Annotated in this window: 46 protein-coding genes (2 of these 46 cut by a window edge); 21 read left to right on the forward strand and 25 right to left on the reverse strand. The window is 34.7% G+C overall.

The annotated features are described in order from the left end of the window. The 7 genes from QLS65_RS09315 to QLS65_RS09345 form a co-directional block, all read right to left on the reverse strand. Window positions 1–914, reverse strand: partial view of an NAD-dependent succinate-semialdehyde dehydrogenase gene (locus tag QLS65_RS09315; protein ID WP_282717020.1) — the 5' portion only. The gene continues 439 nt to the left of window position 1, outside the view; only the first 914 of its 1,353 coding nucleotides appear in the window; it begins with the start codon at window positions 912–914; its stop codon lies beyond the left edge, outside the window. A gap of 244 nt (window positions 915–1,158) precedes the next feature. Then, window positions 1,159–3,276 (reverse strand): response regulator, encoded by a 2,118-nt coding sequence (locus tag QLS65_RS09320; protein ID WP_282717022.1) that lies wholly within the window; start codon window positions 3,274–3,276, stop codon window positions 1,159–1,161. A gap of 244 nt (window positions 3,277–3,520) precedes the next feature. Continuing rightward, window positions 3,521–4,477, reverse strand: a complete 957-nt coding sequence (locus tag QLS65_RS09325; protein WP_282717024.1) for an aldo/keto reductase — start codon at window positions 4,475–4,477, stop codon at window positions 3,521–3,523. A gap of 171 nt (window positions 4,478–4,648) precedes the next feature. Further along, the gene (locus QLS65_RS09330) at window positions 4,649–6,190 is read right to left on the reverse strand and encodes an acyl-CoA carboxylase subunit beta (protein WP_282717026.1); all 1,542 of its coding nucleotides are present in this window, start codon (window positions 6,188–6,190) and stop codon (window positions 4,649–4,651) included. A 51-nt stretch (window positions 6,191–6,241) separates the two neighbouring features. Beyond that, window positions 6,242–7,681, reverse strand: a complete 1,440-nt coding sequence (gene accC, locus QLS65_RS09335; RefSeq protein ID WP_282717028.1) for an acetyl-CoA carboxylase biotin carboxylase subunit — start codon at window positions 7,679–7,681, stop codon at window positions 6,242–6,244. A gap of 90 nt (window positions 7,682–7,771) precedes the next feature. After that, window positions 7,772–8,257: an acyl-CoA carboxylase biotin carboxyl carrier protein subunit gene (locus QLS65_RS09340; RefSeq protein ID WP_099715929.1), complete on the reverse strand. Its 486-nt coding sequence runs from the start codon at window positions 8,255–8,257 to the stop codon at window positions 7,772–7,774. A gap of 100 nt (window positions 8,258–8,357) precedes the next feature. Continuing rightward, window positions 8,358–10,565 carry a B12-binding domain-containing radical SAM protein gene (locus QLS65_RS09345; protein WP_282717032.1) on the reverse strand — a complete coding sequence of 736 codons (2,208 nt, stop codon included), beginning with the start codon at window positions 10,563–10,565 and terminating at the stop codon, window positions 8,358–8,360. 232 nt (window positions 10,566–10,797) lie between these two features. Between QLS65_RS09345 and QLS65_RS09350 the strand changes: the two genes are divergently transcribed. From QLS65_RS09350 to QLS65_RS09360, 3 genes are all read left to right on the forward strand, one after another. Next, the gene (locus QLS65_RS09350; protein WP_282717036.1) at window positions 10,798–18,006 is read left to right on the forward strand and encodes a T9SS type B sorting domain-containing protein; all 7,209 of its coding nucleotides are present in this window, start codon (window positions 10,798–10,800) and stop codon (window positions 18,004–18,006) included. Between the two features lie 85 nt (window positions 18,007–18,091). After that, window positions 18,092–19,681, forward strand: a complete 1,590-nt coding sequence (gene bshC / locus QLS65_RS09355; RefSeq protein WP_282717042.1) for a bacillithiol biosynthesis cysteine-adding enzyme BshC — start codon at window positions 18,092–18,094, stop codon at window positions 19,679–19,681. An 87-nt stretch (window positions 19,682–19,768) separates the two neighbouring features. Further along, window positions 19,769–20,188, forward strand: coding sequence for a nucleoside-diphosphate kinase (locus tag QLS65_RS09360; RefSeq protein WP_113634352.1), 420 nt, complete (start codon window positions 19,769–19,771; stop codon window positions 20,186–20,188). A 132-nt stretch (window positions 20,189–20,320) separates the two neighbouring features. On the opposite strand, the gene QLS65_RS09365 is transcribed toward QLS65_RS09360, so the two are convergent. Together QLS65_RS09365 and QLS65_RS09370 are read right to left on the reverse strand one after the other, a co-directional pair. Beyond that, a complete protein-coding gene (locus QLS65_RS09365; RefSeq protein WP_099715934.1) occupies window positions 20,321–20,617 on the reverse strand; it encodes a DciA family protein in 297 nt (98 codons plus the stop codon). Continuing rightward, window positions 20,598–21,038 carry a hypothetical protein gene (locus QLS65_RS09370; RefSeq protein WP_282717047.1) on the reverse strand — a complete coding sequence of 147 codons (441 nt, stop codon included), beginning with the start codon at window positions 21,036–21,038 and terminating at the stop codon, window positions 20,598–20,600. The genes QLS65_RS09365 and QLS65_RS09370 overlap by 20 nt, the downstream gene beginning before the upstream one ends. A 249-nt stretch (window positions 21,039–21,287) precedes the next feature. Here QLS65_RS09370 and QLS65_RS09375 point away from each other — a divergent pair, with 249 nt between their 5' ends. Beyond that, on the forward strand, window positions 21,288–22,364 hold the full coding sequence (locus QLS65_RS09375) for a serine hydrolase domain-containing protein (RefSeq protein ID WP_282717049.1): 1,077 nt from the start codon (window positions 21,288–21,290) through the stop codon (window positions 22,362–22,364). Between the two features lie 187 nt (window positions 22,365–22,551). Here QLS65_RS09375 and ftsY read toward each other — a convergent pair whose 3' ends face one another. From ftsY to QLS65_RS09425, 10 genes are all read right to left on the reverse strand, one after another. Beyond that, window positions 22,552–23,505, reverse strand: a complete 954-nt coding sequence (gene ftsY, locus QLS65_RS09380) for a signal recognition particle-docking protein FtsY (RefSeq protein WP_282717051.1) — start codon at window positions 23,503–23,505, stop codon at window positions 22,552–22,554. A gap of 128 nt (window positions 23,506–23,633) precedes the next feature. Then, window positions 23,634–23,786 (reverse strand): DUF4295 domain-containing protein, encoded by a 153-nt coding sequence (locus QLS65_RS09385; protein ID WP_073370281.1) that lies wholly within the window; start codon window positions 23,784–23,786, stop codon window positions 23,634–23,636. A gap of 75 nt (window positions 23,787–23,861) precedes the next feature. Then, window positions 23,862–24,044 carry a 50S ribosomal protein L33 gene (rpmG, locus tag QLS65_RS09390; RefSeq protein ID WP_017495179.1) on the reverse strand — a complete coding sequence of 61 codons (183 nt, stop codon included), beginning with the start codon at window positions 24,042–24,044 and terminating at the stop codon, window positions 23,862–23,864. 27 nt (window positions 24,045–24,071) lie between these two features. Beyond that, the gene (rpmB, locus tag QLS65_RS09395) at window positions 24,072–24,308 is read right to left on the reverse strand and encodes a 50S ribosomal protein L28 (RefSeq protein WP_024980263.1); all 237 of its coding nucleotides are present in this window, start codon (window positions 24,306–24,308) and stop codon (window positions 24,072–24,074) included. Window positions 24,309–24,380: 72 nt separating this feature from the next. Continuing rightward, on the reverse strand, window positions 24,381–25,634 hold the full coding sequence (locus QLS65_RS09400) for a competence/damage-inducible protein A (RefSeq protein ID WP_282717054.1): 1,254 nt from the start codon (window positions 25,632–25,634) through the stop codon (window positions 24,381–24,383). A gap of 218 nt (window positions 25,635–25,852) precedes the next feature. Continuing rightward, a complete protein-coding gene (locus QLS65_RS09405; RefSeq protein WP_099715939.1) occupies window positions 25,853–26,197 on the reverse strand; it encodes an Hpt domain-containing protein in 345 nt (114 codons plus the stop codon). After that, the gene (locus tag QLS65_RS09410; protein ID WP_121341503.1) at window positions 26,197–26,808 is read right to left on the reverse strand and encodes a fumarylacetoacetate hydrolase family protein; all 612 of its coding nucleotides are present in this window, start codon (window positions 26,806–26,808) and stop codon (window positions 26,197–26,199) included. The genes QLS65_RS09405 and QLS65_RS09410 overlap by 1 nt, the downstream gene beginning before the upstream one ends. A gap of 18 nt (window positions 26,809–26,826) precedes the next feature. After that, window positions 26,827–27,603 carry a 3'-5' exonuclease gene (locus QLS65_RS09415; protein WP_099715941.1) on the reverse strand — a complete coding sequence of 259 codons (777 nt, stop codon included), beginning with the start codon at window positions 27,601–27,603 and terminating at the stop codon, window positions 26,827–26,829. Between the two features lie 173 nt (window positions 27,604–27,776). Beyond that, a complete protein-coding gene (locus QLS65_RS09420) occupies window positions 27,777–29,078 on the reverse strand; it encodes a dihydrolipoamide acetyltransferase family protein (protein WP_282717057.1) in 1,302 nt (433 codons plus the stop codon). An 84-nt stretch (window positions 29,079–29,162) separates the two neighbouring features. After that, window positions 29,163–30,338, reverse strand: a complete 1,176-nt coding sequence (locus QLS65_RS09425; RefSeq protein WP_282717058.1) for a glycosyltransferase family 2 protein — start codon at window positions 30,336–30,338, stop codon at window positions 29,163–29,165. 318 nt (window positions 30,339–30,656) lie between these two features. Here QLS65_RS09425 and QLS65_RS09430 point away from each other — a divergent pair, with 318 nt between their 5' ends. Then, window positions 30,657–32,519 (forward strand): ABC-F family ATP-binding cassette domain-containing protein, encoded by a 1,863-nt coding sequence (locus QLS65_RS09430; protein WP_099715944.1) that lies wholly within the window; start codon window positions 30,657–30,659, stop codon window positions 32,517–32,519. A gap of 904 nt (window positions 32,520–33,423) precedes the next feature. Here the strand turns inward: QLS65_RS09430 and QLS65_RS09435 are convergent. Beyond that, window positions 33,424–34,971 carry an SDR family NAD(P)-dependent oxidoreductase gene (locus QLS65_RS09435; protein WP_282712223.1) on the reverse strand — a complete coding sequence of 516 codons (1,548 nt, stop codon included), beginning with the start codon at window positions 34,969–34,971 and terminating at the stop codon, window positions 33,424–33,426. 187 nt (window positions 34,972–35,158) lie between these two features. Here QLS65_RS09435 and QLS65_RS09440 point away from each other — a divergent pair, with 187 nt between their 5' ends. Continuing rightward, on the forward strand, window positions 35,159–35,950 hold the full coding sequence (locus tag QLS65_RS09440; protein WP_282717064.1) for an O-methyltransferase: 792 nt from the start codon (window positions 35,159–35,161) through the stop codon (window positions 35,948–35,950). 55 nt (window positions 35,951–36,005) lie between these two features. On the opposite strand, the gene QLS65_RS09445 is transcribed toward QLS65_RS09440, so the two are convergent. Further along, on the reverse strand, window positions 36,006–36,680 hold the full coding sequence (locus QLS65_RS09445) for a hypothetical protein (protein ID WP_099715951.1): 675 nt from the start codon (window positions 36,678–36,680) through the stop codon (window positions 36,006–36,008). Between the two features lie 380 nt (window positions 36,681–37,060). Here QLS65_RS09445 and QLS65_RS09450 point away from each other — a divergent pair, with 380 nt between their 5' ends. The 10 genes from QLS65_RS09450 (at window position 37,061) to QLS65_RS09495 (ending at window position 47,214) form a co-directional block, all read left to right on the forward strand. Next, window positions 37,061–37,747 (forward strand): ABC transporter ATP-binding protein, encoded by a 687-nt coding sequence (locus QLS65_RS09450; RefSeq protein ID WP_099715952.1) that lies wholly within the window; start codon window positions 37,061–37,063, stop codon window positions 37,745–37,747. A gap of 165 nt (window positions 37,748–37,912) precedes the next feature. Then, window positions 37,913–38,770 carry an ATP-grasp domain-containing protein gene (locus tag QLS65_RS09455; protein WP_282717070.1) on the forward strand — a complete coding sequence of 286 codons (858 nt, stop codon included), beginning with the start codon at window positions 37,913–37,915 and terminating at the stop codon, window positions 38,768–38,770. A 31-nt stretch (window positions 38,771–38,801) separates the two neighbouring features. Next, window positions 38,802–39,371: a cob(I)yrinic acid a,c-diamide adenosyltransferase gene (locus QLS65_RS09460; RefSeq protein ID WP_121341485.1), complete on the forward strand. Its 570-nt coding sequence runs from the start codon at window positions 38,802–38,804 to the stop codon at window positions 39,369–39,371. Window positions 39,372–39,566: 195 nt separating this feature from the next. Further along, window positions 39,567–39,788, forward strand: a complete 222-nt coding sequence (locus QLS65_RS09465; protein WP_007138072.1) for a DUF2795 domain-containing protein — start codon at window positions 39,567–39,569, stop codon at window positions 39,786–39,788. An 84-nt stretch (window positions 39,789–39,872) separates the two neighbouring features. Then, window positions 39,873–43,214 (forward strand): preprotein translocase subunit SecA, encoded by a 3,342-nt coding sequence (gene secA / locus QLS65_RS09470; RefSeq protein ID WP_282717072.1) that lies wholly within the window; start codon window positions 39,873–39,875, stop codon window positions 43,212–43,214. Window positions 43,215–43,598: 384 nt separating this feature from the next. Next, the gene (locus QLS65_RS09475) at window positions 43,599–44,438 is read left to right on the forward strand and encodes a protein NO VEIN domain-containing protein (RefSeq protein ID WP_282712237.1); all 840 of its coding nucleotides are present in this window, start codon (window positions 43,599–43,601) and stop codon (window positions 44,436–44,438) included. A gap of 88 nt (window positions 44,439–44,526) precedes the next feature. After that, entirely contained in the window at window positions 44,527–45,198 is a 672-nt protein-coding gene (locus QLS65_RS09480; protein WP_282712238.1) for a hypothetical protein, read from the forward strand. A 251-nt stretch (window positions 45,199–45,449) separates the two neighbouring features. Then, on the forward strand, window positions 45,450–45,884 hold the full coding sequence (locus tag QLS65_RS09485) for a hypothetical protein (RefSeq protein WP_282712239.1): 435 nt from the start codon (window positions 45,450–45,452) through the stop codon (window positions 45,882–45,884). A 106-nt stretch (window positions 45,885–45,990) separates the two neighbouring features. Continuing rightward, entirely contained in the window at window positions 45,991–46,482 is a 492-nt protein-coding gene (locus tag QLS65_RS09490) for a hypothetical protein (protein WP_282712240.1), read from the forward strand. A gap of 3 nt (window positions 46,483–46,485) precedes the next feature. Continuing rightward, entirely contained in the window at window positions 46,486–47,214 is a 729-nt protein-coding gene (locus QLS65_RS09495; RefSeq protein ID WP_282712241.1) for an LVIVD repeat-containing protein, read from the forward strand. Here QLS65_RS09495 and QLS65_RS09500 read toward each other — a convergent pair. From QLS65_RS09500 to QLS65_RS09510, 3 genes are all read right to left on the reverse strand, one after another. Further along, the gene (locus QLS65_RS09500; protein WP_282712242.1) at window positions 47,211–47,336 is read right to left on the reverse strand and encodes a hypothetical protein; all 126 of its coding nucleotides are present in this window, start codon (window positions 47,334–47,336) and stop codon (window positions 47,211–47,213) included. The genes QLS65_RS09495 and QLS65_RS09500 overlap by 4 nt on opposite strands. Before the next feature lie 22 nt (window positions 47,337–47,358). Next, window positions 47,359–48,180, reverse strand: a complete 822-nt coding sequence (locus QLS65_RS09505; protein WP_131996165.1) for a haloacid dehalogenase type II — start codon at window positions 48,178–48,180, stop codon at window positions 47,359–47,361. A gap of 125 nt (window positions 48,181–48,305) precedes the next feature. Further along, window positions 48,306–48,968, reverse strand: coding sequence for a TrmH family RNA methyltransferase (locus QLS65_RS09510; protein ID WP_282712244.1), 663 nt, complete (start codon window positions 48,966–48,968; stop codon window positions 48,306–48,308). A 128-nt stretch (window positions 48,969–49,096) separates the two neighbouring features. On the opposite strand from QLS65_RS09510, the gene QLS65_RS09515 reads away from it, so the two are divergent. The 5 genes from QLS65_RS09515 (at window position 49,097) to QLS65_RS09535 (ending at window position 56,379) form a co-directional block, all read left to right on the forward strand. Further along, complete coding sequence (locus QLS65_RS09515; protein ID WP_282712245.1) at window positions 49,097–49,789, forward strand: SIR2 family NAD-dependent protein deacylase; 693 nt, start codon at window positions 49,097–49,099, stop codon at window positions 49,787–49,789. Window positions 49,790–49,856: 67 nt separating this feature from the next. Next, on the forward strand, window positions 49,857–51,203 hold the full coding sequence (gene purB / locus QLS65_RS09520; RefSeq protein ID WP_282717077.1) for an adenylosuccinate lyase: 1,347 nt from the start codon (window positions 49,857–49,859) through the stop codon (window positions 51,201–51,203). Window positions 51,204–51,384: 181 nt separating this feature from the next. Beyond that, complete coding sequence (locus QLS65_RS09525; RefSeq protein ID WP_282717079.1) at window positions 51,385–53,625, forward strand: cation:proton antiporter domain-containing protein; 2,241 nt, start codon at window positions 51,385–51,387, stop codon at window positions 53,623–53,625. Between the two features lie 251 nt (window positions 53,626–53,876). Further along, a complete protein-coding gene (locus QLS65_RS09530; protein WP_282712250.1) occupies window positions 53,877–54,482 on the forward strand; it encodes an NAD(P)H-dependent oxidoreductase in 606 nt (201 codons plus the stop codon). Between the two features lies 1 nt (window position 54,483). Then, a complete protein-coding gene (locus tag QLS65_RS09535; RefSeq protein ID WP_282712251.1) occupies window positions 54,484–56,379 on the forward strand; it encodes a monovalent cation:proton antiporter-2 (CPA2) family protein in 1,896 nt (631 codons plus the stop codon). An 85-nt stretch (window positions 56,380–56,464) separates the two neighbouring features. Here the strand turns inward: QLS65_RS09535 and guaB are convergent, their stop codons facing one another. Continuing rightward, window positions 56,465–57,671, reverse strand: partial view of an IMP dehydrogenase gene (gene guaB / locus QLS65_RS09540; RefSeq protein WP_099715965.1) — the 3' portion only. It continues 266 nt past the right edge of the window; only the last 1,207 of its 1,473 coding nucleotides appear in the window; its start codon lies beyond the right edge, outside the window — the gene reads right to left on this strand; its stop codon occupies window positions 56,465–56,467.

Consider the following 57,671-nt stretch of genomic DNA (forward strand, 5'->3'; position numbering starts at 1 on the left):
CGAGCCAGTGGCCCCATATTAATTCCTTGCTGTAATGGATTTCCTTGTTGCAATGATTTTATTTTTTGGGTGAAAAGCGCTATAAATTCATCCGCTATTTTCTCTGTAACAATAAATCGTTTGGCACAAATGCAAGCCTGACCTGCATTTAGCATTCTGGATTGTGTGGCAACCGTAGCTGCCTTTTCAAGATTTGCATCATTCAAAACTATAAATGCATCTGAACCTCCCAATTCCATGACTGATTTTTTAATATGTTTTCCTGCCAATGAAGCAACAGATGATCCCGCCATTTCACTTCCGGTCAAAGTAACTCCATGTACAATACCCGTCGCAATTACACTTTCGACTTGAGAAATATCAATCGGAATTTGTTGAAAAACACCTTCAGGAAAACCAGCTTCCAAAAAAGCATTTTCAATAGCTTTGGCACAACCTATAACATTGGGTGCATGTTTCAAAAGTGTCACATTGCCCGCCATAATTGCCGGAGCAGCATAACGCAACACTTGCCAAAAAGGATAATTCCAAGGCATTATGGCAAAAACAGCTCCCATTGGATCATAAACCGACATGCTTTTGAAAGAAGTATCATAATATTCATCTTTTAGCATTTTTTCAGCATTTTCGGCATAGAAGTCACAGTTTCCAGCTGATTTTTCTACTTCAGAAATACTTTCTGATAGCACCTTACCCATCTCATTGGTAATCAATAAACCTAGCTCCTCTTTCTTTTCTCTAAGAATGTTGGCTAGCTTTTTCATCCTGTCTGCTCTTTGCTCAAATGTAGTTTGCTTCCAATTTTTAAATGCGCGCTCTGACAATTGTATTTTTTGATTCAATTGCGCATTTGTCAATACCTTGTGTTCCGCTAAGACTAGCTGTGAAAACGGATTTATAGATTTAAAATCCATGTGTTTGTAATTTAAATTCTTTTAAATATGAGTTTTTAAAAATTAAGCAGCGGTTTAAATCATTTCAAATATTGATTAACTATTCCCCTACACTTAGTCATGTTTTAACTCTAGTAAAATTACAGCTATAAACGGGAAGAAAAGTTAAAAAAATTCAATAGTTAAACAAGTTTAATTTAATAAATTTTGAAAAATTATAAATCAGTAAAGACAACACTATCAAAAGTATTAAAGTTTAAATACCTTAAAATTTATTTATTGATTCCATAAAAACTGTATCCAGAAGCTCAAATACTTTTTCTTTATCTAATGGTTTTGTAATACAGTCCATAAAACCAAATTGGATCATTTTCTCTTTATCTTCAAATGAGGAATAAGCAGTTTGAGCAATAACAGGAAGTTCTGGTTTTATCACTTTTATTTTTTCGTAAGCTTGATAACCATCTAAAACAGGCATTTTTATATCCATAAACACCAAGCTAATATTTGGATTTTCGGTACAAATACTTACTGCTTCTTGTCCGTTTTTAGCTCTTAAAACGGTATGATTTTTTGATTCAATAATTTTTTTTAATAGCAAGAAATTAATGGTATCGTCTTCTGCAATTAAAATAATTTCATTGTCATAATTCCTGTAAAAAGATTTTACTTTTTTTGGTTTTATTACTTTAACCGTTTGGTCGAATTTTAATGGTATTGTAAATGAAAAAATAGAACCCAACCCCGTTGTAGAGCTTACCTTTATTTCTCCGCCCAACATTTTTACATAAGCTTTTGTAATAGACAGTCCGAGACCTAATCCAGATAATTCAATAGATCCATCGCCTTCAATTCTTCTAAATCTATCAAAAATAACTTTTAAATAATTTTCGCTGATTCCAACACCTGAGTCTTCTATCTTAAATTCTAAAACTTCTTTTTCTTTGTTTATTGAATATCCAAAAGCTACAAAACCTCTATCTGTAAATTTTAATGCATTCGTAATTAAATTAACTATAATCTGTTTCAATTTTGTTTCATCTGTTAGAATATTATTTTGAAGTTTATCCGGATTTTCAAGAATATAAAATTGAATTTCTTTGTCTTTAGGAATGGTAACCTTGATGGAATCATACAACTCTGTAATACACTTTTCTATATCTAATCCTTTATAATTAGGCATAATTTGCTTAGCATCAATTTTAGACATTTCAATAAGGTCTTCGATAATTGATACTAGACTTCCGCCACTATTTTTTATAATTTTTAAATATTCTAATCTCTCTTCTTCTTCAATATTTGTATCATGAAGCAAATCACTGAATCCCATTATGGCATTCATGGGGGTTCTGATTTCATGTGATAAATTAGCCAAAAAAGAAGATTTTAAGGTGTCACTTTCTTCCGCTTTTTGTTTAGCAATTTCTAATTGTTTCCGTTGATTGCTGTTTTCTTCAAATAGGTTTCCAATATATCCAAACTCACCATCAGATCTTTTTAAACTATTTATTGAGCTTGCATTTCCTGTTTCAAGAATACTTTTAATTAACTTTAATGGATTATAAACCCATCTTTTTGTGCAATAAACGTAGACAAAAATATTAATCAAGGAAACAAGGACTACAATAAAAAGAATCTCTTTTGTGTTAGTATAATTTAAATTGAAAGGCCTTTTAAAAAGTAATTTGACAACAACTTCATTTTTCCAATCTTTTAAATCTAGACCTACAATAACAAAATCATCTTCATTTGTAATTTCATAATCATCTGAAGCTAAATATACTTTTGAGCTACTTATATTACCTAAAGTATTCAAAAAAGATTCGTCTAAAAGTCTAGCCATAAAAAAATAACCAGAAGGTTTTGTTTTATTCTTTTTAGGATCACTAGAAGGGTGAATAGTCGCTCCAAAAACCTCAACAATACCTTCTGGGATTTTTATAAAAAATTTTTTAAGTTTAGACTTATAAAGTACTGACATCATCCCTTTTGAGATAAAATCAAGACTTTTAATCTTTGAGGAAGCTGTTTTATTTATTAGTTTTTGATCTAAACCATAAACACCAATGTAATCAGCTTCATATGATTGAAACTCCCTTAAAATATATTTATCATACCACTTTTCGTCTTTTGTTTGTGTAAAAAGGACTAATTCATCCCAGTAGGTAACATCCACAATAGTGGCTGTAGGCGTTTTAGAATTAAGTGTAAACAAGGACTTCACTTCCTTATCATATTGATTATAAGTAGTTTTATAAAAATGATGTTCTTCTTGAACAGTATAAAGGTAGAGCGAGATGTAAATTAGAAAAAAGAAAATACTTGTTGAAATTATCAACAATAGTAGTTTAGAATACGTATTTAAATTAATCAATCTCTTCATGGAATACACTCAAATATAAAAGAAAAACCAAAACACAGTTTCCGTTTTTGTAAGATATATCACTTTTTTTCTTTGGCGCAAGTTAATCTTTTTTATCATAAAAAAAAACTCCATCGATTTAAGCCAATGGAGTCCATTGCAATAAAGGTTTATTTATCAACGATATACTTTTACAAAAACCATCAAACCTTGATTTCTGGCTCTACAAAATATTTATTTTCACTTTTCGTTCAAACTTTTCCAACTATCTCAAAATATTCTCAATCTCCAATAATTCGGCTGTAGAGAAATCCAGATTTTGTAAACTGTCAATATTATTTTTTAATTGACGAACGGAACTGGCACCTATCAAAACAGAAGTAATTCGGTTATCTTTTAACAGCCAAGCCAAAGCCATTTGTGCCAATGATTGATTTCTTTGTTGTGCAATAGCATTCAGTTGAATGATTTTTTGGATTCTTTCCTCTGAAACTTCATCTGTTTTTAAATGACCATTTGGATTAAAAGCTCTTGAATTTTCTGGAATCCCTTTCAAGTATTTATCCGTTAAAAGTCCTTGAGCCAAAGGTGAGAAAGCAATACAACCCACTCCCTTTTCTTCGAGAACATCTAGTAATCCCGCTTCAGGCTCTCGCACAAACATCGAATATTTTACTTGATGAATCAAGCAAGGTGTTCCCAATCGTTTCAAGATTTCAGTAGCTTCCTTAGTTTGTTCTGCATTATAATTCGAAATCCCTGCATACAATGCTTTTCCGCTTCGAACTGCATAATCCAAAGCCATCATGGTTTCCTCCAAAGGTGTTTCAGGATCAAAACGATGCGAGTAAAAAATATCTACATATTCCAGATTCATGCGCTTCAAACTTTGGTCTAAACTAGACAACAAATATTTACGGGAACCCCAGTCGCCGTAAGGACCATCCCACATAGTGTAACCGGCTTTGGTAGTAATCACCATTTCATCACGCAGGTTTCCCTGGAAATTCTTCTTTAGGATTTTTCCAAAATTAGTTTCTGCTGAACCCGGAACCGGACCGTAATTATTAGCCAAATCAAAATGGGTAATTCCTTCATCAAAAGCTGCTTTGACAATGTCTTCTCCATTTTCAAAACTATCCACTGAACCGAAGTTATGCCATAATCCCAAAGAAATTTGTGGTAGTAATAAACCACTTTTTCCACATCTGTTGTATTTCATTTAGTTGTTTTTTAATCTAGTTCTAGTTTAATTTTTTTAGTCAGATGCGAAAGATACAAAATGTCAAATTATACTAAAAAAAACACCTACCGGTTTTTTAAACTTTAAATACAAACTACAATAAATCAAAAAACCACCTTCTTCAGGTGGTTTTTTGATTCTTATAAAATACTATAAAGGAATATTTCCGTGTTTTCTATTCGGAGTCACACTAACTTTATTTTCGAGCATACTAAATGCTTTTATCAGTTTGCGTCTGGTGTCTTGCGGTAAGATTACCTCATCTACAAAACCGCGTTGTGCTGCTGTGTAAGGATTCGCAAACAAATCAGCATATTCAGCTTCTTTTTCCAAGAGTTTTGCTTCATGGTCTTCGGCTTCGTTGATTTCTTTCTTGAAGATAATTTCAGAGGCTCCTTTGGCTCCCATCACCGCAATTTCGGCAGTTGGCCAGGCAAAATTCATGTCGGCACCAATGTGTTTCGAGTTCATTACATCATACGCACCTCCATAAGCTTTACGTGTAATTACGGTCACTCTCGGTACGGTTGCTTCGCTTAAAGCGTACAATAATTTCGCACCATGAACAATGATTCCGTTCCACTCTTGATCGGTTCCCGGTAAAAATCCCGGTACATCTACCAAAACTAATAAAGGAATATTAAAACAATCGCAAAAACGAGTAAATCGAGCTGCTTTCTTCGAACTATTTACATCCAGACAACCCGCTAAAATCATCGGTTGGTTTGCGATAATCCCAATACTTTTTCCTCCCAATCTGGCAAAGCCAACAAGGATATTTTCGGCATAATTTTTATGAATTTCAAAAAACGAATCTTCGTCAATAATTCCACCAATCACCTCGTGCATGTCGTACGGTTTATTGGGATTATCCGGAATAATAGTTGCTAATTTGGTGCGAACTTCATCATTCAGTTCATAAGGTAAATTGTGTGCTTTTTCTTTGTTGCTTTGTGGCAAATAACTCAACAAGCGTTTCAAATCTTCCAGACATTCCACATCATTGGTCGAGGTACAATGCGCCACACCAGATTTAGTAGAATGCGTGCTAGCCCCACCCAATTCCTCTGAAGTTACCGTTTCATTGGTTACTGTTTTTACTACATTCGGACCAGTAACAAACATATAACTGGTATCTTCAACCATCATCGTAAAATCAGTCATGGCTGGAGAATACACAGCTCCACCAGCGCAAGGCCCCATGATAGCCGAGATTTGTGGAATTACTCCCGAAGCTTGTACGTTTCTATAAAAAATATCGGCATAACCGCCCAAAGAACGAACACCTTCCTGAATACGTGCTCCACCAGAATCATTCAATCCAATCATTGGCGCCCCCATTTTGACTGCCATATCCATAATTTTACAGATTTTCTCAGCATGGGTTTCGGATAATGAACCACCAAAAACCGTGAAATCCTGTGCAAAAATATAAACCAATCGCCCGTTTATGGTTCCGTATCCTGTAATAACTCCATCGCCATAATACATTTCAGTTTCCATTCCAAAATCAGTTGTACGGTGGGTTACCAGCATCCCAATTTCTTCAAATGAACCTTCATCTATCAAATAATTAACACGCTCTCTTGCCGTCAGCTTTTTATTCGAATGTTGTTTTGCAATTCTATTTTTACCTCCACCTAAATGAGCTTCGGCAATTTTATCGTTTAATGTACTTATTTTGTCTTTCATACTATTCTTTTTTTAACCGCTAATTCGCTGATTTTATTTAAAACCATTATTTTAATGTAGTAAGCGTACGATTTTTTGATCTTCAAAATACTGTTTCAACGCTACCAAAGCAGCGATTTCAGCTTCTTGCGCCATTTGTTTTTTCAACACATCGGCATTGTAATAGTTTTTTACAAAATGCGTGTCAAATTTTCCGGAACGAAACGCCTCGTGTTCAAAAACAAATTTTCCGAAAGGCAACGTTGTCTGCACACCTTCCACACGATAGTCTTCAATAGCCTTTATCATAATTTGAATCGCTTCTTCACGAGTTTCGCCATAAGTGATTAATTTGGCTAACATTGGATCGTAATAAATGGGAATATCCATCCCTTGCTCAAAACCATTATCCACACGAATTCCTTCACCAACAGGTAATTGATATACGTCCAAATGCCCTACACTCGGCAAGAAATCATTCATCGGATCTTCGGCATACACACGTAATTCCATCGCGTGTCCTTTTATTTTCAAATCTTCTTGTTTGATTGTCAATGCTTCTCCTATTGCCACTCTTATTTGCAGTTCGACCAAATCGGTTCCGGTAATTAATTCTGTAACGGGATGTTCTACCTGCAAACGAGTATTCATTTCCAAGAAGTAGAAATTATTATTTTCGTCCAATAAAAACTCAACGGTTCCAGCCCCTAAATAATCACAGGATTTGGCAACCAAAACAGCAGCCTCACCCATTTTTTTACGCAATTCCGGTGTTAAAACCGAAGAAGGCGCTTCTTCTATTACTTTTTGGTGACGACGCTGGATGCTGCATTCTCTTTCGAATAAATACAACACATTCCCATGACTATCAGCCATAACTTGAATTTCGATATGTCTTGGTGAACCCACATACTTTTCTATAAAAACGGAACCATCTCCAAAAGCAGCAATCGCTTCACTAATAGCGCGATCCATTTGAGATTCGAAATCAGCTTCGCTTTCTACGACACGCATTCCTTTTCCTCCACCACCTGCTGAAGCTTTAATCAGTATTGGAAAACCAACTTGCTTCGCAATGACTTTTGCTTTTTCGACATCAGTAATGGCTTCGTCAAAACCGGGAACCATTGGAATATTGTATTGCTTAACGGCATCTTTGGCCGCTAGTTTACTTCCCATGATTTTTATCGCTTTCGACTTTGGTCCAATAAAAATAATGTTGTTTTTCTCTGCTTCTTCAGCAAAATCAGCATTTTCACTCAGGAAACCATAACCAGGATGAATGGCGTCTACGTTTAAAGATTTCGCAACCTCTATGATTTTACTTCCCAATAAATAGGATTGACTTGAAGGGGCGCCTCCAATCCAAACGGCTTCATCAGCAAATTTTACATGCGGTGCATTTCTATCGGCAGTAGAATAAACTGCGACTGTTTTAATGCCCATTTTTTGTGCGGTTTTCATCACCCTGATGGCGATTTCCCCTCTATTGGCAACTAATAATTTTTTCATATTTAATAAGACTAAAAGAATAAAGACCGCTTCGCTGCAAGAGCAAAGAAATATAAATTCTTGGTTCTTTTTATCTTGTATCTTTTATCTCTACTCGAATTCAATTAACAACTGTCCTTTATCCACGGCATCTCCCATCACTACCGAAATGGTTTTGATAACGCCATCTCGCGGAGAAAGAAAACTGTTTTCCATTTTCATGGCACCCAAAATAATCAGGTTGTCGTTTTCTTTTACAGTTTGACCTACCACAACACTGATTTCTAAAATCAATCCGGGCATAGGTGCTTTGATAAAATTAACTTGTTTGGTAAGTCCCGTTTCGAATCCCATTTCCTTAATCAAAATATCCAAAGGATTAGAAATGGCAACGGTATACGTGTTGTTGTTTACCTTGACGGTGTAGTTTTTTTGAAGAAAATCAGAAGTGATGATTTCCGCTTGATAAGGAGTGTTTTCGTGTAAAATATGGAACTTATTCGTTTCCACACGCACAGCATCCAGTTGTGAAACACTTTCCTTTTCCAAATCAAAATGAAAAGTGTCGTTTACATTAACTTTATAACCAATACTCATTTGTTTCTATTTTAGAATCGTAAAAATAAGTAAAAGAAAACGTTTTCGTAAAGCTAAAATTAAGTTTTATGCTAAATAGGTATAGTTTAGGCAGAAAAATTTATAACACTAATAATCCGAATTCTCTAAGAGTTTTAATTGGTTTGGAGTACCAAAACAATTCGAAGTCCTCCAAATGTGATTCGAAATCAGCTTTAACTTCTTGATAATTATAAATTTTAACATTCGAAACAGAGATTTTCTGTAACATTTCTACCAACCATTCCCCTTCCTTTTTATTCGTTTGAACGCTGAAACTTTCCTTTTTATCATGGAAAGTCAAAGTCATCATTTCCCAGGAATTCCCTTTTTTGGATTTAGTAAAATGTTCTGTAAATGGCTTCCCGCCTAACCAAACGATTTTTGCTGTAGGCTTGATGTTGAAATCATCGTCTTCTTGCAAAGCGTCAAAAATAAAATCAAGTGAAATTTTAGTTTTTGGAATTTTAAACTCAAACCAATCCTGCAACTCATAATCAAAACAGATTCCGTGCATAAAATTGAACAAGGATTTCTTGAGTCCAAAACTGAACTTATCATGATCGATTCCTGTGGAATCGGTATAATTAATATCGTTATTGGCGAAAGCTCCAATCGCTTCGGTTTCCTTTACCACACCGAATTTCTCTGGATATAAGCCAACAGGACTATGCGCGGTCATCGCAAACTGATGCCAAAATCCGGATTGTAATACACCAACTTCAAATAATTGACGAACCATTTCCAGACTGTCCACGGTTTCCTGAATGGTTTGTGTAGGATAACCGTACATCAAATAGGCATGAACCATAACGCCAGCTTCGGTGAAATTCCGGGTGACTTTCGCCACTTGTTCGACAGTTACGCCTTTATCAATCAATTTTAATAATCTGTCCGAAGCGACTTCAAGACCTCCGGAAACGGCTATACAACCAGAAGCTTTTAGAAGTAAACACAAGTCTTTCGTAAAGCTTTTTTCGAATCGAATGTTTGTCCACCACGTAACCGCTAATCTCCTGCGAAGGATTTCGAGTGCCAAAGCGCGCATCAAAGCCGGAGGAGCAGCCTCATCTACAAAATGAAATCCGTTCTCGCCCGTTTGAGCAATCATTTCCTCCATTCGGTCGCACAATAAATTGGCCGCAACGGGCTCATATACTTTTATATAATCCAAAGAAATATCACAAAACGTACATTTTCCCCAATAACAACCATGCGCCATGGTAAGTTTATTCCAACGTCCGTCGCTCCACATGCGGTGCATTGGATTCACAATTTCGATAACCGAAATGTATTTATCCAAAAGCAAATCAGAATAATCGGGAGTTCCCACTTGTGATTGTTTGTAATCGTGTTTTAGAGAATTATTTTTGTAAACGACTTTTCCGTTTTCTAAAAGGAATGTTCGTTTATATTGCTTCTCGACTGCGCTCGAAGAGACAGCGTTTATTAGTTCTTCAATTGGTGCTTCGCCATCATCCAATGTGATAAAATCGAAAAACTCAAAAACACGAGCATCCGAAAGCGAACGCAATTCGGTATTTGGGAAACCACCGCCCATTGAAATTTTAATACTCGGATAATGCTTTTTCACCCACTGTGCAGAACGAAAAGCCGAGTATAAATTCCCTGGAAACGGAACCGAAATCAGAAATAATGTAGGTTGAATAGTTTCTATTCTCTCTTTTAGAATCGAAAGAAGTAAGTTATCAATATAGGTTGGTTCTTGTTGCAAGGCTTCGTACAACTCGTCAAAAGAATTGGCACTTCGCCCCAAACGTTCTGCATAGCGACTGAAACCAAAATTAGCATCAACACATTCCACAATAAAATCAGAGATGTCTTCAAGGTACAATGTCGCTAAATGCTTTGCTTTGTCCTGTGTTCCCATGGTTCCAAAAGCCCAATCGAGTTCTTCCAATTGCGCAAATCGGGATGCTTCCGGCAAGAAATCTTCCTGACAAATTTGAAGTGCCAATGTTGGATTTTTTCCTTGAAGGAAAGCAATTACGGGATTGATTGTTTTTAAGTACTCCTCTTTTAAAGCGAAAATCCTCTTGGAATTATCTGAAATAGTTTCGCTAGGAACTTGAAACCTGAAATTTGAAACCTGAAACAAATTTAAAAGTCCTTCTTTCGAAAACAATTTCAAAATCACTTCGATACCCAAATCCGCTTGAACGGACTCAATGTTTTTGGTATTCAAAAACCCTTTGATATAAGCAGTTGCCGGATACGGGGTATTCAGTTGGGTAAAAGGGGGCGTGATTAAGAATAATTTGGTTTTCAAAAGAAATAAGTTTGGTGCAAAAATAAGGGATATTTATTGTTTTACAACAAAAGAAACAACTTGTAGTTATTTGAGTAAAATTGCGTAATTAATTGAATTAAATCTCTCGAAAAACAATGTCATTCCTGCATTTTAACCCTTACCATTTCAAATATAAAATTCATACAAAAATTAATATTTTTCATGCTAAAACCCTTATTTTTTATTTACTTTTGTTAACAAAATTCCCACAATGAAGCTTAAAGTCCTGCTGCTGTTTATTATATTTCACCAATGTGTTGTTGTTTTTTCTCAAGAAAAAAATCCAAATTCTTCCAATAAAATTTTATTGGAAGATAAAAATGGTCATATAATTCAAACTTTGGATGAGCAAAACGAGTTTTTGAAAATTCGGGAAGAAAAAAGAAAAAAAGAAATCCTGAATTTAAAAAAAGCAAATCTGAGTTTGAAAGCAACAGCTACACAACAAGCTGTAGAAATGTGTACCAATGGAAGTTTCGAACAATATGAAACTATCAGTGGAAGTAGTTCCCTCAAGAATTTTCTTTATACCATAGGTGACCCTCCTGGACCAACGCAATGCCGCTCTATTACCAATACCGCCGATTCATACATCAATCGGTTTGACCCTAATAATTTGAGTATTATGGCGACTGGTGTATCTTCAAATTTGGTTGATCCTTATATGGGAGATATAAAAGCATTCGATCAATATGCCATTAAAATTAATCATGAGAACTCATCTACTTATGGCTCAATTGTTCAGGGTAAAAGGTTTAAAACTAATAATGAAAATTATCTAAAATTCAACTACAAAGCAGTATTACAAAGTGTATATGACAATAGTCACACTGACAATCAAGCATTTGTAAAAGCAAGAATTCTAAATAAAAACGGCGTTGTCGTAAATGAATTTTGTTTAGTAGGTGACGAAAAAAATTGCATTTTCACCAAAGTTCCGAGTCAAACTTCTTCTTACGTCACTTTGTATACTGCCAATTGGCAATCTGGAATACTGGATATTTCATCTATACCTAACAATGAAGAATTTACCGTAGAATTTATGGCTTCAAGATGTGGATTGGGTGGACATTTCGGATATCTGTATGTAGATGATATTTGCTTGCTGCATTCTACAGAAAATTTACAAGGATCTGTAGAACTAGATCCTTTGGATAAAGTTTGTCCTAGTTTACCGATTTCGGTATGTGGAAATTATACCATTCCTAATTCTGGCGGAATTTCTGCATCAGTAAAAAAAATCACTTTAAATGTTTATAACAGTAATAACGTATCCGTTTATAGTACATCTACAACCTCAAGCTTAGACACAACAAATAAAAAGTTTTGTTTTACACTGAATGCCACTGATTTTCCAAATAGTACCAATGCTAATTATAATGTTGGAGTACAAGTAGATTATGATATTTCTGGAACTTCCTGTGCTGGGACTACATTTAATTCGGCCACAGATCCTGATGCGAATTCTGGTTGGGATATTTCTTTTTTAAATTGTACTTCAAGTTGCAATATTAATGTAACAACAGCAAAGATATCTCAATGTGATGCAAATCGCGACGGGAGTGAAATTTTTGATTTATCTAAATTAAATTCTTTGGTAGTAACGACTACTACAGGTTTAAGTTTTAGTTATTACAAAAATTACAATGATGCGGAAGCTAACTTGAATGCAATCTCCAATTTCTCAAGTTATCCAAGTTCAAGCACTTCTATTTTTGTTAGAGTGAGTAAAGATGCCACTTGCTACAAAATAATTTCTGTAAGTTTAGAGGTGAAAAATCCAACGGCAAATATTACAGGTATTCTAAATGTTTGTTCAGGAAGCACTGTATTAACAGCTTCTTCAGGATCATCCTATTTATGGAGTACAGGAGGCACTTCGCAAAGCATTTCGGTAACTTCGACAGGAAATTATTCTGTTACTGTTACTGATTCTTTTGGATGTAGTAGCGATGCTAGTGTTTCTATAGAACCTAGCCAAACTGCTGTTTCACCAATTTTGCAAATCACTCAACCCTCCTGTTTTTCTACCACAGGAAGTATAAAAGTGACTTCAGCTGCATCACAATATAGTTTTGATGATGGTTCAACTTGGAGTACAGACGACACAAAGAGTAATTTATTTCCTGGAACGTATTTAGTGAAAATAAAAACCATAAATGGATGTACTTCTTATTCTCAAAGTGTAACCATTACAGCTGTGTCAACTTCATATCCAAATTATAACTATACCAGTCCTTTATTTTGTGGGGATTTAGGTAGTATTGCTATTACGACGCCATCTGCATATTATAGTTTTGATGATGGAGTAACTTGGGTAAATTATGCAACCGCTACCAATCTTTCACCAGGAAGTTACAAAATTCGTACAAAAGATTTACAAGGTTGTATTTCTTCAGCTAACAATGTACTTATTAGCAGCACTACGCTAGAAACTCCAACTTATACTACTATACAGCCTGCTTGTAGTGCTACAGGAAGCATTACTATTAATACTATTTCAGATTTTTATACTTTTGACGGAGGCACAACTTGGATTACAAGCAATGCCATGAACAATTTAAGCTCCGGTAGCTATTCTTTAGGGATAAAAAATGCTTTGGGTTGTACTTCCTATTATACCTACGTTTATTTAAATGATTTTCAATATTCCTATCCTGAATATACTACAGAGCAACCCGTTTGTGGAAGCAATGGAAGGATTACTATTACTACAGTTGCAGATTCCTATAGTTTTGATAATGGTGTAACTTGGACTAACAATAACGTAGCTAATTTACCCTATGGAAACTATCCGGTAAAAGTAAAAAATAGTGCAGGATGTATTAGCGCTGCTAATTATGTTTATTTATACCAACCCTACTTGTTTACACCAATTATTAGCATAGAACAACCAACCTGTGGTGTAAACGGAAAAATCACTGTTAATTCATTATCAGATTTTTACAGCTTTGACGATGGAGTAACTTGGACAAAGCTCAATAATAAATCATTACCTCCGGGGTATTACAACGTAATTATAAAAAATAGCATTGGTTGCACTTCCTATCCAACTGGTATTTATTTAAACAATCCAAATATAGCGGAACCTACTTTTACTGTTATTCAGCCAACTTGTACTACTACAGGAAGTATTACAATAAATGCAATTGCAGATTTTTACAGCTTTGACGGCGGGTATACTTGGGGAACCACACCTACAGTATCAAATATAAATTCTTATGGATATTACAACATTTCTATAAAAAATAGTTTAGGATGCATATCACAGAATATTGGCATTCCAATTAATAACCCTAGTCTTCCAGATCCCGATTATACAATTACTAATCCAAGTTGCGGAAAGATTGGCAATATTACATTCAACAGCACTGCAGATTACTATAGTATAGATTATGGCACAACTTGGAGTACCAATCCTATTTTTAATAATTTAAGCCCAGGATATTACTATCTATTAGTAAAAAAAGCAGATTGTACATCCAAATACATTTCTGTTTATTTAGATTCCGCTCATTTAGCACCACCAAAATATGCGATCGTTCAACCAGTTTGTGGTACAAAGGGATCCATTACCATCACCACTACTGCAGATTTCTACAGTATCGATGGACAAAATTGGGTTACAAGTCCTACTTTTTCAAATCTTTCTTCTGGCTATTATTACCCTTCCATAAAAAATGCCCAAGGTTGTATTTCTAACTCGAATTCTGCAAATATTCAAACTTTTTATCTTCCTAATCCTATTTTTACATCAACTCAACCCACTTGTGGAAACGGAGGAAGCATAACTTTTACTACTACTGCAACACAATACAGCATAGATGGAGGTAATACATGGAACACCAATCCTGTCTTCACTAATCTTAATTCCAGTTTTTATTATTTAGTGGTAAAAGATGCAGCTGGATGTACTTCCTATCCTTATGGTACTAACACAAATTTAAATCCATATTATTTGCCAAATCCCGATTTCACATTCGTCCAACCAACTTGCGGTACCAATGGAAGCATTGCTATTGCAACAGTTGCAGATTCATATAGCTTTGATGGTGGTAGCACTTGGACAACAAACCCCTCCCTTACTGGAATAACGTCGGGATATTACAATATTGTTATAAAAAATGCAACCGGCTGTAAATCTAATGGCATATCGATATACATTAACCCTTTTTATCTTCCGAATCCAAATGTAAAAGTGATACAACCAAGTTGTGGAAATGGAGGAAGTATTACCATAACTACTCCTGCTGATCAGTATAGTTTTGATGGAGGTACAACTTGGACTACCAATCCTATTTTACTTAATCCTGCATCATCATCCTATACTATTGTTATTAAAAATACAACTGGTTGCAAATCACAGTCGCAATACTACTACATTAATAAATATTATTTACCCACACCAAATGTAACTTCCATTCAGCCAACTTGTAGTTCTCCTTCTGGAACTATAATAATAAATACTACTGCAGATCAATACAGTTTTGATAATGGTGTAACTTGGACTACAAATCCCATAAAGAAAAATCTAGCTGGCGGTTCCTATAATATAGTAATAAAAAACACATTAGGTTGTATCTCATACGGCAGTTATGCCTATATTAACACACCGCCTGCCATTCCTCCAGCACCCGCTGTACAGATTGTTCAGCCCTCTTCTTGCGGAGCAACTGACGGTAGCATAACCATAACTACAACTGCACTAAGTTATAGTTTCAATGATGGAAACAGCTGGACAACAAATCCAACAAAAATAAATGTAGGAGCTGGTACGTACATTATTAAAATCAAAACAAATTCTTATAGTTGCGAATCAACAACAACAGTTGTAAATTTAAGTTCAGGCACTACAATTGCTGCTCCTGCTTATACTTCAACCCAGCCGAATTGTAGCTCTGCAAAAGGTTCTATTACTATTACTACAACTGCTGCAACATATAGTTATGACAATGGATTAACCTACGTTTTTTCGAATACAAAAACGGATCTTTCTCCAGGAATTTATTTTATAAAAATTAAAAATTTAGCTGGTTGCGTTTCGGATCCTGCCACAGTCACTATTTCACCATTATCAGCGCTTCCTGCGCCTGCCTACAAAGCAAGCCAACCAGATTGCACCAACTTTACAGGGTCACTATCCATCGATACCGTAGCCGATTTTTACAGCTTTGATAACGGAATCACGTTTGGAACTTCAAACACAAAATCCAATGTAGCACCAGGAACATATAATTTAATGATTAAATATAATTCTGGTTGTATTTCTCTTAGCGCACCCGTTACCATAGATGCTGCTCCCACAATTCCAGCAGCACCACAAGTTGTGGTTACAAATCCTATTGGTTGCACATCATCAACAGGTAGCATTATGGTTTCTACTGTTGCAAATCTATATAGTTTTGATGATGGTGTAACTTGGAATACGAGCAATACTGCTAGTTTATCTCCAGGAAATTATTTAATCCGAATAAAATATACAAATGGTTGCCCTTCGATTGCCTATGCTGCAACCATCAATACACCTCCAAACGCACCTTCAACTCCAATCTTAAACGTTTCTCAACCTGTGAGTTGTAGTAATCCGTTTGGTTCTATTTCCATTACAAGTGCCGCTTTCCAGTATAGTTTTGACAATGGCACAAATTATTCGACCAATCCAATTTCAGGAAATTTAGCAGCTGGAACCTATTTAGTTCGGGTTAAAAATAGTAGCGGTTGCGAGTCTGTAGCATTATCTGTAAAAATTAATGCTACAACTGATTATCCAGTAAATCCTGCATTTACAACTATTCAGCCAGACTGTAATAATCTTAAAGGGACTATTATAAATACCCATATTGCCGCAGAATATAGTTTTGACAATGGAGTTACTTGGAAAACAAATACAATTCAATCTAATCTTGATCCTGGAACATATTATATAAAAGTAAAAAACAGCATTGGTTGTGTTTCAAATGCTACCACAGTTATACTAATTCCTTTTACAAGTATTACTCCGAAACCTACATTAACAAATCCTCAAACCTTCTGTATCCAACAAAATACAACCTTGAGTTCAATTGCAATTACGGGTCAAAAAATAAAATGGTATGACGCTCTAACAAATGGAACACTTTTATCAGACACAACTCCATTACAAAACGGAATAACTTATTACGCCTCGCAAACCATTAATGGTTGTGAAAGCATGAGAATTCCAGCTCTTATAAACATCCAAAACACACCTGCTCCAACTGGAAATGCAAATCAAAGTTTTTGTATGAGTCAAAATCCTACGGTAAGTTCGATTGTAACTTCAGGTAACAACATACAATGGTATAATAGTATTGGAATTCTTTTATCTAGTTCAACCCTTCTAGAAGATGGCCAATCCTATAATGCAACTCAAACGGTAAATGGTTGCGAAAGTTTGAGCAAATTAGCTGTTACTATTACGCTAATAAACACTTTACCCGCAAACAATCATGCAGAATTGTTATGTGATGATTTGAATGACCGTTCTGAAAAAGTAAATTTATTAGACTATAATTCGAAGCTAATTTCAGATATTTCAGGATATACATTTTCTTATTATTCAACTAGTTCAGGTGCAGAAAATCAATTGGCAGCCAATCAAATTAATACCTTTTCAAATTACAACTTAGTCGTAGGTGACAACAAATTCTACGTTCGAATCAACTCGAATACGCCTTGTTATGCTGTTGTTGAATTAAAACTAACTCTCCTCTCAAAACCAATTATTTCAATTCAGGACATTGTACCCATTTGCGAAAACAATACAATTATAATACATGCAGATGTCGGCTATGACTCCTATTTATGGTCAACTGGAGCAACAACACCATCCATAATGGTATCAACTCCCGGTAATTTTTCAGTAACAGTAACCAATAATTATAGTACAATTTCTTGTTCCAGCACAAAGAATTTCGAAGTAAAGAAATCAAACATTGCAACAATTACAGCTATTGAAACTAAAGACTGGACTGATAATGAAAATATAATCACCGTTTTTGCATCAGGTGAAGGTGATTTCGAATATTCAATTGACGGTATTCATTTTCAGGATAGCAATCAATTTTCGGCATTATATAGTGGTGAATATACTGTACATGTCAGAGATAAAAATGGTTGCGGAACAGCTACTGATGCAGTCTTTTTATTAATGTATCCAAAATATTTCACGCCAAATGGCGACGGGTTTAATGACACTTGGAATATTAAATTTTCAGATTTAGAAACAAACTTGACTGTAAAAATATTTGACCGTTATGGAAAATTATTAAAAGTACTAATCCAAAATAGTGCTTGGAACGGAACTATGAATGGACACGAAATTCCATCAGATGATTATTGGTTTGTAGCAACTAAAACTGATGGAAAAGAATACAAAGGTCATTTTAGTTTGAAGCGATAAGTATTATTTTCCTAAACATATCTTAAACCAAAAAAACATAACTTTACTTTTTATTACTTTAGCGACAAATTTAGAAACTCAAAACATGCCAACCGACTGTATCAGCTATCAGAATTCCGGATATTTTTCTACTTTAATGAATGATTATTTAGAGGACAAAAGCAATCTTCAATCTTTATACCATCGTTTTCCAAATCTTCAAAACTTTGGATCACAAATTCAGGAGAAAAAAGCGAATTTTAATGATACATCCAGAGCTACTTTAGTTTCTGTTTTACAAAAACAATATGCAACAGTTGAAACTTCGGCTTTAACAAATCAAAATATTGCCGCTTTAGCCAATTCCAATACATTTACAGTGACCACTGGTCATCAGTTGAATTTATTCAGCGGACCATTGTATTTTTTGTACAAAATTATTTCGACCATTAATTTGACAACTGAGTTAAAATCGAAATATCCTGATTCAAATTTTGTTCCAATTTATTGGATGGCAACGGAAGATCATGATTTTGAAGAAATCAATTATTTTAATTTTAAAGGCAAAAAATTCCGTTGGAACAAAGAAAGTACAGGTCCCGTTGGCCGATTGTCTACTGAAGGTTTAGCTGATTTCCTTGAAGTATACGCACTGGAATTAGGTTCCAGTACAAATGCAAATACGCTCAAAAAACTGTTTGAAGATTCTTATCTTAATCATGATAATTTAGCCGATGCTACTAGATTTTTGGCTAATGCGCTTTTTAGTGCGTATGGTTTAGTTATTTTGGATGCAGATAATCAGGATTTGAAACGCAACTTCATTCCTTTTGTAAAAGAAGAATTGCTTCACCAATCCTCCCATAAATTGGTATTGGAAACCGCCGAAAAACTAAAAGACTATACGATTCAAGTAAATCCTCGTGAAATCAATTTGTTTTATATTGAAGATAATTTACGCGAACGCATCATTTTTGAAAACAATACCTACAAAGTAAATCATACAAAAATTGAGTTTTCTGAAAGTGAAATTTTATCACTTTTAGATAATCATCCAGAAAAATTCAGTCCTAACGTGATAATGCGTCCATTGTATCAAGAAGTGATTCTCCCTAATTTATGCTACATCGGTGGAGGTGGAGAAATTGCGTATTGGTTAGAACTAAAATCCTTTTTTGCTGCAGCAAAAATAACTTTCCCAATGCTGTTACTTAGAAACTCTGTGCTATTGGCTACCGAAAAACAAGCTAAAAAAGCAGACAAACTAAATTTGAGTTGGAAAGATTTATTTTCAAAACAAGCCGATTTAGTAAATACTAAAACCACAGAATTATCGGATTTCCCAATCGATTTAACGCATTTGAAAGAACAATTGCAAAAACAATTTATCGCCCTTTATGAAGTGGCGAATAAAACAGATGAATCCTTCATTGGAGCTGTAAAAGCACAGGAAGTAAAACAAATTAAAGGATTAGAAAATCTGGAGAAACGCTTACTGAAAGCACAAAAAAGAAAGTTAAGCGATATTTTACAACGCATTACCGACTTGCAAAACGAATTATTTCCTAACCAGAGTTTACAGGAACGTCAAACTAATTTTTCAGAATTTTACCTAGAAAACGGCGACAATATTATTCCAACATTGATCAAACAGCTCAAACCACTAGACAACAAATTCGACATTATTGTACTTTAATCAGATTACGGTTATTTGAATGCCGAATTTGTAAAAATAATCAATAAAAAAATACTATTTTTGCACAAAATTTAAAAAACAAAAAAAATGGCTACTAATAGAACATTTACAATGATCAAGCCTGATGCTGTTGCTAACGGACACATCGGAAACATACTTGCAATGATTACTAATGCAGGTTTCAAAATCGTTTCTTTGAAATTAACGCAATTAACTGTTGCTGATGCTCAAGCATTTTATGAAGTTCACGCTGCAAGACCTTTCTACGGTGAATTAGTAGAATTCATGTCAAGAGGACCAATTGTTGCTGCTATTTTAGAAAAAGATAACGCTGTTGAAGATTTCAGAACTTTAATTGGTGCTACAAACCCAGCTGAAGCTGCTGAAGGAACTATCCGTAAAGCTTACGCAACTTCTATCGGAGAAAATGCTGTTCACGGTTCTGATAGCGATGAAAATGCAGCTATCGAAGGTGCTTTCCATTTTGCTGGAAGAGAGCAATTTTAATTTATGATTGAAGATTAACGATTTTTGAATTAAGATTTAGAAAATCCTATAAATAGAAAATCCCGTTTCAAAATTGAAACGGGATTTTTTTATATCAAAAATCTAAAATCGTTAATCAACAATCTAAAATCACTACCTCAAAACCACATCTTTAACCACATCACGACGCAGTTCTTCATTAATCATAGCTACAATTTTAGATCTACCGTGACTTAATTCTTCTCTTAATACTGAAGAACTCAACTCCACATACAAAGTGCTTCCTTTCAAAACCACATTTTTAGTGTAATTATTCACACCATTCCCCATAAGATTTTTCCACGCATCTTTAACATCAATTTGATCCATTCCGGGTTGAAGTTTATTCACTTGGATAATTTGTTTCAAAACATCCCCTATCGTACTTTGATTATTCAGCCTTTTTGCCATCGCCCAGTAAATTTATTGGTATTGCTTTCTTATAATGATATTCCATTTTGTCCTTGTTCAGCAATACTAATTCTTCCTCTGACAAAGCAATTAACTCCTCACTCCATTTCATATAAGATGTGGAATAATCCAAAAATACTTTATCATCGGCAAATCGCACCGCTACGTTTTCATATACATCATTCACTAAAAAAGTTCCGTCCAATTGTGGCATCACTTTCTTCCGAATCCCTTTATTGTCGCTTATTTTGAAAAAATCATAACTTTCATTCATGCCATAATCCTTGTCTTTCCCAGCATCAAAAACAACTTTTTCAATTTCCCAATATCCGTTTATTTTAGAAATGTCTGCAGGCTTAATCTTTTGCTGACACCCTACAAAAAGGAATGCTATAAAAAAAATGCTAAGTGTGTTTTTCATATAATTATTATTTTTAGGAGCTAATTCCTGCTGTACGCTATATCTTTTTCTTGCTATTCTTCCTTTCGTCAGAATAGCAAGAAAAAGGATGCCGCTTCCATCAGGGCTAGTCAATTCGGGTTAAATCTCGCTTGTTCTAAATACAAAGTTACTCTTATTAAATTCAAAGAAAACAAAAATAGCAGAAACACATTAAACTATTTTCTATATTTTTGGTCTTAAAGGAATTAGAAACAAATCAGTAGCAAGATGTCAAAAATAATCTACAGTCTCCTCATCCTAATATTTTGCAGTAGCTGCAGTTCCGAAACTACGGAACCAACTCCCACTCCTACACCTGAAGAAACAATCTATTTCCCACCTTTAACAGGTACAACTTGGGAAACAAAATCTATTGCGAGTTTAGGTTGGAAGCAATCCGCTGTGCAACCATTATTGGATTATTTGGCACTCAAAAATTCAAAATCTTTCATAATTCTTGTCAACGGAAGAATCGTAATGGAAAATTATTTCAACGGTCATGATGCCAATGCTTTTTGGTATTGGGCAAGTGCCGGTAAAACACTAACATCAACTGTAACGGGAATTGCACAACAAGAAAACCTGATTAACATCAACAATAAAGTTTCACAATACATAGGAACTGGCTGGACTAGCATGCCTTTAGCAAAAGAAAATTTGATTACAAACAAACATCTACTCAATATGACTTCCGGATTAGATGACAGTACGGATGATGTTGATCCAGTGAACCTAAAATACAAAGCTGACGCAGGAACGCGTTGGGCGTACCATAATGTCTATGTGAAATTACAGGATGTGATTGCGCAAGCCAGCGGTCAAACCTGGAAAGTCTATTTCAACACTAAACTGAAAGATAAAATAGGAATGGATGGAGCATGGTTTCAGTTAGGCAATAATTCTGTTTATGGAAGTAATACTCGTTCTATGGCACGCTTTGGTTTGTTAATCTACAACAAAGGAAAATGGGAAAGTAATGCCATAGTGAATGAAAACTATTTAAATGAAGCTACAAATACTTCACAAACCATAAATATGGGATACGGTTATTTATGGTGGCTGAATGGAAAATCAAGTTACCATTTACCACAAAGTCAACTGCAGTTCAATGGTAGTTTAATACCAACAGCTCCAGCAGATATGTATATGGCATTAGGCAAAAATGACCAAAAAATCTATGTCATTCCCAGCAAGAAAATGGTCGTTATCAGAATGGGAGATGTTGCAAATCCAGATAATCCAACTTTTGCTTTATCCGATTTTGATGAAACATTATGGCAAAAAATTAGTGCTTTATACCAATAGATTTACTTGGTTTTCAAACGTCTCATAAAACCTAAAACAAAGAAAACCAACCCTATTATCAACAAAAAATAATAAAAACCAAGACTTTTATCTCGAACAAGATTTGCCAATATAAAAGAAATGATACTCACTAAATAAAGATACATTGGAGGTGTATTTTTTAAAGAAGAAAAATCCATTATAACTATTATTTAAAAAAACTATCAACAAACTCATACTTATTAAAAACCTGAAGATCTTCAATCCCTTCTCCAACACCAATGTATTTAACTGGAATTTTAAATTGATCGGAGATTCCTATTACAACCCCACCTTTAGCTGTTCCGTCTAGTTTTGTAACTGCTAAACAAGTAACCTCAGTAGCCGCTGTAAATTGTTTCGCTTGTTCAAAAGCGTTTTGACCGGTTGAACCATCCAAAACTAATAATACATCATGTGGTGCATCACCTACAACTTTTTGCATCACTCGTTTTACTTTAGTCAATTCGTTCATTAAATTAATTTTATTATGCAAACGACCTGCGGTATCAATTATAACAATATCGGCATTTTGCGCCACTGCTGACTGCAAGGTATCAAAAGCTACCGAAGCCGGATCACTTCCCATATCCTGGCGAACAATAGGAACTCCTACTCTATCCGCCCATATTTGCAACTGATCGATAGCTGCGGCACGAAAAGTATCGGCAGCACCAAGAACCACATTATAACCTGCTTTTTTAAACTGATAGGCTAACTTACCAATGGTAGTGGTTTTCCCAACTCCATTAACTCCTACCACCATTAAAACATAAGGTTTAGTTTGAGTTGGAATTACAAATTCAGTTGCTTCTCCTGTATTTGTCTCTGATAATAAAGCTGCAATTTCTTCTCTAAGAATTTGATTGAGTTCCTCTATACCAAGGTATTTATCTGAAGCAACACGATTCTCGATTCTGGTAATTATTTTTAATGTCGTATTTACACCAACATCTGAGGCAACAAGGATTTCCTCTAAATTGTCTAAAACTTCATCATCAACTTTTGACTTTCCGGCAACAGCTTTGGTTAACTTCGAAAAGAAATTTGTTTTTGATTTTTCAAGACCTTTGTCTAATGTTTCTTTTTTCTCTGATGAAAATATTCTTTTGAAAAAACTCATTGTATAAATAGTATTAAGAATGAAGTATTTAAGTCCATAGAACCAATACGTTTTTCTAACGGTAAATATAGAAAATAAAAAAGCTACTTCCGAATGAAAGTAGCTTTTCTATATAATGTGATTGCTAATTATTTCTTTTTCAAGAATTCATCAACAGCTTCAGGAGCCATAATAGATTCTACGAATGTATATGCACCTGTTTTTGGAGATTTCACCATTTTGATGGCTTTTGATAATCTCTTAGAAGATGTTTGTAACGATGCTACGGTTTTCTTTGCCATGATTCAAATGTTATTTAAATTTAAATAAAATCTTCAAATGTTACCATTTTAAGATTTTATCAAAATCTCTAATTATTACTTAATTTCTTTGTGAACAGTTACACGTTTCAAGATTGGATTAAATTTTTTAATCTCTAATCGATCTGGTGTATTTTTTTTGTTCTTTGTTGTTATGTATCTTGAAGTTCCTGCAACACCCGAAGTCTTGTGCTCAGTACATTCTAAAATTACCTGGATTCTATTACCTTTCTTTGCCATCTTGCTATTTTTTTATTTTGGAATGGATTATTTAATAAATCCTTCTGACTGCGCTTTTTTCAAAACTGCAGCGATTCCATTTTTATTAATTGTTTTTATCGTAGATGCAGCTACTCTTAGAGTAATCCATCTATCTTCTTCTGGAAGATAAAAACGCTTTTTAACTAAGTTTACAGAAAATTTTCTCTTAGTTTTGTTCATAGCGTGAGAAACGTTATTTCCTACCATCGCTCTTTTACCTGTAAGGTCACAAACTCTTGACATTATACTTATCTTTTATCGTTATTCAAAATCAGGGTGCAAAGAAAAGAAAAATAAACCTATTAAGCAACAAATTTATTGCACATTTTTTAAAATTTCTTTCTGTAATAGTTCTAAACTTTTAATTACAGCTCTATCTATCACTTTTTCACGGGGTTGACCAAAATTAAATTCTTCAACAATTACTTCGCTTGGCGTTGCCAATGCAATAAAAACTGCTCCAACTTCTGCATTTGAGTCTCCTTTTGATGGTCCAGCGTTTCCGGTTGTCGCAATTGCATAGTCCGTTTTCATCATGTTTTTTATATTCAAAGCCATCTCCGAAACTACCGCTCTACTCACAACAGAATGTTCTTTTATGAGACTTTCCGAAACACCCAAAACATCAATTTTAGCAGCTGTTGCATACGAGACAACACCTCCTTTAAAATACTTTGAAGCCCCGGAAACCGATGTCAATACTGCTGCAATTTTACCTCCGGTACAACTCTCAGCAGTGGAAATCGTTTTATTTTGCTTTGTAAGCATTTTTCCTACTACAACTTCCAAGGTTTCATCATCATCAAAACCCACGATAATATCATGGATTATCGCATCCAGCGAATTTACATTTTCTTCGAGAGCGGCTTCTAATTTTTCTTTGTCAGTACCACGGGCCGAAAGACGTAGACGAACTCTTCCCGGTGCAGGCAAATAAGCCAACTTAATAAATTCAGCAAGGTTATTTTCCCAATCCTCTATTCGTTCGGCCACCATACTTTCGCCTTGTCCGTACGTGAGAATTGTTTTATGGATAATATAAGGTCGTTTGTATTCCCGAACTACTTTTGGGATAATTTCATGCTCCACTAAATACTTCATTTCATAAGGAACTCCGGGAAGCGAAATAAAAACGGTGTTTTCCTTTTTCATCCACATTCCTGGCGCAGTCCCTACTTGATTTTGAAGCACCGTACATTTTGAAGGAACCAGTGCCTGATCTTTATTGATTTGTGTAATTGTTCGCTTATAGAAACCTTCTATAAGTTGCGTGACATGAGCCAGTACTTTTTGGTCTACAACTAATTCATCTTCAAAATAATCACAAAATGTTTTTTTGGTAATATCATCTTTTGTTGGTCCTAAACCTCCTGTTATAATCACCAAATCGACTTTGTTTTGAAGTACTGCAAACGTATCTAAAATGTGTTTTTTATCATCACTAATCGAAATCATTTCGTTGATTTCAACACCAATTTTATCTAATGACTTAGCTATAAAACCAGAATTTGTATCGACAATTTGGCCTATTAAAATTTCGTCACCAATGGTAACTATGGTTGCTTTCATTTTTTGTGGGATATTTTTTTGTGGGATTGTAATCTTAAAAAATAAATGTGTAAAATAGCACATTCAGTTTTTTTTGCATGAGTGATAATAGTGAAAATGCTCTCTCGTTTTTTAAAGAGAGAGATTACTTTACCTAATAATTATTTTCATAGGAGTTCCGTGAACTTCGTTTGTAACGGATAGGCCGACCCGCTTTTTCAGCGGGTCACGCCCCAATATTACAAATCGAAATCTTTTTTGATTTCTTTGATAGCGTCATTAACTTGGTTTTTTACGCTCTTAAAAGTCTCTTTGATGTCTTTCTTTTTACCTTCGGCTTTAGTCCAGGCTTCGATTTGAAGAATCTCCTCAAAAGCCACGTTTAACCCCATTAAATCAAGCGTAGGTTTTATCTTGTGCGCATAAGCATAAGCGTGCTTATGGTCTTTCTTTTTTATTCCTTCTTTGATTTGTACTAAATCATCTGGAACTTCGGTAACAAACAATGTCAAAATTTCATTTACAAATTCTGCATCGTTGTCTGAAAGTGCGTACACTTTTGAAAGGTTGTAGTTTATAGCCATTATTTTACTTGTATTCTAAAGAGTTGTTGTCCTTCTAAAAATCCTTCCAAAACGTCATCTGGCTTTACAGCAGCTACTCCTTCTGGAGTTCCTGTAAAAATAATATCTCCAATTTTTAGGGTAAAAAACTGAGAAACGTATGAAATTAGCTCGTCAATTTTCCACAACATATGACTGGAATTACCCTTTTGTACCGTTTTATTGTTGTTGGTTAATTCAAAAGTAATATTTTCTAATGAACTAAATTGATTTTTTGGTAAAAATTCACCTATAACTGCCGAGCCGTCAAATGCTTTTGCTTTTTCCCAAGGCAAGCCTTTTGCTTTTAATTTCGCCTGTAAATCACGTGCCGTAAAGTCAATTCCAACACTAATTTCGTCATAATATTTATGCGCAAACTTAGGCTCGATGTATTTACCAACTTTATTTATTTTGACAATAATCTCAATCTCGTGATGAATATCCTCCGAAAATTCCGGAATCACAAATGGATGCTGCTTTAATAAAACGGCCGAATCCGGCTTCATAAAAACAACAGGTTCTGTTGGTCTTTCGTTGTGTAATTCTTCTATATGATTGGTGTAATTTCTACCAATGCAGATTATTTTCATTTCCTATTGATTCAAAAATTAGCTTAATTTATTATTCAGTTTTCGAAGTTTTATTGCCGTTAGAACTTTCTTGGTATACAACGGAAAATCCGCATTTTGTATCCAACTGAAATAACCGGGTTCCGTTTCCAGAATTTTATCCACTTTCACTCCTTTGTGTTTTCCAAAAGTAAAAATCTCTTCATCATCCTTATCAAAAGCAATCATACCAGCAAAATCAGCAATTTTCTTTCTTGTGGTAAATTCCGATAATGATTTCATGTCGTTTTCCAGTTCCGGATAACGATCCAGTTGCGCTTTCAAAATTTCGTAAGTCGCCATAGTATCTGCTTCCGCAGAATGTGCATTTTCAAGTGTTTTTCCGCAATAAAACTTATGCGCCGCGCTTAAAGTTCGCTCTTCCATTTTATGAAAAACGGTCTGTACATCAACTGAAACCCTGTTTTTCATGTCAAAATCTACTCCGGCACGAAGCATTTCCTCTGCCAATAACGGAATATCAAATCGATCTGAATTAAATCCAGCCAAATCACTGTCTTTAATCATATTGTAAACCTGCGCTGCCAATTCATTAAAAGTAGGTTCGTTAGCTACTTTTTCATCAGTAATTCCATGAACAGCTGTTGTTTGCGGCGGAATTGGAATCGTAGGATTAACCAGCCAAGTTTTGCTTTCTTTATTTCCGTTTGGGAAAACTTTGAATATTGAGATTTCTACAATTCTATCTTTTCCGATATCAATTCCTGTGGTTTCAAGATCGAAAAAGCAAATTGGTTTATTGAGTTTGAGTTCCATTTTTAAATTTTGTGTGGATACAAATATATAGGTTAAACACGAATTTGACGAATTATCCCCAAATAATTTCTTCAAGAATTCTTGTCTTTTTGTGCAATTAAAACGGTGTACTAAAATAAAAACCCGACTGATTTTTGAAAATCGGTCGGGTCTACTATTCTAATTATATTTATTTAAACATCTCTGTTTACATCAAAAGCTTCTAAGTATTCAGCAACTCTTTTTACAAAACTACCACCTAATGCTCCGTCAACTACTCTGTGGTCATAGCTATGCGACAAGAACATTTTTTGACGAATTCCGATAAAATCTCCTTCTGGAGTTTCGATTACTGCCGGCATTTTACGAATTGCTCCAAGAGCTAAAATCCCAACTTGTGGCTGATTGATAATTGGCGTTCCAAAAACACTTCCAAAAGTCCCCACATTCGTAACCGTATAAGTTCCGCCTTGCGTATCGTCTGGTTTCAGTTTTCCCATTTTAGCACGGTTTCCTAAATCGTTTACCGCTTTTGCCATTCCTACTAAATTCAGTTGGTCAGCGTTTTTAATAACAGGAACAATTAAATTTCCGTTTGGTAACGCAGCAGCCATTCCTAGGTTGATGTTTTTCTTTTTAATGATATAATCACCATCTACAGAAATATTCATTCCAGGAAAATCTTTCAGTGCTTTAGCAACTGCTTCCATAAAAATTGGCGTGTACGTCAATTTCTCCCCTTCTCTTTTTTCGAAAGTAACTTTATTTTTCTCTCTCCATTTTACAATATTCGTCACATCCACTTCAATAAATGATTGTACGTGAGCCGAAGTTTGTACAGAAGCCACCATATAACCCGCAATCAGCTTGCGCATTCTGTCCATTTCTATGATTTCATCACCACCGCTTACTGATACTGGAGCTGCTTTTTGAGCAACTGGAGCTGCAACCGGTTTTTGAACTGCTGCAACCGGAGCTGAAACTGCTGGATGGCTTGTTCTATTTTTTACGTAGTCTAAAATATCATTTTTAGTAACTCTTCCTTCTTTTCCTGTTCCGGAAATTGATGCTAATTCTGCTACAGAAACCCCTTCTTCTTTGGCAATATTTTTTACTAAAGGCGATAAGAATTTTTCAGAATCAGAGAAATCAGCAGGAACCGCTACCGCTTCTTTAGCTACTTCAACTGTTTTTTCAATAATTGCAACTTCAGCAGGAGCAGCAACTTCTTGAACTGTTTCAGTAACAGCTGCACTATCCGTTTCAATAATGGCAATAGTTTGCCCTACTTGAACTAAATCATCTTTACCGAACAGTTGTTCGACTAAAATACCCGAAACTTCGCTCGGCACTTCACTGTCCACTTTATCAGTAGCAATTTCGAGTACCGCTTCATCGGCTTCAATTTTGTCTCCAACTTGTTTCAACCAATTCGTAATGGTCGCTTCTGCAACGCTTTCTCCCATTTTCGGAAGCTTTAATTCAAATCTTGCCATATTGTTAACCTAAAAGGTGATTTTGATTTTCAGTTTGCGAAATTACTAAATATTTCAAATATAAATTACATTAAATGTAATTTTTTACTCTATTTCTATAATCTCACCTCTCTCGTTACTATTGTTACTTCCTATTAAAAAATTAGCGTTTTTTGGTATAATTTTAAAGGTAAACCTTTTATTTCTTGAAGATTCGAGAATTGCAATACACTCTTTAAAAGAAATGAATTCGTTATCTAAAATAACTTCTGTGCTTATTTTACTCTTAACAGAAGACGAAATTACCATTTTTTCTGTTTTCAAATCGTGAAACAGGACTTTTTTTTGCAAAACTAAACGGAGTTTATCTACTAATTTTTCGTTAGCCGAATACAACAGATATAATTTTGGAGTCTTTTTTATCCCGAAGTTTCGCGAGGATTTTCCTTGAAACATTTTTGCCAATGAGAAAAAGACAATTCCTATTTCCATAAAAAGTGAGAATATCACAGATACCCGAAAATGCTTTTTATAAAAAAAATTCATCGCTTCCTGAAAACGTTTCATATACGTTTCGTCTTTAATGGTACTTTCTCCTTTATAATGGATTACGGTGGTTTCATGAAAATAATAATTAGATTTTCCTTCTTTCAGGATTCGATACGACAAATCGATATCATCAGAATACATAAAACAATCTTCATCAAATCCACCCATTTCAAGATATAAATCTCTTTTCATAAACATAAAAGCCCCAACGAGAATATCCACTTTTCCGGTTTGGTTTTCGTTTAAATACGCAGCATAATATTTTCCGAAAGTCCTTGATTTAGGAAATAATTTATACAAACCCGTGATTTTGGTAAAAGCGACCCAAGGTGTAGGAACACCGCGCTTGCTTTCGGGAAGAAAATTCCCGGTTCCATCAATGAGTTTACAACCCAAGATTCCTAAATCTGATTGTTTTTGGGCGAAAGCCAATACTTTAATAAATGTATCTTCGGCAACTACAGTATCAGGATTTAGAATACAAATGTATTCCCCTTGAGCTTGAGCAACTCCTATATTATTACCTTTTGGGAAACCTATATTTTTGTTGTTTTGAATGAGTTTTACGTTTGGAAAACGCTTTTTTATCATTTTAAAACTGTCATCAAAAGAATTATTATCGATTACAATAATTTCTCCATCAATGGTTTCTATAGCGTTTTGAACGCTTAAAACACACTGTTCCAGAAAATGCCGAACATTGTAATTGAGAATGATGACAGATAGTTGCATTTTTCAAAGATATATTTTAAGAGGCAAAGAGACAAAGGTTCAAAGTCTAAAAAATAAAAAAACATGTTCTCCTTAGCCGCGATGGAAGGGAAAATCCTTTTTGTTCTTTCTTTAAGAACAAAAAGATTAGAATGACAGCGGGAACCATAGCCATAAATAAAACCAAATCTTTTGCTCCTAAAAAAAGATGTTAATTTTAGTTTTAATATTACTTAAACCACAAAAACTTGAAACTTGATGTAAATGAATTACTTTTGCAAAAAAGTTATGTTTCATAACATATACATAGCTCTTAATTTATAACTCATATCTTACAAAGTGAATTACCTTTCTGTAGAAAATATCTCGAAATCTTTTGGTGAACGTACGTTGTTTAAAGACATCTCGTTTGGAATTAATAAAGATCAAAAAATTGCTTTCATAGCCAAAAACGGTTCTGGAAAAACGACTATTATGAGTATCATTAATGGTTTAGAAGAATCTGATACCGGACAAGTCGTATTGAGAAAAGGCATCAAGATGGCTTTCCTTTCGCAAAATAATAACTTACAGGATGAATTAACGATTGAAGAAAGCATTTTTGCATCGGATAATGAGACTTTGAAAGTGATTGAAGCCTATGAAAAAGCGTTAGAAAATCCAGAAGACGAAGAAGCTTACCAAAAAGCTTTTGACGGAATGGATCAACACAATGCATGGGATTTTGAAACGCAGTACAAGCAAATTTTATTCAAACTGAAGTTGGAAAATTTCAAACTGAAAGTAAAAAATCTTTCCGGTGGACAGAAAAAAAGGTTGTCACTGGCTATCATTTTAATTAATCGTCCCGACTTGTTAATTCTGGATGAGCCTACAAATCACTTGGATTTAGAAATGATTGAATGGCTGGAAAGTTATTTTGCAAAAGAAAATATTACGTTGTTCATGGTGACGCACGACCGTTTCTTCCTGGAGCGCGTTTGTAATGAAATCATCGAACTGGACAACGGAAAATTATACCAATACAAAGGAAATTACTCCTATTATTTAGAAAAAAAAGAGGAGCGTATCGCATCCGAAAATTCGAGTGTGGATAAAGCACAGAATCTTTTTGTGAAAGAACTGGAATGGATGCGCCGTCAGCCAAAAGCGAGAACGACAAAATCGAAATCACGTCAGGATGATTTTTATGAAATTAAGGAAAAAGCGCAAAGTCGGCGTCGTGAGAACAAAGTAGAGCTTGAAATTAACATGGAACGTATGGGAAGCAAGATTATTGAGCTTCACAAGATTTCCAAAAAATTCAAGGACCATGTCATCATGGATAATTTCAGTTTTGATTTTCAACGTGGCGAGCGCATTGGAATCATTGGAAAAAACGGAACCGGGAAATCGACTTTCTTGAATTTATTGACCGGAACTTTGCCACTTGATGGTGGAAAAGTGGTAATTGGTGAAACCATAAAAGTGGGCTACTACACGCAAAGCGGGATTAACCCAAAACCGGGTCAGCGCGTGATTGATGTGATTAAGGAATACGGAGAATTTATTCCGTTGATGAAAGGAAAATTGATTTCGGCTTCGCAACTGTTAGAGCGTTTCTTGTTTGATGCTAAAAAACAATATGATTTTGTAGACAGATTGAGCGGTGGAGAATTGAAACGCTTGTACTTGTGTACGGTTTTGATTCAGAATCCGAATTTCTTGATTCTGGATGAACCTACGAATGATTTGGATATTGTGACACTGAATGTTTTGGAAAGCTTCCTTTTGGATTATCCAGGTTGCCTTTTAGTGGTTTCTCACGATAGGTATTTCATGGATAAAATTGTGGATCATTTATTCATTTTTAGAGGTGATGGTGTGGTCGAAGATTTTCCTGGAAACTATTCTGATTTCAGAGCCTACGAAGACAGTACTGATGTAGCGCAAAAAGAGGAAAACAAAGCAGAAAAGAAAGACTGGAAACAAAACAATCCGACTGGAAACCTAACGTTCAACGAGCAAAAAGAATTTCAGAAAATCGAACGAGAAATCAAAGATTTAGAGATTCAAAAAGTGGCTATCGAGCAATTATTCTCTGATGGAAAAGTGCAAGAAAGTGATGTTATGACCAAAGCAAAGGAATTAGAGAACATCAACAATAAGATTGAAGATAAAGAGGAAAGATGGTTTGAGCTGAGTGCGAAGATAGAAGGATAAAAAGTCATCGCGAGGTAAGATAGCTATCCAAATAACCAGAGCCACAACAAAATATAATTCTGTTGTGGCTTTCTATTTTTAATATTAAAGTGTTTACCCAAAATTTAGGCCTGCAATCTTTAAATAATTTTCCAAACTAATGTTTTTTAGTTTTATTCTTTTTTTTTCATGAAAATAAGTAGATATACACAAGGATGCGTTACTATTTCTCTTTAATTTGATTTCAAAATCTATTTATTATTCATTATTCTAAGAAAACTACCTGCTAAACAATACTTAATAATTTGATAAAACAACAATAGAAACAAAAAAAATTCACTTTATGTTTATAGATTTACTTAATTATTCTATTAAAAATAATTTTTAAATCAACAAAAATGTTAAAAAAATTTACATTATCTGATAAGCTTCTTTTTATAGCAGCTTTCCTTTCGTTAGTTTTCTCAGAAACTTTATACTTTCAGGGAAATAAAGAGCAAGCAATCTTTATTGGAATTTGGGTTCCTTCCATATTAGCATTTGGTATTTATTTAAAACTTATACAAAACAATAAAGATGTCTGATTTTATCCCATATTTTGCAGCACTAATAACACTTTTATTTGGGCTAGGATTTGCATTTGCACTTAGATCTCCTAAGGACAAATAGACAAATATTAGGTACCATTCTTTAGTGTAAGCAAAAGCGACATATTTGCTACAAAAGCTAAAGAATTGAAAAAATTATCAATATAATTGAAGAGAAAGAGGAACTAAACTTTGAACTTTCTACCAAGATAGAAGGATAAAATTAGTATTCGATATTCAGTCACAGTTTGCAGCATTGAAACATTAATACTATTTAGTTTACACCCACAACAAAATCTAATTCTATTGTGGGTGTTTATTTTATAAATCTGAAAGTTTTACCAAGGAATCGGATTGTAATCTTTTAAAAATTTACCGCACCAATGCTTTCCTGTATTGATACCGTCAAACAACGGATCCATAACTCGTGCAGCTCCATCTACAATGTCTAATGGTGGTTGAAAATCTTCTTCTTCCTGTTTTCTTTTGGCTAATTCTGCAGGATCTTCGTCGGTTACCCAACCGGTGTCGACCGCATTCATAAAAATTCCGTCTTTTGCCAAAGTTCCCGAAGAAGTGTGCGTCAACATATTCAAAGCAGCTTTGGCCATATTGGTATGCGGATGGCGGTCTTCCTTGAAAAAGCGATGAAACTTCCCTTCCATTGCTGAAACATTGATGATGTGTTTTTTTCCGGTATTATCTTTCTTCATTACTTCCGAAAGGCGGTTGCACAATACAAATGGCGCTACTGAATTCACCAACTGTACTTCAATCATCTCTGTGGTTTCTATTTGTCCCAATCGCAAGCGCCAGCTGTTGGTTTTTCTTAAATCTACTTGCTGTAAATCGGCATCAAGTTCTCCTTCCGGAAAAACTTCATTCGCCACGAGCGCATTATCAAACGAATACGGAATCTGGGATAATTTGGCGGAAGCCCGCAACCCTATTCCAGGTTCTGGTCCGTGCCAAGTCACGGGCATATTCTGATTTGGGGAAGCTCCAGATGTCAACACTTTCAATTCATCCAAACAATTGGTATGATCCAGTAATAATTCTTGCGCTTGTTTTGGCAAAGACGTAATGGAACGCTCTTCGTTTTCCATTAAATGGGTGTAGAATCCGGCGGGACGTCTCACGGTTTGTGCCGCATTATTAATCAAGATATCTAATCGTTCGTATTTCTGCTCGATAAAGTTGCAAAAAATCTCCACACTGGGAATATGACGTAAATCCAATCCGTGAATTTTCAAACGATGTCCCCAATCCATGAAATCAGGTTCCTTAGAAAAACGCAAAGCCGAATCCACCGGAAAACGAGTCGTTGCAATAACGGTTGCTCCACCTCGTAAAAGCATCAACGTAATGTGATACCCAATTTTTAAGCGAGAACCTGTAATTACTGCCACTTGTCCTTTTACATCTGCCGTTTGAAAACGTTTGGCATAATTAAAATCACCACAATCGGTACACATCGTATCATAAAAGTGGTGCATTTTAGTAAATTCCGTTTTACAAACGTAACAATTTCGTGGAGTTTCCAGTTCTAATTGCTCTTTGTGGGCAAGATCATTGAAAGCCAATAATTTTGGCGCCACAAAAATACTCGCTTCACGCGCATGACGGATTCCAGTTTCCTTTCGGGCGGTACGGTCGCGTTTTTCCATTTTGCGTTTAGCAGCCACTTTTCCGTCTTTTTTTCTTCGGGAAAGCTCATCACGATCGGGTCTGGAAAACATTCCAGCTGCTTTGATTAAAGCTGTTCGTTGTTCTTTTGGAATATCAAATATTTGGTCGGTATCAGTATTCAATTGTTCCAAAATAGCGATACATCGGTCAATTTCCTCCGAGCTTATGGCACTTTTATGTTCTATTTGTTCAATCATTATCGTAAAAAAATGGGTATTATTCTTGGTGTAAATTCCAAGCGCGCAAAGATAGGCTTTTAAAGTCGTAAAGTTTCAAAGTCAAAAATCGTAAAGTCTTTGTTTTGAATTTGTACTTTTCACGTTTAAGACTTTTGACTTTCGACTATTATCTTAGTATCTTCGCGCTTACCTTGCAACTATCGCTATGTTATTCCAAATAAAATCGTACTTACAATTCCTTTGGCACTCAAAAAATGAGCATGCTGTACATTCACCTTTTGTGTTTAATTTGTTGACGAAATGTTTTTATGATAAAAAATCAAAACCGGAATATGCTATTTTAAAAAAATACAGAAACTCGCTTTTAGCTAATAACAATACGATTGAAGTCACTGATTTTGGTGCAGGTTCTAAAGTTTTTAAATCGAATACAAGAGTTATTTCCAAGATTGCAAAAACAGCGGGGATTTCTCCAAAACGAGCCGAATTATTATTTAGAATCACCCATTATTTTCAGCCCCAAAGTATTTTAGAAATTGGCACTTCATTAGGATTAGCAACTTCGGCGCTTTCTTTAGGGTCCCGAAGCGTCGGGATAAAAGCAAAAATCATAACTCTTGAAGGTTGTCCTAATACAATGGCAATTACAAAAAGTCAATTGCAATTGTTCCATTTTGATAATGTAAATCCAATAGTAACCGAATTCAGTAGTTTTTTGGTTGACATCCAACTTCCAACTTTAAACTTTAAACTTATCTATTTCGACGGAAACCACTCCAAGAAAGCAACACTGGACTATTTCGAAGTATTACTTCCTACGATAACTAACGAAACCGTTTGGATATTCGATGACATTCATTGGTCGCCAAAAATGGAAGAGGCTTGGAAAATCATAAAAAACCATCCAAAAGTGACGGTGACTATTGATACGTTTCAGTGGGGATTGGTATTTTTTAGAAGAGAACAACCCAAAGAGCATTTTGTGATTCGTACCTAAAAAAAAAATGACAGCCATTGCTGACTGTCATTTCTAACATTGAATTAATTATTCCTTATTCTTTAGCTTTTTTCATTTCACCAGATTTTGCTCCCATTCTGTTTACAGTATACATTGGTGCAAATTTCAATTTTAAACTAGCAATTTTTCTGTTATCATCACCTGAAAGTCCTTCTTTTTCAACAGTATTTTTTCTGCTGTCCAATGCTTCATACATCAATTTAATTTCATCCCAGTCTTCACGAGAATAAGCATCTTTATTTGTTTCAACAGTACTTACAAATTGTTGATAAACACCCAGAATATTGTCTTTGTTTACCCAAGTAAAACTCATGTCATCCCCTATTTTTCCTTCACCAAACAAAGCATTTCTTAGTTGTTGTTTTGGGTTTGCAGCTACAGCAGCTTGAGCATTCTCTTGCATTTCAGCTTCATATTTAGCTTTTAACGCTTCATATTTAGCAGTTGCTGCATCAAGACGTTCTTGAGCTTCTGCGTTATCTTTCATATTTGCCAAGGCTGCTTGAGCATCTCCGCTTCTTAATTGATACGTAGCTTCAATTCCTTGCCAGTTTGCTTTAGCATCCTCTGAAGCAACATTTCCTAATGAATCAACATACATTACATACGTATCTACCGTTTTTTCTGCTTGTTCAGCTTTTTCATCTTTACATGAAGTAAATCCTAAAGCGATTACCGCTATTCCTAACACCATTTTTGTACTTTTCATAACTACTTGATTTGATTAATATTATTTATGTAAATTTAAGCAACATTATTCGATTCATAATTATAATCCAAAAATCTTATAAATATTACATATAATTATGAAATAAAGAGAAATAAAGTGTGAATTATATAAACTAACCCTAAAATAGTATAAATAATTACGGCTGATTCTATGTATTAAAAATTGCCTTTTAAAAGAAATCGGCAAAAAACGCAATTGTTTGATTTTAAAAAAGTTAGTTCTTATTTAAAATTAAGGCGCAAAATGTAACAAATTTTAAAAAACAACTACTTATTAATAATTCAAAAGTCTTTTGTACTTTTAAAATCTAATTTAATAGCAGCCTACGCTCGATCGAAGGTCAAAAATCATATATTCTAATGGCAAACCCGCTAATCAAAATAACCAATATCAAACGAGATTTTGTACTTGGAAATGAAATCGTTTATGTTCTTAAAGGCATTGATTTAGAAATAAATAAAGGCGAATATGTAGCATTAATGGGACCTTCTGGATCTGGAAAATCAACTTTAATGAATTTATTAGGTTGTTTAGATACGCCTACTTCCGGGAGCTACATCCTCAACGGAAAAGACGTCAGCCAGATGAAAGATGATGAATTAGCCGAAATTCGAAATAAAGAAATAGGATTTGTTTTCCAGACTTTCAACCTTTTACCCAGAACCACCGCATTAGATAACGTTGCTCTACCCATGATTTATGCCGGATTTTCAAAATCAGAAAGAAAAGCACGAGCTACCGAAGTTTTAGAACAAGTAAATCTTGCAGACAGAATGGACCACCAACCCAACCAACTTTCAGGTGGGCAACGCCAGCGTGTGGCAATTGCCCGTGCTTTGGTCAACAAACCGTCCATCATTCTTGCCGATGAACCTACCGGAAATCTAGACAGTAAAACATCATTAGAAATCATGAAACTTTTTGGAGACATCCACGCCAATGGAAATACCGTAATTCTGGTAACACACGAGGAAGAAATCGCCGCTTACGCCAATCGCGTAATTCGCTTGCGTGACGGACTTATAGAAAGCGATACCTCTAAATAGTTTTTTCAGGAGCTTTTTCAGGAGCTTTTGCCGGCTATCCGCTTGTATCTCTTCCTTGTCATTCTTCCTTCGTCTGAATGACAAGAAAGAGGATATCGCTTTTATCCGGGCTAGGAAATCCAAATTACGATTGCGTTCAAAATTACATATAACACACACCAAAAAATGAAAATCGCCATACTAACCTGCGAAAAACTTCCAAACCTAAATCCCGAAGATCAAAAAATAATTCCGGCATTAGCTAAACATAATATAGAAGCCAGCGCCGCAATCTGGAGCGACAAAAACATCAATTGGACTGATTTTGATTATCTAATTTTTCGCAATACTTGGGATTATTTCGAGAAAGAAACCGAGTTTAAAATTTGGCTCGACCAAATAGAAAAACTGGGAATCAAAACACTAAATACTATTGAAGTAATCAAGCAAAACATCCATAAGTTTTACTTGCGTGAAATGGAACAGCAGGGAATTACCATTTTACCAACCGTTTTCATTGATAAAACAGAACATCTTAATCTTGCTGAATTGATTCCATCACATTGGAAAAAAGCAGTTATAAAACCCGCATTTTCTGCTGGTTCCTATCTCACCGAAGTTTTTGACGTATCCGAAATTCAGGAAATAAGCACGAAATATAAAAGCATCGCAGCGGAGAAAGAGTTGCTTTTACAGGAATTCATGCCCGAAATTCAAACATTGGGCGAAACTTCTTTTATCTTTTTCAATAAAAAATTCTCACACGCGGTAAACAAAAAACCCGTTGATGGCGATTTTAGAGTACAATCCCTTTTTGGAGGAAAATACAATTTGGTTCAACCCAGTCAGGAACTAATTGAAAAAGCGCAAAAAATTGCCAATACATTTCCAGAGAATTTACTGTATGCCAGAGTAGACGGAATCCTTATTGAGAACGAACTCTATTTAATGGAAATTGAATGCATCGAACCTGATTTATATTTCAATCTCAGTGAAAATTCACTGGAACGATTTATTGCAGCAATAGTGGAATTAATACGCTAAATTTGTTTTTTTAAATCAAATAATACGGTAGATGAAAGTATATACAAAGACTGGAGATAAAGGAACAACAGCCCTTTTTGGCGGAACCAGAGTCCCAAAAGATCATGCCCGAATTGAAAGCTACGGAACTGTTGACGAATTGAATTCTCATATTGGTCTGATTCGCGATCAGGAAATGAATGCACATTACAAAGAAATCCTTATCGAAATCCAAGATCGTCTATTTACTGTTGGCGCTATATTAGCAACGCCACCTGAAAAAGAAGTGATGAAAAACGGTGAACTCCGTTTGAAAAATTTGGGGATTATAGAATCTGACATTGAATTATTGGAAAATGAAATTGACGCTATGGAAGAAGCATTGCCGCCAATGACTCATTTTGTACTTCCAGGCGGACATACTACTGTGTCATATTGTCATATTGCTCGTTGTGTTTGTCGCAGAGCAGAGCGTTTATCCGTTCATTTAAGCCACAATGAACCCGTTCCTGAAATAGCAATCAAGTACTTAAACCGACTTTCTGACTACCTTTTTGTGTTGGCACGAAAGTTGTCTCATGATTTGAACGCTGCCGAAGTTCAATGGATTCCGAGGAAATAGGATTTCAGATTAAAGAGTAACGTTTTTTTATTTCAGATGTATTTAAAATCATTTTTTTTAAATCAAAAATCGTTAATCACAAATCAAAAATCAGCAATCAATAAAACGTTCTTAACTTTAACTAAAAATAAATGATTTTTTACTTGTCTTTTTCAGTAAAAAATTTATTTTTGCACAAAACTAAATCGACAACACATGTATTGGACATTAGAATTAGCATCTTATTTAAGCGATGCACCGTGGCCTGCTAACAAAGACGAACTTATTGACTACGCTATTAGAGCAGGAGCTCCATTAGAAGTAGTAGAAAACCTTCAATCTATAGAGGATGAAGGCGAGATATATGAATCAATGGAAGAAATTTGGCCAGATTATCCAACTGACGAAGATTATCTTTGGAATGAGGATGAATATTAAAAAGTAAACCAAGAAAAAGTCTCAAAAGAGGCTTTTTTTTTGTTTAAATTTACAGAATTACACAAACAGAAATAAAAACATATTATGAGTTTTATAAATAGTATTATTAAAGTCTTTGTTGGGGATAAATCCCAAAAAGATGTCAAAGCTTTACAACCATACCTTAGTAAAATTAAAGCTTTTGAAACTCCTCTGATGGCATTATCCAATGATGATCTTAGAGGACGCACTGCTTTTTTCAAAGAAAAAATCAAACAAGCCCGTGCTGAAAAAGATGCTAAAATTGCTGCACTCAAACTTGAAGTAGAAACTATTGAAGATATTGACAAGAGAGAAGATATTTATGTTGCTATTGATGCACTTGAAAAAGAAGCTTACGATATCTCTGAAAAAACATTGATGGAAATTCTTCCTGAAGCTTTTGCTGTTGTGAAAGAAACAGCAAGACGTTTCAAAGACAATACAGAAATTGTTGTATCTGCAACACCTAAAGATCGTGAACTTTCTGCTACTAAAACCTACATTACCTTAGATGGTGACAATGCAGTTTGGGCAAATTCATGGAGTGCAGCAGGGAAAGAAATTACTTGGGACATGATTCACTATGACGTACAATTAATTGGCGGAATGGTTTTGCATGAAGGAAAAGTAGCTGAAATGCAAACAGGTGAAGGAAAAACATTGGTGGCAACTTTACCGCTTTACTTAAATGCTTTAACTGGAAACGGTGTGCATTTAGTAACTGTGAATGATTATTTGGCAAAAAGAGATAGTACTTGGAAAGCGCCATTATTTGAATTTCACGGTATGACTGTAGAATGTATTGACAATTACCAACCAAGTTCTGAAGGAAGAAAAAAAGCATATGATGCTGATATCACTTACGGAACCAATAATGAGTTTGGTTTTGACTACTTAAGAGATAATATGGCGCATTCGCCAGAAGATTTAGTGCAAAGAAAACACAATTATGCGATTGTCGATGAGGTCGATTCAGTTTTAATTGATGATGCCAGAACACCATTGATTATTTCAGGACCGGTTCCGCAAGGAGATCGTCATGAGTTTAATGAATTGAAACCAAAAATTGAAAACTTAGTTAGCATACAAAGACAATTGGCTAACGGTTTCTTATCTGAAGCAAAAAAATTAATTAAAGAGGGAAATACTAAAGAAGGTGGATTCCAATTGTTAAGAGCTTACAGAGCATTACCAAAAAACAAAGCATTAATTAAATTTTTGAGTGAAGAAGGAATTAAACAATTGCTTCAAAAAACCGAAAATCAATACATGCAGGATAACAAAAGAGAAATGCACAAGATTGATGAGGCATTGTATTTTGTTATTGAAGAAAAAAACAATCAGGTTGAATTGACCGATAACGGAATTAAATACCTTTCTGGAGATACTGATGCTGACTTTTTTGTACTTCCGGACATTGGAACTGAAATTGCCGCTATCGAAAAGAAAAAATTAGATAAAGACACTGAAGCCGAAGAAAAAGAACAATTGTTTCAAGATTTTGGAGTAAAAAGTGAGCGTATTCATACTTTGACACAACTTTTGAAAGCCTATGCTTTATTCGAAAAAGATGTTGAATATGTAATCATGGATAACAAAATCATGATTGTTGATGAGCAAACAGGTCGTATCATGGACGGTCGTCGTTATTCTGACGGATTGCACCAAGCGATTGAAGCCAAAGAAAATGTAAAAATCGAAGCTGCAACTCAAACATTTGCAACCGTTACGTTACAGAATTATTTCAGAATGTACAACAAACTGGGAGGAATGACTGGAACTGCAGTAACTGAAGCGGGTGAGTTATGGCAAATATATAAACTTGACGTTGTAGAAATTCCTACGAACAGAGGAATGGCCAGAAAAGACAAAGAGGATTTTATTTATAAAACTACTCGTGAAAAATTCAATGCCGTTATCGAAGACGTAACTGAATTATCTAATGCAGGAAGACCAGTTCTTATTGGTACAACTTCTGTAGAGATTTCAGAATTATTAAGCCGAATGTTAAAAATGAGAGGCGTTGCACACAATGTCTTGAATGCAAAAATGCACAAACAAGAAGCGCAAATTGTTGAAGAAGCAGGAAAACCTGGTGTGGTAACTATTGCAACCAACATGGCTGGTCGTGGTACCGATATTAAATTATCTGCCGAAGTAAAAGCTGCTGGTGGATTAGCAATTGTAGGAACAGAACGTCATGATTCCCGTCGTGTTGACCGTCAGTTACGTGGTCGTGCAGGACGTCAAGGTGATCCTGGAAGTTCTCAGTTTTATGTTTCTCTTGAAGACAACCTAATGCGTTTGTTTGGTTCTGAAAGAGTGGCAAAAGTTATGGACAGAATGGGATTGCAGGAAGGTGAAGTGATTCAGCATTCTATGATGACTAAATCTATCGAACGTGCTCAGAAAAAAGTAGAAGAAAACAACTTTGGTGTTCGTAAACGTTTATTGGAATATGATGACGTAATGAATGCACAACGTGAAGTGGTTTACAAACGTCGTCGTCATGCCTTGTTTGGAGAGCGTTTGAAATTAGATATTGCAAACATGCTTTACGATACTTGTGAATTGATCGTTGACCAAAACAAAGCATCAAATAATTTCAAAAACTTTGAATTCGAATTGATTCGTTATTTCTCCATTACTTCTCCAGTTACTGAAAGTGAATTCAGTAAATTGAGTGAAATGGAATTAACCGGTAAAATATACAAAGCTACGCTTGAATATTATACCGAGAAAACCGAAAGAAGTGCCAGAGAAGCATTCCCAATCATAAAAAGTGTTTACGAAGATAAAAACAACCAATTTGAACGTATTGTAGTTCCTTTTACAGATGGAATCAAATCTTTGAATGTGGTTACTGATTTGAAAAAAGCCTACGAAACTGAGGGAGCTCAACTGGTGGCTGATTTCGAAAAAAATATCACTTTATCCATTGTAGATGAAGCTTGGAAGAAACACTTACGTAAAATGGATGAGTTGAAACAATCGGTTCAACTTGCGGTTCACGAACAAAAAGATCCATTACTTATTTACAAATTGGAAGCATTCAATTTGTTTAGAGCAATGATTGACAATGTAAACAAGGAAGTGATTTCATTCTTGTTCAAAGGTGATTTACCGGCTCAAGAGAATCAACAAATTCAAGAAGCGAAAGAAGTTCGTCAACAAGAAGACTATAAATTAAGTAAAGACGAAATTCCAAATAGTGAAAGTGCTAATCGTGAAGCGGGAGAAACGCAACAACGACAAGTTACCGAAACTATCGTGAGAGATATGCCAAAAATTAATCGTAATGATAACGTAACGATTCAAAACGTGGCAAACGGACAAATTCAAGAAATGAAATACAAAAAAGCCGAAAGCTTAATCGCTTCAGGACAATGGGTTATTGTTAACTAATAACCGTTTCAAATCTTTACTATTAAATTCCCCAATTACGAAAGTAGTTGGGGAATTTTTTTTAATCCTGAATTTAATCCTGAATTCATTTCAGAAGCAATTCCCGCCCTACGCTGCAAGCTATTTGGTTTCAAACCCTTTTTCTAGCCGCTGTCAGGAGCTTCTCCCGAAGTGTCGGGATTCGCTCTGCCATCACCAGAAAAAAGTGGTTTTCAACCGGCATAGGCTTTCCACTGCAGTCGGGGCTAGGGATTTTGTGATGAATTAATTACTAATTCCAATTTATAAGATTTTTCAGCGATTAGTTTATATATTTGAAAATAAATAAAGTCTGACGTTTATCAGACCTATATACTAGTTATGTGATATTTTAACCCGCCCTTTATGAGAAACAACTATGTTAACGACGAAGCAGATTTATTTAATTCTATAATTGAATTCCATAATAAACCTGAGCATTGGCGTACACTTTTAGGTTCTTCACCAAAATACTTTTTAAATTATGAGGATAATGGAGAGCATTACTTTGGCATTTCAAAGTTTTGTGCATTTAAAGATATTTCTGTAGAAGATTATATAAAAATTTATAAAAATAAAACTGGTGGTGGAACAACTCAAAATGTAATACGAAATAGAATTGAGAAAGAATGGATACCTAGAGATAAAGTATCATCAAAAGTTCGAAATGCATTTGACGATTGGATTAAAGAATTTTATCCAAATTACAATCTTTCAAAGGCGAGTTTCATTAGTATTTCAACTCAAAAAAATAGAAAGAGAATGCAACGCCGAATCACACCCGAAACTCTTAAGAAAAAACTTGATCAACAAATAATAAATGGAATTGTCGGAGAAAATATTGCATATCAATATGAATTTGATCGACTTATTAAAAATGGATTCGCGAACCCAAAAAAACATATAACCCACACTTCAAAATCTTTCGTGAACGCTGGTTTTGATATTCTAACCGAAACATCAAAAGAAACTCGTTACATAGAGGTAAAAAGCACGACTACTCTTGACAATACACTCTTTTTATCTGAAAATGAAGTTGAAACATTAAGAGATTTAGGTGAACAGTCATATTTGTATCTTGTAAAAATAACTGACTCAAAAAATGGAATTGGTTATGTTGATAAAATAATAAATAATCCAATTGAAGAATTTGAGAAAAAAAACTTGATGATTTCAATTGCATATAAAGTTGTAATTCCAAAATAAAAACATCACATAACAGCTACTACAACGTTGGCAGTAATTTTAAAAACGACACATCGAACAATTAAGAACAAACTATTTTATATGAAAAATGGAATATAACATTACTCCACACAAATTATACGGCAAAAAAACAGATGAACTCTCATTTGAAGAGATGGCTTTCATACATTTATCTACAAGCTATTCTCCTATTCCAGTAAAAAACGTAATTCTAAGGTCTACTTTATCTTTTATATATCAGAATATTCAACACTCGTTGTCTTTTGAATACAGCAAACAGTTAATGCCATATTTATCGTTGTGTGCAATACTAGACCAATTAGGCATATGTTATAACAGAAAAGACAAGGCTGAACCAAAATTTGAGAACGGTATAAAAAGGTGTTTAGTCTATTTTGGCGAAATAGACGAAGATGATGAACTTATAAATACTCTTTATGCATTAAGAAATGGGCTTTTACACAATGTAAGTTTGACATCAATTGACAAATTTAAAGACAATCATTACATATTTCGCTATAACAAGGAAATTGAGAATGTTTACCAAAAAGCAGAAGAGAAATGGGATGGTAATTATGAAACTCTTGATGGCAACCGTGATAAATATACTACTCATATTAATGTTGAGAAATTTAGGGATTTAGTTTATAAGTGCATACAAAAAGCTGACGACTTAAATCAAAACTCTTTGCTCGAATTAAGACTGCCAGGCGGAGTCAGGCAACTTTTTTATGACTATATCCGAAGTTTAGCAAAATAAAAAACTACTGGTAACAGCCGTTTGGCAAGATTGGGGTTTTAGGTTGAATTTAAAGATGATTTTGTACTTGATAAATTTGTGTTTAACCGAAAAACCGCTCCGCAAAGTATCCCTGAAATCAAATAAATTTTTCGTAAATGCTGCGCAAATGTCTCTGACTTTGCGCAATTTTAATAATATTAAAATTTCATCAAGAAGCTGAATTTTATCAACATTTAAAAATACTGAAGTAATAACAATAACTGAACATAATGAAAAAAATACACTTTAATCACTTAACATTTAAAAACTGGACATCTCTTTTAATGTTAATCTCATTAGTTTTTATTCTTATGGGTAGTTTTGAAATTATTGAATTTGAATATAAGAGAACGAATAAAATTTTGGCTTCCATTGGTTTTTTTATCCAAGCAGCCTATTACAGTAAAATGTTTTGGTACAAAAATTATGTTGAATGGAATAAACGGGGAATGAACATCAAAATAAATAGATTAATCAGTAAGTCTATAACATTTAAAAATATCGCAAAATTGGAATTAGACAACAGTAATTTAAAAATAATTCTGAAATCCGGAAGCGACAAAATATTCGAAATCCATAACATTGCTAGTACTGATTTGGAAAAACTCGTGGAAATAATTACACAAAATAGCGGATTTGAAAGCACCGAATTTTCTACAAATTAAAATTAAAGAATTACGCTTGCTAACACTAAAACTTTTTTACATAAATTTAATGCACGCTGCACGCAACCAAAAGCGGTTTTTGATATCTTTATAAAAACATTCCGCAATGAAAAAAATAGTACTTCTCCTGCTGGTTTCATTTCTATTCATTTCCTGCTGGCCAACTACAGATAACGGTGACTTTGTGCGTCAAGAATACAAACCGGTGATTATTGCCCGCAGCGCCCTGGAAACCTCCATTGCTTTTCAAAACGCACAACCCATTATTAAATCGGGAAAAATTTATATCAAGGACGATTTAATGTTTATCAACGATGTCAATAAAGGGTTTCATGTTTATGATTACACGGATCCTAAAAAACCAATCCGACTCCATTTTATAAAAGCCCCGGGCGCTACTGACTTAGCCATCAAAGGAAATACGGTGTACATCAATCAAGCAGTAGATTTGGTTACTGCCACTTTCAATCCTGCCACCAAAATTTTTACGGTCACCAACAGAAACAAAAATGTTTTTCCGCAAAAGCAAGCTCCAAACGGCTTATATGGCTACACCAAAGAAAATGAAATAATAATCGATTGGACATTAATCAAGTAACACATGAAAAAAATTATATCCTTCGTATTACTAGTGTTTATAATGGGTTGTTCAGACAGTGACAGCGCACAAAACGGCGACACAGGACAAGGCGGTTCACTTGCTGTTTTTGCCATAAAAGGCAATTATTTATACGGCGTAGACCAGATGAAGTTGAATGTATTCTCGCTAATCAATTCGGAAAAGCCCGTAAAAGTCAATGAGATTCCTATCGGTTTTGACATTGAAACCTTATTTTCATACGGAGATAATTTATTCATTGGATCTAGAAACGGAATGTTTATCTATTCAATCACCAATCCTGAAAACCCAACAAAGTTGTCCAGTGTGCAACACTTTACCGCTTGTGATCCTGTAATTGCCAATAGTACACACTCCTACGTGACATTGAACTCGAACACCACTTGTGGCAACAACACTAACGTTTTACAAGTTTATGACACCAAAGATTTAACTAATCCAAAATTAATTCACAGCAGAACACTCATGCAGCCTAAAGGAATCAGTTTTTACACCGCTGATTATTTACTGGTTTGTGATGATGTTATCAAAATATTCAACATTCAAAATCCTGCTGAACCTGTTTTAGTGCATGCCATTGACAAAAATTGTTTTGATTTAATTGTACGCGACAATACCTTATTTGCCATTGGGAATAACGGCGTATACCGCTATAAAATGAATCCGAACAATATAAAAGACATACAACTAGAGAGTGAAACAACGTTTTAATGCTCCTCAAAATAGCGTGCTTCAATTCGCTTGATGTCTTTTATGGAATTTTTGGCCCAAGCCAAACGCTTTTCTAAAATTTCGTTCTCAGTTAAGTGCCAATCAATGTTTGAATTGCGCAATCGGTTCTTTAATTTTCAATGATTACAACTGCTGAAAAGGTATTGAAATTAGCTTCTGAGCAACTAATAAAATATTCTCTTTATTAATTTCAGGTAAATTTGCAAGAGGAAACAATTGCTGTCCAGGACGGCTGACAAAAGCCGTTTGCCAACCTGCCCAATTTGCACCGGCAACATCCCAACCGTGTGCAGCTATCAACATACATTCATTCGATTTTAATCCCATTTTTTTGGCAGCCCAATTATAAGTATCTGCATGAGGCTTGAATTTACCTACATCTTCTATACTTAACACATCGTCAAATAGATCATGAATCCCTGCATATTTAAGTTGCGTTTCGACTGCTTTATTGGATGAGTTAGTGAAGGCAACTAATTTAAAACCTTCTCTTCTTAAAAGTAAGAGAGCTTCTTTCACTTCTGGATGTGCAGGCAATGATAAAATTGGAGCAACAGCATCTTTAGCTTGTTTATCCGTTATATCAATTCCATTTTTGTGGGCAACCATTATAAGTGCAGCGGCTCCAATTGTTCCAAAATCATGATATTGATTTGCTACTGTTGTAACCAATGAATACTGAAGCATTGTAGTGAACCACAAGGACATCAATTCAGGATGACCTCCTAGCGCTGCGCCAATACTTTTTTTCATGCTATTAAGATCCAGCAACGTTTCATTTACATCAAAAAATAAAACCTTGGGTCTTTGTAAATAACCAGCGCTGTACTCCTCATTATTGTCTGTCTCCTCTTTTAAAATTAAAATAGGCGCGCTAATTTCTTCTTCTCCAACAGTCAATGTGGTATTTACTAAACCTTGGTTGCTATTTTTAAATTCTTTCATTGTTTTTCTTTTTAAATCATGCGTTAAATAAAATATACGACAAAGTATCTTGTTTCGTGAAAATAGTACAAGTCACATGATATTTTTTAAAATAAAAAACATTAGCGTACCATTATATGAAAGAACTATTTCACGTTTTCAGAAAAATACCGTTCTTCTATTCTCTTAATATCTTTTATGGAATTTTTGGCCCAAGCCAAACGTTTTTCTAAAATTTCATTTTCGGATAAGTGCCAATCAATGTTTGAATTGCGCAATCGATTTGTCAAGTTTTGAATGATGATTGCCGCTGAAACCGAGATGTTCAGACTTTCCGTGAAACCAACCATGGGAATTTTTAGAAAACCATCGGCACGTTGTAAAATTTCCTCGGATAATCCGTCTCTTTCTGTTCCAAAAAATAAAGCGCTGGGTTTGGAAATATCAAAATCTTCCATCAAACAATCATTCTCATGTGGCGTAGTGGCAATGATTTGATACCCCTTATTTTTTAACGTATCCACACAATTCGAAATACTGTCGAAGGTATTGATGTCAACCCATTTTTGGGCACCCATAGCAATTTCCTTATCGATACTTTTTCCGTAACGCTGCTCGATAACATTCAATTCCTGAATTCCAAAAATCTCACAACTGCGCATCACCGCACTGGTATTGTGCATCTGGAAAATATCCTCAACAGCAATCGTAAAATGCTTGGTTCTGTTTTCCAATACTTTCAGAAATTTTTCTTTGCGGTTATCAGTCAGTATATTTTCAAGAAAATTAAGGTAATCGATATCAATCATTTTAAAAAAATTATTCGTCAAAAATACTAACTATTTTCACCGCAAATACACTAATTTTAATTTCTATTAAATATTTTAAAAAATCGGCGTTTGAAAATCCGTTTCATCTGCGTCCAATAATAAAATACATGAAAAAGAAATTAGTAGTCTTAACTGGTGCCGGAATCAGTGCCGAAAGCGGTATCAAAACTTTCCGTGACAGTGACGGACTTTGGGAAGGCCATAACGTCATGGATGTCGCAACTCCCGAAGGCTGGCGTAAAAACCCGGCTTTGGTACTGGATTTTTACAATCAAAGACGAAAACAACTCAAAGAAGTAGCACCCAATTTGGGTCATCAAATTCTCGCTGAATTAGAGAATGAATTTGATGTATATATCATTACCCAAAATGTGGATGATTTACACGAACGCGCCGGAAGTACTAATGTGTTGCATTTGCACGGTGAGCTATTGAAAGTGAGAAGTACCAAAAATCCAAATTACATTCTGGATTGGCAGGAGGATTTGAATTTTGGCGATTTAGATGAAAATAAAAATCAATTGCGTCCACATATTGTTTGGTTTGGTGAAGAAGTTCCTGCGCTTGATGAAGCAATAACACTAACTCAAAGTGCGGATTATTTTGCAGTTATAGGAACGTCATTACAAGTATATCCTGCGGCAGGATTAATCGATTTCACAGCGCGAGAAACGCCTATTTTTTATATTGATCCAAAACCTATAAAAATCCCAAATCTTAGAAATCCATTGGATGTGATTCCAGAAGTGGCTTCTGAAGGAATGAAAACACTAAAAAAGAAGCTTATCGAGTTTATTTAAAAACCATTCGTTTTCTAATTTGTCTCGAAAGGTTTATATTTGTGCCTTTCGAACAAACAACAAAACAATGACTACTTTAAACGAATTGAATGCTATATCGCCAATCGACGGAAGATATAGAAACAAGACTATTTCTCTGGCTCCATTTTTCTCTGAAGAAGCCTTAATCAAATACCGCGTATTGGTTGAAATTGAATATTTTATTGCTTTGTGCGAAGTGCCTTTGCCACAATTAAAAAACGTAAACCCAGATTTATTCGAGAGCTTACGCAACATCTATAAAAACTTCTCTACTGAAGATGCACTTTGGATAAAAGAAACAGAAAAAGTAACCAACCACGATGTAAAAGCGGTTGAATACTTCATCAAAGATGCTTTTGAAAAACTAGGATTATCAGAATATAAAGAGTTCATCCATTTTGGATTGACTTCCCAAGATATTAATAACACTGCGATTCCGCTATCTACAAAAGAAGCTTTCGAGAAAGTATACATGCCTTCTTTGATTACTTTAACTTCAAAATTGAAAGATTTAAGTGTGGAGTGGAAGGACGTTCCAATGCTTGCCCGTACGCACGGACAACCGGCTTCTCCAACTCGTTTGGGTAAAGAAATTGGTGTTTTTGTAGAACGTTTAGAAGAGCAAATGCGTTTGTTGTTTAATGTTCCTTTTGCGGCTAAATTTGGTGGTGCAACAGGAAATTATAACGCACATCACGTGGCGTATCCTCAAATTGACTGGAGAAAATTCGGAGGAAAATTTGTAGAGGAAAACCTTGGTTTACACCACTCCTTCCCTACTACGCAAATTGAACATTACGATCATTTCGCTGCATTTTTTGATGCTTTGAAAAGAATAAATACGATTATCATCGATTTAGACCGAGATATTTGGACGTATGTTTCGATGGAATATTTCAAACAAAAAATCAAAGCGGGAGAAATAGGTTCTTCGGCTATGCCTCACAAAGTAAACCCAATTGATTTTGAAAATTCAGAAGGAAACTTAGGTATAGCCAATGCTATTTTCGAACATTTATCTGCTAAATTACCATTGTCAAGATTACAACGTGATTTGACAGACAGTACCGTTTTAAGAAATATTGGTGTACCAATGGGACATACATTAATCGCTTTTGAAGCCACTTTGAAAGGATTAAACAAATTGTTATTGAATGAGCCAAAATTCCACGAAGATTTAGAGAAAAACTGGGCTGTAGTTGCGGAAGCAATTCAAACGATTTTACGTCGTGAAGGATATCCTAATCCGTATGAAGCATTAAAAGGATTGACCAGAACCAATGAGGCGATTGATAAAAATGCAATTCATGGTTTTATTGCAACCTTAGAAGTTTCGGATAAAATTAAAGCCGAGTTGATGCAAATCACTCCTAGTAATTTCTTAGGAATATAAATTTAAAAATTATTCCATTTTATAAAATCCCGTTGAAAAGAAATAAGAATTCTTTTCAACGGGATTTTTATTGCTAAAAAAACCATAAAAAGCCGTATTCAGCTCTAATTATATTTCAAAAATTAAAGTTTTTTTATATCTTACCAATATACACAAAAACCTTAAAAATCAGTAAACGCCTATGAATACCACAGAAACAGTAGCAAATGTATCACACCACTTACAACCTCTAATTAGTGATTTAGGATTAATCCTGATGACAGCTGCAGTTGCAGTTTTTTTATTTAAAAAAATAAAACAGCCGCTGGTTCTAGGGTATTTAATTGCCGGATTTTTGGCAGGAAATCATTTTGATTTTTTCCCTTCTGTAAAAGATATTAAAAGTGTAGAAGTTTGGGCAGAAATTGGGGTAATCTTTTTATTATTTAGTTTGGGACTGGAATTCAGTTTTAAGAAACTGATGAAAGTGGGTGGAACAGCATCGATTACTGCCGTAACACAAATTATTGCGATGGTTTCCATCGGATATTTAGTGGGCCAATGGATTGGTTGGAAACCTATGGACAGTATCTTTTTAGGAGTTATACTTTCGATTTCATCCACTACAATTATCTTAAAAACATTTGATGAATTGGGCGTAAAAACCCAAAAATTTGCGGGAATCGTTATTGGCTCGCTTATCGTTCAAGATATAGTCGCCATTTTGATGATGGTGTTGCTTTCTACAATTGCAGTGAGTCAACAATTTTCAGGAAGTGAATTGTTATTATCCGTTTTTAAACTAATCTTTTTCTTGACTATTTGGTTTGTTGGCGGTATCTTTTTTATCCCGACTTTACTTAAAAAAGCTAAAAATATATTAACGGACGAAATGCTTTTAATCATCTCACTTGCATTGTGTTTAATGATGGTTATTCTGGCTGCCAATGTTGGTTTTTCTCCTGCGTTAGGCGCTTTTATTATGGGTTCCATCATTGCCGAAACTACTCAGGCAGAACACATAGAACATTTGGTAAAACCTGTAAAAGACCTTTTTGGTGCCGTTTTCTTTGTATCCGTTGGTATGTTAATTAACCCCGGAACTTTATATGAATATGCCTTGCCGGTTGCTATTTTAACCTTAGTCGTGATTTTAGGACAATCAATAAGCTCAACAATTGGTGCGTTACTTTCTGGGCAACCACTGAAACAATCGGTGCAAACCGGAATGAGTTTATCTCAAATTGGGGAATTCTCCTTTATCATTGCAACACTAGGAATGACCTTGAATGTAACTAGTGATTTTCTTTATCCAATTGTGGTGGCAGTATCTGCAGTGACCACCTTTACGACTCCTTTTATGGTGAAATTTGCCACTCCTTTTTCAGAATATCTAGAAAAAAAACTGCCTCGAAAGTGGATTAAAAAAATTGAACGATACAGTGCCAATGCGCAATCCATAAAATTAGTAAGCAACTGGCAAATCGTTGTTCGCGCATTTCTGACTCAGGTGATAATCCATTCCGTGATTATTGTAGCCGTTATTTTACTTTCATCAAAATTCATTTTACCTTTAGTTCAAGGATCGCAATTTGGAAACATATTCGCCGCATTAATTACATTAGTGATATTATCCCCTTTCTTATGGGCTCTTTCTTTACGCCGCATTGCAGTTAAACAGGTGGCAATATTAAGAGAAGAGCGCAAATATCGAGGGCCAATACTAATGATGATTTTACTGCGAATGATATTGACCCTGATTTATATTGGATTTTTATTGAATATCTTTTTCTCACCCGTAATCGCTTTCATAGTCCTGATTGCAGCTGTTGTAGTCTATTTTGTTTTTCCAAAAAAATTAAATGCCCAATATCATAAAATTGAAGATCACTTTTTACAAAATTTAAACGCACGAGAAATTAAAAAAGCAGTAAGAAGCCGAAGTGATTTAACACCCTGGGATGGTCACATGACCACATTTGAAATTGCTCCAACCTCGAATATTGCTGGAAAAACACTCGAAGAATTAAGTATTAGAGAGCTATTAGGAATTAATATCGCTTTTGTTAAGCGTGGAGAAATCACGATTAATATTCCTAGTAGAAACGAAAGACTTTTTCCTGGCGATGAAATTTGCGTCATTGGAACTGATACCCAAGTGGCAGCATTTAAAAAATATTTGGACCAACATGAAATTGATGTATCTCCATTAGCAACTGAATCTGATATTGTATTACAACAGTTAGAACTCATCAACGAGGCATTTATTGGAAAAAGCATCCGTGATTCTGAATTACGTGAAAAAACACGTGGCTTGATAGTTGGCTTGGAAAGAGGAGGAAAAAGAATACTCAACCCAGAATCAAAATTGATTTTAGAAAAAAATGATATTCTTTGGATTGTGGGCAGCAAAAAATTATTAGCCAATCTTTCTAAAAATTAATTAAGTAATTTTTTTACAATCCATTTTTGGTTCAATCAGTACATTCCTAAATATAGATTCTAAATACATCCCGTCTGAACGAAACTTTAGATTTTGTTTAGACAGGATTTTCTGTTTATCATTAAAAAATAATATTTGAACCATAGTAAATTATTAAGATTAAGCAATATTTTATACCTTAGAGCAGTTTTATTTTCATAAAAACAGTGTAAATCAACACAATAATTCTTTTAAATAGTTAAAATAAATTTATGCCAAAAAATAAAATCTTAATCCTATTTTCACATCCGCTATTCGAGAAATCTCATGCGAATAAAGCTTTGGTGGAAAACATTCCCGATTCAGAAAACATTACTTTTCATGATTTATATGAACACTATCCTGATTTTGATATTGATGTAAAATTCGAGCAAGATTTATTAAGCCGGCATGATATTATCATTTGGCACCATCCTATGTATTGGTATAGTTGTCCGCCATTAATGAAACAATGGATTGATATGGTACTGGAACATAACTGGGCTTATGGAAAAAAGGGAAAAGCATTACAGGATAAAATTATTTTTCAGGTGATTACTACTGGTGGCGACAAGGAAAATTATTGCGAAACGGGTAGTGATCGTTATAGTATTCTTGAATTATTGGAACCTTTTAACCAAACTGCAAAAGTGTGTAATATGATTTACTTACCTCCTTTTGTAGTGCACGGAACACATAACATGACCGATGAAGATTATGAAAAAAATGGTTTGATTTATGGCTATTTTCTGGACTATTTAGAGAATCATGATATAGATACGGATGAAATTTTGCAACACCATTACTTGAATGAATGGTTTGCAACAATACTGACATAATATGGATACTAATTTTTTGCTTCAGGCAATCATTTATTTAACTGCTGCCGTAATTTGCGTACCAATTGCTAAAAAATTAGGCTTGAGTTCTATTTTAGGCTATTTATTGGCGGGAATAATCATTGGTCCTTTTGTTCTTGGTTTTATTGGTCAGGAAGGTCAGGATATAATGCATTTTGCCGAATTTGGTGTGGTAATGATGCTTTTTTTAATTGGTCTTGAATTAGAACCAAGCAAGTTTTGGAAAATGCGGAAATTCATTCTTGGAATGGGCTCCATGCAATTAATTGGAACGACAATAATACTATTTCTAGGATGTCTTTTTTTTATGGACTGGAGATGGGAAACTACATTAGCGATTTCACTGGCACTGGCTTTATCTTCTACTGCTATTGTATTGCAAACCTTAAAAGAAAAAGGATTATCAAATACTTCAGTAGGACGTTCCTCATTTGCTGTTTTACTTTTTCAAGATATTGCCGTAATCCCAATTTTAGCCTTTTTACCTCTTTTGTCAACCGTAAATCTTGAGGCTACAAATGATGCGCCACAATCATTAATTACAGGTTATGCGAGCTGGTTGCAAACGGTAATCGTAATCGGAATTATTTCGACAATTTATTTTGCAGGTCGCTTTTTGTTTGTTCCGTTATTGCATATAATCGCAAAAACCAGGTTACAGGAATTGTTTACTGCTTCTGCATTACTGCTCGTCGTTGGTGTTTCGTATATGATGCAATTAATTGGATTAAGCCCTGCATTAGGTGCTTTTATGGCTGGTGTTGTATTAGCCAACTCTGAATTTCGCCATGAATTAGAAGGCGATATTGCGCCATTTAAAGGATTGCTTTTGGGATTGTTTTTTCTGGGCGTAGGTGCCTCAATAAACTTTCAATTAATTATTGACAATCCATTATTTATTTTTGCTTTTGGAGCGATTCTAACATTAGTAAAATTCATCGTTCTATTTTTTACCAGTCGGTATTATAAAAAGAAATTAGACCAAAATCTACTGTTTGCATTTGGTTTGAGCCAAGCAGGAGAATTTGGTTTTGTAATTATGAGTTTCTGTATGCAATTGAATATTGTGCCCAGTATTTTAGCCAATCAAATTATGGCAGTCATAGCCATGAGTATGGTTGCAACTCCTTTTCTCTTACTAATAAATGAGCGAATAATATATCCAAACACCCGAATTCAGGAAAAAGAAATAAAAAAAGACAATGATTATATTGACGAGGATAACCCTGTTATTATAGCTGGTTTTGGGCATTTTGGAAGCACAGTCGGTCGATTATTGAGAGCTAATCAAATAAAATCAACTATTCTTGATTATGATTCAGACCGAATCGATTTATTACGAAAAATGGGTTTTAAAGTCTATTATGGAGATGCAACCCGATTGGAATTACTGAAAGCTGCCGGTTGTGAAAATGCTAAAGTTTTCATTGCCGCCATTGATAATCCAACCGTAAATCTTCAAGTCATTGAAACCTTAAAGAAGCACTTTCCAAATTTAAAAATTTTAACACGTGCCCGAAACCGAAATGACGCCTATGAATTAATCGATCATAAAGTGGAACATATTTACAGAGAAACTTTATACAGCGCTGTTAATATGGGTGTTGATGCGTTAGTAGAGTTAGGACTTCGAAAATATACAGCAACCAGACAAGGGCAACAATTTATAAAATACGATGAAATTACCACACGTAAACTAGCTGAAAAACGACATGATAAAATGGCGTATATGATTACCATTAAGGAAGAAATTGAATTACAGGAACAGTTATTAAAGAGTGATATTTATTCCCAAATTGCAGCTACCAATCACAGTTGGGACAGTCAACATTTAAAGAACAATCTGGCTGACTTGTCTGATTCCTCTGAATTGTAGGACTAAAGTTTAAAGCAATAAAAAAGCATAATTAAAATCCTAAAACGGAATTAATTATGCTTTTTTTATGATTTAAAACTATTAATTATCTAGAATAATTAGGAGCTTCTTTCGTAATAGTTACATTATGCGGATGACTTTCGTTGATTCCGCTTGCGGTAATACGAACAAAACGACCTGTATCTTGTAAAGTAGGAATATCTTTTGAGCCACAATATCCCATTCCAGCACGAAGACCACCAATGAATTGTTGCATGCTTTCGTTCAATTCCCCTTTATAAGGCACACGCCCTACAATTCCTTCCGGTACTAATTTCTTAACATCATCTTCCACATCTTGGAAATAACGGTCTTTTGAACCTTCCTGCATCGCTTCAACAGAACCCATTCCACGGTATGACTTGAATTTTCTTCCTTCGAAAATGATAGTTTCACCAGGAGATTCCATAGTACCAGCTAATAACGACCCTAACATCACACAATCTGCACCTGCAGCAATCGCTTTAGGAATATCACCTGTGTAACGAATTCCACCATCAGCAATTACTGGAACGCCAGTACCTTTAATCGCTGCAGCAACTTCAAGTACTGCAGAAAATTGAGGAAAACCAACACCCGCAACAATACGAGTCGTACAAATAGAACCTGGTCCAATGCCAACTTTTACTCCATCTGCGCCATTTTCAACTAAATATTTAGCTGCTTCTGCAGTGGCAATATTACCAACAATAACGTCTAAGTCAGGAAATTTAGCTTTCACTAATTTCAGTACATCTACCACTCCTTTTGTATGACCGTGAGCGGTATCGATTATAACTGCGTCAACTCCGGCATTAACTAAAGCAGTAGCTCTTTCAACAGCATCTGCAGTAACACCTAATGCAGCGGCAACACGTAAACGTCCGTATTTGTCTTTGTTTGCATTTGGTTTTTGAGTCAATTTAGTGATGTCTCTGAACGTAATTAAACCCACTAATTTATAGTCAGCATTTACTACTGGAAGTTTTTCAATTTTATGACCTTGCAAAACTACTTCTGCTTGTTCCAGAGAAGTACCTTCGGCAACAGTTACTAAGTTTTCACTGGTCATTACCTCAACAATAGGTCTTGAACTATTTTTTTCGAAACGCAAATCTCTATTGGTAACGATTCCTTTTAATATTTGGTTTTCATCTACAATTGGGATACCTCCAATACCAAATTCTTTCATCGCACTTTTAGCATCTGCAACAGTGGAAGTCAATGGCAAAGTAACCGGATCGATAATCATACCAGACTCCGCACGTTTTACT

Source organism: Flavobacterium algoritolerans, assembly GCF_030010385.1.
GTDB classification, from domain to species: domain Bacteria; phylum Bacteroidota; class Bacteroidia; order Flavobacteriales; family Flavobacteriaceae; genus Flavobacterium; species Flavobacterium algoritolerans.

What these genes read in the sequence shown, in the direction of transcription:
- QLS65_RS09320 (WP_282717022.1), bottom strand. Translation starts at nt 3,276, where the DNA reads ATGAAGAGATTGATTAATTTAAATACGTATTCTAAACTACTATTGTTG.
- QLS65_RS09325 (WP_282717024.1), bottom strand. Translation starts at nt 4,477, where the DNA reads ATGAAATACAACAGATGTGGAAAAAGTGGTTTATTACTACCACAAATT.
- QLS65_RS09330 (WP_282717026.1), bottom strand. Translation starts at nt 6,190, where the DNA reads ATGAAAGACAAAATAAGTACATTAAACGATAAAATTGCCGAAGCTCAT.
- accC (WP_282717028.1), bottom strand. Translation starts at nt 7,681, where the DNA reads ATGAAAAAATTATTAGTTGCCAATAGAGGGGAAATCGCCATCAGGGTG.
- QLS65_RS09340 (WP_099715929.1), bottom strand. Translation starts at nt 8,257, where the DNA reads ATGAGTATTGGTTATAAAGTTAATGTAAACGACACTTTTCATTTTGAT.
- QLS65_RS09350 (WP_282717036.1), top strand. Translation starts at nt 10,798, where the DNA reads ATGAAGCTTAAAGTCCTGCTGCTGTTTATTATATTTCACCAATGTGTT.
- bshC (WP_282717042.1), top strand. Translation starts at nt 18,092, where the DNA reads ATGCCAACCGACTGTATCAGCTATCAGAATTCCGGATATTTTTCTACT.
- QLS65_RS09360 (WP_113634352.1), top strand. Translation starts at nt 19,769, where the DNA reads ATGGCTACTAATAGAACATTTACAATGATCAAGCCTGATGCTGTTGCT.
- QLS65_RS09365 (WP_099715934.1), bottom strand. Translation starts at nt 20,617, where the DNA reads ATGGCAAAAAGGCTGAATAATCAAAGTACGATAGGGGATGTTTTGAAA.
- QLS65_RS09370 (WP_282717047.1), bottom strand. Translation starts at nt 21,038, where the DNA reads ATGAAAAACACACTTAGCATTTTTTTTATAGCATTCCTTTTTGTAGGG.
- QLS65_RS09375 (WP_282717049.1), top strand. Translation starts at nt 21,288, where the DNA reads ATGTCAAAAATAATCTACAGTCTCCTCATCCTAATATTTTGCAGTAGC.
- ftsY (WP_282717051.1), bottom strand. Translation starts at nt 23,505, where the DNA reads ATGAGTTTTTTCAAAAGAATATTTTCATCAGAGAAAAAAGAAACATTA.
- QLS65_RS09385 (WP_073370281.1), bottom strand. Translation starts at nt 23,786, where the DNA reads ATGGCAAAGAAAACCGTAGCATCGTTACAAACATCTTCTAAGAGATTA.
- rpmG (WP_017495179.1), bottom strand. Translation starts at nt 24,044, where the DNA reads ATGGCAAAGAAAGGTAATAGAATCCAGGTAATTTTAGAATGTACTGAG.
- rpmB (WP_024980263.1), bottom strand. Translation starts at nt 24,308, where the DNA reads ATGTCAAGAGTTTGTGACCTTACAGGTAAAAGAGCGATGGTAGGAAAT.
- QLS65_RS09400 (WP_282717054.1), bottom strand. Translation starts at nt 25,634, where the DNA reads ATGAAAGCAACCATAGTTACCATTGGTGACGAAATTTTAATAGGCCAA.
- QLS65_RS09405 (WP_099715939.1), bottom strand. Translation starts at nt 26,197, where the DNA reads ATGGCTATAAACTACAACCTTTCAAAAGTGTACGCACTTTCAGACAAC.
- QLS65_RS09410 (WP_121341503.1), bottom strand. Translation starts at nt 26,808, where the DNA reads ATGAAAATAATCTGCATTGGTAGAAATTACACCAATCATATAGAAGAA.
- QLS65_RS09415 (WP_099715941.1), bottom strand. Translation starts at nt 27,603, where the DNA reads ATGGAACTCAAACTCAATAAACCAATTTGCTTTTTCGATCTTGAAACC.
- QLS65_RS09420 (WP_282717057.1), bottom strand. Translation starts at nt 29,078, where the DNA reads ATGGCAAGATTTGAATTAAAGCTTCCGAAAATGGGAGAAAGCGTTGCA.
- QLS65_RS09425 (WP_282717058.1), bottom strand. Translation starts at nt 30,338, where the DNA reads ATGCAACTATCTGTCATCATTCTCAATTACAATGTTCGGCATTTTCTG.
- QLS65_RS09435 (WP_282712223.1), bottom strand. Translation starts at nt 34,971, where the DNA reads ATGATTGAACAAATAGAACATAAAAGTGCCATAAGCTCGGAGGAAATT.
- QLS65_RS09440 (WP_282717064.1), top strand. Translation starts at nt 35,159, where the DNA reads ATGTTATTCCAAATAAAATCGTACTTACAATTCCTTTGGCACTCAAAA.
- QLS65_RS09445 (WP_099715951.1), bottom strand. Translation starts at nt 36,680, where the DNA reads ATGAAAAGTACAAAAATGGTGTTAGGAATAGCGGTAATCGCTTTAGGA.
- QLS65_RS09450 (WP_099715952.1), top strand. Translation starts at nt 37,061, where the DNA reads ATGGCAAACCCGCTAATCAAAATAACCAATATCAAACGAGATTTTGTA.
- QLS65_RS09455 (WP_282717070.1), top strand. Translation starts at nt 37,913, where the DNA reads ATGAAAATCGCCATACTAACCTGCGAAAAACTTCCAAACCTAAATCCC.
- QLS65_RS09460 (WP_121341485.1), top strand. Translation starts at nt 38,802, where the DNA reads ATGAAAGTATATACAAAGACTGGAGATAAAGGAACAACAGCCCTTTTT.
- QLS65_RS09465 (WP_007138072.1), top strand. Translation starts at nt 39,567, where the DNA reads ATGTATTGGACATTAGAATTAGCATCTTATTTAAGCGATGCACCGTGG.
- secA (WP_282717072.1), top strand. Translation starts at nt 39,873, where the DNA reads ATGAGTTTTATAAATAGTATTATTAAAGTCTTTGTTGGGGATAAATCC.
- QLS65_RS09475 (WP_282712237.1), top strand. Translation starts at nt 43,599, where the DNA reads ATGAGAAACAACTATGTTAACGACGAAGCAGATTTATTTAATTCTATA.
- QLS65_RS09480 (WP_282712238.1), top strand. Translation starts at nt 44,527, where the DNA reads ATGGAATATAACATTACTCCACACAAATTATACGGCAAAAAAACAGAT.
- QLS65_RS09485 (WP_282712239.1), top strand. Translation starts at nt 45,450, where the DNA reads ATGAAAAAAATACACTTTAATCACTTAACATTTAAAAACTGGACATCT.
- QLS65_RS09490 (WP_282712240.1), top strand. Translation starts at nt 45,991, where the DNA reads ATGAAAAAAATAGTACTTCTCCTGCTGGTTTCATTTCTATTCATTTCC.
- QLS65_RS09495 (WP_282712241.1), top strand. Translation starts at nt 46,486, where the DNA reads ATGAAAAAAATTATATCCTTCGTATTACTAGTGTTTATAATGGGTTGT.
- QLS65_RS09505 (WP_131996165.1), bottom strand. Translation starts at nt 48,180, where the DNA reads ATGAAAGAATTTAAAAATAGCAACCAAGGTTTAGTAAATACCACATTG.
- QLS65_RS09510 (WP_282712244.1), bottom strand. Translation starts at nt 48,968, where the DNA reads ATGATTGATATCGATTACCTTAATTTTCTTGAAAATATACTGACTGAT.
- QLS65_RS09515 (WP_282712245.1), top strand. Translation starts at nt 49,097, where the DNA reads ATGAAAAAGAAATTAGTAGTCTTAACTGGTGCCGGAATCAGTGCCGAA.
- purB (WP_282717077.1), top strand. Translation starts at nt 49,857, where the DNA reads ATGACTACTTTAAACGAATTGAATGCTATATCGCCAATCGACGGAAGA.
- QLS65_RS09525 (WP_282717079.1), top strand. Translation starts at nt 51,385, where the DNA reads ATGAATACCACAGAAACAGTAGCAAATGTATCACACCACTTACAACCT.
- QLS65_RS09530 (WP_282712250.1), top strand. Translation starts at nt 53,877, where the DNA reads ATGCCAAAAAATAAAATCTTAATCCTATTTTCACATCCGCTATTCGAG.
- QLS65_RS09535 (WP_282712251.1), top strand. Translation starts at nt 54,484, where the DNA reads ATGGATACTAATTTTTTGCTTCAGGCAATCATTTATTTAACTGCTGCC.